Origin of the sequence: Pseudomonas juntendi (assembly GCF_021560075.1) — a bacterium.
Classification (GTDB): domain Bacteria; phylum Pseudomonadota; class Gammaproteobacteria; order Pseudomonadales; family Pseudomonadaceae; genus Aquipseudomonas; species Aquipseudomonas juntendi.
In genome coordinates, this window is the sequence record NZ_CP091088.1 from 4939522 (window position 1) to 4997192 (window position 57671).

Sequence of the window (57671 nt, forward strand, 5' to 3'; positions counted from 1 at the left end):
TAGTGGGTTGCCCATGTGTGTGCCCTGGCGTTTGTTTTTATCTCATGCACAACCGCAGCGTTTGCGGTTGCACCCAGGCGGCGAATGCTATGCAACAACGCAAAGTGGGTGCAACCATTTTTCATTTGCAAGTTGCACCTGCCCGTGCATTTTCCGACGAAGCCGATTTTTTGCCCCTTTTTGGAGCGAAGAGGTCGGTTTCGCGATTTAACCGCGCCAAAAACGACCCCTCGCCCTGTACGGAAATCACTGTCGGACGAGTTGCACCTTTTCCTCGAAAAATTCGGGTTGCACCTGGTTGCACCCGAATTGTCCTACAGCTAATCTTGGCGCCAGCTTAGGCCACAGCCGTGGCAATAACGAGGATAAGAAATGGCGACGACCACCCTTGGGGTCAAACTCGATGACCCTACCCGTGAGCGACTCAAGGCAGCAGCGCAGTCGATAGACCGCACGCCGCACTGGTTGATCAAGCAGGCGATCTTCAATTACCTGGAGAAGCTCGAGGGTGGCGCGACCCTGAACGACCTCAACGGCCATGCCGGCAGCCTGGCCGATGACGCCGGCGAGGTCCAGCCTGACCATGGTCACCAGTGCTTCCTGGAATTCGCCGAGAGCATCCTGCCCCAGTCGGTACTGCGCTCGGCCATTACCGCCGCATACCGCCGCCCCGAGCAGGAAGTGGTACCGATGTTGCTGGAACAGGCGCGCCTCAGCGCACCGCTGGCCGAGGCGACCAACAAGCTGGCCGCCGGCATTGCCGAGAAACTGCGCAACCAGAAAAGCGCCGGCGGCCGGGCGGGCATCGTTCAGGGCCTGCTGCAGGAGTTCTCGCTGTCTTCGCAGGAAGGCGTGGCCCTGATGTGCCTGGCCGAAGCCCTGCTGCGCATCCCCGACAAGGGCACCCGTGACGCACTGATCCGCGACAAGATCAGCAACGGCAACTGGCAGCCGCACCTGGGCAACAGCCCGTCGCTGTTCGTCAACGCCGCCACCTGGGGCCTGCTGCTGACCGGCAAGCTGGTCAGCACGCACAACGAAGCCGGCCTCACCTCCTCGCTCACCCGCATCATCGGCAAGAGCGGCGAGCCGATGATCCGCAAGGGTGTCGACATGGCCATGCGCCTGATGGGCGAGCAGTTCGTCACGGGCGAAACCATTGCCGAAGCCCTGGCCAATGCCAGCCGCTTCGAGGCCAAGGGCTTCCGTTATTCCTACGACATGCTCGGCGAGGCCGCCCTCACCGAGCACGACGCGCAGAAATACCTGGCGTCCTACGAGCAGGCCATCCACTCGATCGGCAAGGCTTCGCATGGCCGCGGCATCTATGAAGGCCCAGGCATCTCGATCAAGCTGTCGGCGCTTCACCCGCGCTACAGCCGGGCCCAGTACGAGCGGGTGATGGAAGAGCTGTACCCGCGCCTGCTGTCGCTGACCTTGCTGGCCAAGCAATACGACATCGGCCTGAACATCGATGCCGAGGAAGCCGACCGCCTGGAGCTGTCGCTGGACCTGCTCGAGCGCCTGTGCTTCGAGCCGGCGCTGGCTGGCTGGAACGGCATCGGCTTCGTCATCCAGGCCTACCAGAAGCGCTGCCCGTACGTGATCGACTACGTTATCGACCTGGCCAAGCGCAGCCGCCACCGCCTGATGATCCGCCTGGTCAAAGGTGCCTACTGGGACAGCGAGATCAAGCGCGCCCAGGTCGAGGGGCTGGAGGGCTACCCGGTATACACGCGCAAGGTGTACACCGACGTGTCCTACGTGGCCTGCGCACGCAAGCTGCTGGCCGTACCCGAGGCCATCTACCCGCAATTCGCCACCCACAACGCCCACACCCTGTCGGCCATCTACCATATTGCCGGGCAGAACTATTACCCGGGCCAGTACGAGTTCCAGTGCCTGCACGGCATGGGCGAGCCCCTGTACGAGCAGGTGGTCGGCAAGCTGGCCGATGGCAAGCTGAACCGCCCATGCCGCGTCTATGCTCCGGTGGGCACCCACGAAACGTTGCTGGCCTACCTGGTGCGTCGCCTGCTGGAAAACGGCGCCAACACCTCGTTCGTCAACCGCATTGCCGACCACTCGATCTCGATCCAGGAACTGGTCGCCGACCCGGTCGCCAGCATCGAACGCATGGGCACCCAGGAGGGCAGCATCGGCTTGCCGCACCCGCGCATCCCATTGCCGCGTGACCTGTATGGCAGCGAACGGGCCAACTCGGCCGGTATCGACATGGCCAACGAGCACCGCCTGGCTTCGCTGTCCTGCGCCATGCTGGCCACCGCTCACAATGACTGGAAAGCCGCCCCGCTGCTGGCCTGCGCCGCCAGTGAGGCGGCTGCGGTAGCGGTGCTGAACCCGGCAGACCACCGCGATGTGGTAGGCCATGTGCAGGAAGCTACGGTCGCCGACGTGGACAACGCCATCCAGTGCGCCATCAACGCGGCGCCGATCTGGCAGGCCACCCCGCCGGCAGAGCGCGCCGCGATTCTGGAGCGTACCGCCGACCTGATGGAGGCAGAAATCCAGCCGTTGATGGGGCTGCTGATTCGCGAAGCCGGCAAGACCTTTGCCAACGCCATCGCCGAAGTGCGTGAGGCGGTGGACTTCCTGCGCTACTACGCGGTGCAGGCCCGCAACGACTTCAGCAATGACGCGCACCGCCCGCTGGGGCCGGTGGTCTGCATCAGCCCATGGAACTTCCCGCTGGCGATTTTCACCGGTCAGGTGGCCGCAGCCCTGGCTGCCGGCGACCCGGTACTGGCCAAGCCTGCCGAACAGACCCCACTGATCGCCGCGCAGGCCGTGCGCCTGTTACTGGAAGCCGGCATTCCGGAAGGTGTACTGCAGTTGCTGCCAGGGCGCGGTGAAACCGTGGGTGCCGGCCTGGTTGGTGACGAGCGGGTCAAAGGCGTGATGTTCACTGGTTCCACCGAAGTCGCGCGCCTGCTGCAGCGCAACGTCGCCGGCCGCCTGGACAACCAGGGGCGGCCGATCCCGCTGATCGCCGAAACCGGTGGCCAGAACGCCATGATCGTCGACTCTTCTGCGCTCACCGAGCAAGTGGTGATCGACGTGGTATCGTCGGCCTTCGACAGCGCCGGCCAGCGTTGCTCGGCCCTGCGTGTGCTGTGCCTGCAGGAAGACTCCGCCGACCGCGTGATCGAAATGCTCAAGGGGGCCATGGCTGAAAGCCGCCTCGGCTGCCCGGACCGCCTGGCAGTTGACATTGGCCCGGTGATCGACGCCGAAGCCAAGGCCGGTATCGAGAAGCACATCCAGGGCATGCGTGAAAAAGGCCGCTCGGTCTACCAGGTCGCGATCGCCGATGCTGCCGAGATCAAGCGCGGCACCTTCGTCATGCCGACCCTGATCGAGCTGGACAGCTTCGACGAGCTGAAGCGTGAAATCTTCGGCCCGGTGCTGCACGTGGTGCGCTACAACCGCCGCAACCTCGACCAGTTGATCGAGCAGATCAACAACTCCGGCTATGGCCTGACCCTTGGCGTGCACACCCGCATCGACGAGACCATTGCCAAGGTGGTGGAAACCGCCAACGCCGGCAACATGTACGTCAACCGCAACATCGTTGGCGCCGTGGTAGGCGTGCAGCCCTTCGGTGGTGAAGGCCTGTCTGGTACCGGCCCGAAAGCCGGCGGCCCGCTGTACCTGTATCGCCTGCTGTCGACCCGCCCGGCCGACGCGATTGGCCGCCACTTCCAGCAACAGGATGGCGAAGGCAAGCCGGACCGTACCCTGCATGAGCAACTGGTGAAGCCGCTGCACGGTTTGAAGGCCTGGGCCGAGAGCAATCAGCTGGCCGACCTGGCCGCGCTGTGCGACCAGTTCGCTGGCCAGTCGCAGAGCGGCATCGCCCGCCTGCTGCCAGGCCCGACCGGTGAGCGCAACAGCTACACCATCCTGCCGCGCGAGCATGTGCTGTGCCTGGCCGACAATGAAACCGACCTGCTGGCGCAGCTCGCCGCGGTGCTGGCTGTTGGCAGCTCGGCGGTGTGGGCTGACAGCGAACCGGGCAAGGCCTTGCGCGCGCGCCTGCCGCGTGAGTTGCAGGCCAAGGTGAAGCTGGTGGCGGACTGGAACAAGGATGAAGTGGCGTTCGACGCCGTGATCCACCATGGCGACTCGGACCAGCTGCGTGGCGTTTGCCAGCAGGTGGCCAAGCGTGGCGGGGCGATCGTGGGTGTGCACGGGTTGTCCAGCGGGGATCATCAGATTGCGCTGGAGCGGCTGGTGATTGAGCGCGCGGTTAGTGTGAATACTGCGGCGGCCGGTGGTAACGCCAGCTTGATGACGATTGGCTGAGGCTGAGGGTTGTTGAGGGAAAGGGAGAGCTTTGGCTCTCCTTTTTTTATGGGTGTCCGCCTTGAGATTGGGGGTGGGCTGACAGGTGACCGACACAACATTTTCAGCGCCTTTGAGATCGAGCGCCGCCCGCGCGGCGCATCGCGAGCTGGCGCTCGCTCCTACGTTTGTTTCGGGCCAGTGAGGCCTGTGACAGGCGTGCGCGACCGCCTTGTTCATACGACACAATATCAAGCCATGCGTCAAAGCGTTCGCGCGCAAATCCCACAGGAATGATTGGCCCGAAAAAAACGTAGGAGCGAGCGCCAGCTCGCGATGCGCCGCGCGGGCGGCGCTCGGTCTTACAGGCGCCGAAGCTGCTGCGGCGAACAAAGCGGGCATCCGTGACCGAGCAGGTGCCACACTATCTTTCCAAGATGCGCGACTCAGAGTTACGCCTAAGCCACCAGATACCGCCAGCCTGGCGAAACTTCGCTCATTTTCGCCCAACGGTACCCACCGCTGACTCACAACCCTACGGGTATTGGCGTAGTCTTTCCCGTCGCTCGCAAAAAAACGTCCCTCATCCCCTCGGGAGGTTACGAAGTTTGCGGCTAATGCCACACCAGTCCAGAGATCACTTTGGACGTAGGAAATTTTTGCGACGCACGTAGGTACCAAGACTGATAGCTGCATGCCTGTTGATCTCGCAGGTGCTGGAATGCTTGCTGCGAGCATCTGGTTCCGTTGACGCTCACTCTACGCAGCCCCTTCCCCCGTCAATCAACATCAGACGCTCCAAATACGAGGATCTGTGACTGAACATCATTTGTATCGATCATGGTAGCCAGTCTTATTCGGCCGATCCTAGACTCGCCTCAAGCCCGCTCAAGGACCGCCCCCATGCCCGAGACCCTGCTCAGCCCCCGCAACCTCGCCTTCGAGCTCTACGAAGTCCTCGACGCCGAAGCCCTCACCCAGCGCCCACGCTTCGCCGAACACAGCCGCGAAACCTTCGACGCCGCGCTGACCACCGCGCGCACCATCGCCGAGAAGTTCTTCGCCCCGCACAACCGCAAAGCCGATGAAAACGAGCCGCGCTACGTCGACGGCCGCGCCGAGCTGATCCCCGAGGTGAAACCCGCCGTCGACGCGTTCCTGGAGGCCGGTTTCCTCAACGCCAACCGCGACTACGACGCAGGTGGTATGCAACTGCCCAGCCTGGTCTCGCAAGCGTGCTTCGCGCACTTCCAGGCCGCCAACGCCGGCACCACAGCCTACCCGTTCCTGACCATGGGCGCGGCCAACCTGATCGAAAGCTTCGGCACGCAGGAGCAGAAGCGCCTGTTCCTGCAGCCGATGATAGAGGGCCGCTTCTTCGGCACCATGGCCCTGACCGAACCCCACGCCGGCTCGTCGCTGGCCGACATCCGCACCCGCGCTGAACCTGCCGGCGACGGCAGCTATCGGCTCAAGGGCAACAAGATCTTCATCTCCGGCGGCGACCACGAGCTGTCGGAAAACATCGTGCACATGGTCCTGGCCAAGCTGCCGGACGCACCGCCTGGGGTGAAGGGCATCTCGCTGTTCATCGTGCCCAAGTACCACGTCAACCCCGACGGCAGCTGCGGTCCGCGCAACGATGTGCTGCTGGCCGGGCTGTTCCACAAGATGGGCTGGCGCGGCACCACCTCCACGGCGCTCAACTTCGGTGACAACGGCCAATGCGTCGGCTATCTGGTCGGCCAGCCGCATCAAGGCCTGGCCTGCATGTTCCAGATGATGAACGAGGCGCGTATTGGCGTCGGCATGGGCGCGGTGATGCTGGGTTATGCCGGCTACCTGTATTCGCTGGAATACGCCCGCCAGCGCCCGCAGGGCCGCCTGCCGGACAACAAGGACCCGCACAGCAGCGCGGTGCCGATCATTCAGCACACCGATGTGAAACGCATGCTGCTGGCGCAGAAAGCCTACGTCGAAGGCGCCTTCGATCTTGGCCTGTACGCCGCGCGCCTGTTCGACGACACGCAGACCGGCAGTGATGAGAGCGCCCGCAACCAGGCGCAGGAACTGCTCGATCTGCTGACCCCGATCGTCAAGTCCTGGCCCTCGGCGTTCTGCCTCAAGGCCAACGAACTGGCGATCCAGATTCTCGGCGGCCACGGCTATACCCGCGAATACCCAGTGGAGCAGTACTACCGCGACAACCGCCTGAACCCGATCCACGAAGGCACCGAGGGCATCCAGTCGCTCGACCTGCTCGGCCGCAAGCTGGCGCAGAACAATGGCGCTGGCCTCAAGCAACTGCTTCGCCGAATCGCCGCCACCGGCGAGCGCGCCAGCCATCACCCCAACCTCGACCCGCTGCGCCAGCCACTGGAGCAACTGGTCAACCGCCTGCAAGGGGTCACCCTGACCCTGCTCGGTGACCTGGCCCAGGGTAAAGTCGCCGGCGCCCTGGCCAACTCGGCCCTGTACCTGAAGGCCTTCGGCCACTGTGTAATCGGCTGGCGGTGGCTGGAACAGGCAGTCCACGCCGAACTCGGGCTGCTCAAGGCCGACGCTGCCGATCGCGACTTTTACCTCGGCAAGCTGCAGGCCGCCCGTTATTTCCTGACCTGGGAAGTACCAGGCTGCCATAATGAGCTGGCATTGCTCGAGGCGCGCGACAACACTTGCCTCGCGATGCAGGACGAGTGGTTCTAGGGGGAGCCACCGTGTACACGGAGGCTTGCACATGTTCGATTCCAGCGCCCTGCTGCGCCAGCGCTTTGCCGCGCTGCGCAGCAAGGCCGAGTTGTTTTCCCTGCGCCATGTGAAACAGTCGCACCAGGCGCTTTCGGTTCGCCGCAATGTGGCCGAGCCACCCTCGTTCAGCCAGGACGAGGGCGCAATGCTTACCGTACGGGTCAATGGCGTGGAGGCCTATGCGGCCACCGCCGATCTGTCGCAGGCCGGCCTGCAGCGCGCCCTGGAGCACGCCGAAGCCCTGGCCCGGCAGATTGCCCGGCATAGCCTGCTGGACCTGCGCGGGCAACCCGTGCCCAGCGCCCGCCACGACCACATCTCGCCCAACCTCGACCAGCCCGTGCCCAGCCTGGCCGACTGCCTTGGCCTGCTCGCCGCGGAATCAGCCAGCGTACCCAAGGACAGCCGCCTGGTGGACTGGCAGGCCAGTCTGGGCCTGAGCCTGGTCGAGCAGACCTACCTGAACTCAGCCGGCGCCGAGCTGCGCCATGCCCAGCGCTTTCTGTTCCCGGGGCTGGGGGTAACTGCCAGCAACGGCCAGGACAGCCAGAGCCGCAGCCTGGGCCGCGACAATTTCGGCCAGCAAGGCGGTTACGAGATCGTTGAGCGTTGTGGCCTGGTGGGCGCCGCCAGCCGGGTCGCCGACGAGGCCCTGCAGTTGCTGCTGGCCCCTAATACGCCCAGTGGCCCGCGCGACCTGCTGTTGATGCCCGACCAGATGATGCTGCAGATTCACGAATCGATCGGCCACCCGCTGGAGATGGACCGCATCCTCGGTGACGAGCGTAACTACGCGGGCACCAGCTTCGTCAAAGCCAGTGACTTCGGCTACCTGCAGTACGGTTCCAGCCTGCTGAACGTGACCTTCGACCCGACCATCGGCGAAGAACTGGCCAGCTACAGCTTCGATGATGACGGCACACTGGCCAGCAAGCAGTTCCTGATCCGCGACGGCCTGCTGCTGCGTCCACTGGGTGGCGCTTTGTCGCAGTTCCGCTCCGGCCTGGACGGTGTGGCCAACAGCCGCGCCTGTGGCTGGAACCGTGCGCCGATCGACCGCATGGCCAACCTCAACATCGAGCCGGGCGAGCACTCCCTCGAACAACTGATCGCGGGCATCGAGCACGGCATCCTGATGCGGACCAACCGGTCCTGGTCCATCGACGACGCGCGCAACAAGTTCCAGTTCGGCTGCGAATGGGGCCAACTGATCGAGAACGGCGAGCTCAAGGGCATCGTCAAGAACCCCAACTACCGGGGCATCTCCGCACAGTTCTGGCGCAACCTGGCAGCGGTCGGCGACCGCAGCACCTTCCAGGTACTGGGCACGCCCAACTGCGGCAAGGGCGAACCCAACCAGGTGGTGCGCGTGGGCCACGCCTCGCCGGCCTGCGTGTTCCGCCAGATCGATGTATTCGGAGGGGATGCCTGATGAAACACGCCTTTGAAACCCTGGCCGGGGAGGTGCGCGCCGCCCTGGAACGTGGCGAGCAGTTCACCCTTGGCTACAGCGCCGAGCAGTCCCAGTTCGTGCGCTTCAACCACGCCAAGGTGCGCCAGGCCGGGCATGTCAGCCAGGCCAGCGCGCAGCTGCGGCTGATCCGCGACGGTCGCCAAGCCGAGCAGCAGGTGACCTTGAGTGGCGATGCGCAACTGGACCGCCAACGCTTGGCGGATGCCCTGGCGCAACTGCGCCAGACCCTGCCACTGCTGGCCGTCGACCCTTACCTGCGCCTGGACGAAAGCGCCTGGCACAGCCACAGCCAGCAACAGCAGCCGCTCCCTGAACTCAGCGATGTGCTGGCGTTGCTCGACCGCGAAGCGGGTGACCTGGACCTGGTCGGCATTTATGCCGCGGGCCCGGTCTGCCGGGGCTTCGCCAGCTCGTTCGGTGCCTTCGGCTGGCACCAGGCCAACAGCTTCAACTTCGACTGGAGCCTGTTCCACGAAAACGGCCAGGCGGTGAAGGCCAACTACGCCGGCCAGGTGTGGAACCCCGACGACTTCACCGCGCGCCTGCGCCAGGCGCGGGAGCAGTTGGGCTTCCTCGGGCGCCCGGCGGTCACCCTCGAACCCGGCAGCTACCGTGCCTACCTGGCCCCGGCGGCGATGGACGAAATCGCCGGCATGCTGTGCTGGGGCGGTTTTTCCGCCCAGGCGCTGGCCACCGGCAATAGCGCCTTGCAGCGCCTGTACAACGGCGATGCACGGCTGAGCCCGCTGGTGAGTTTCACCGAGCAGGTCAGCGGCTCGCTGAGCCCGGCGTTTTCCGATGAAGGCTCACCGCGCCTGGATGTGCCGCTGATCCAGCAAGGCCGGGCGGCGCAACGGCTGATCAGCGCGCGCAGCGCCGCCGAATTCAAGCTGCTGGCCAACGGCGCCGACAGTTACGAGTCGCCCTGCGCACTCAGCCTGGCACCGGGTGGCCTGCCCATGGACGAGGTCTTGCAGCGGCTGGGCACTGGGCTGTACATCAGCAACCTGTGGTACCTCAACTACTCGGACTTGCCAGCAGCGCGCATGACCGGGCTGACCCGGTTCGCCACCTTCTGGGTAGAGAACGGGCAGATCCAGGGGCCGGTGAGCACCATGCGCTTCGATGACAGCCTGTACAGTTTGCTCGGTAGCCAACTGGAGGACCTGACCCAGGAGCGCGAGATGATCCTGTCGACCAGCACCTATGGACAGCGCAGCACCGGGTCGAGTCATTTGCCGGGTGCGCTGGTCAAAGGCCTGACCCTGACATTGTGATTGGACTTGCCGGCCCTTTCGCGGCTAAAGCCGCTTCTACAACGAACGCGTAATCCTTGTAGAAGCGGCTTTAGCCGCGAAGAGGCCGGCACTGACAAACGAGGAAGTCATGCCCGAACGCACCCCGCTAGACCCCGCCACCGCCCGCTGGATCCCCTGGGTGGTCGCCATCGCCTTCTTCATGCAGTCCCTGGACGGCACCATCCTCAACACCGCGCTGCCGGCCATGGCCCGCTCGCTGGCCGAAGACCCGCTGCGGATGCAGGGCGTAATCATTGCCTACATGCTCACGGTGGCCCTGCTGATACCCGCCTCGGGCTGGATCGCCGACCGCTTCGGCACCAAGCGCATCTTCTTCAGCGCCATCCTGCTGTTCAGCTTTGGTTCGCTGCTATGCGCCGCCGCCAACAGCCTCGGCTTCCTGATTTTCGCCCGTGTGGTGCAGGGCCTGGGCGGCGCCCTGATGCTGCCGGTCGGGCGGCTGGTGGTGTTGCGCGCCTACCCGCGCAGCGAGCTGGTACGCATCATGAGCTTCATTACCATCCCCGGCCTGCTCGGGCCACTGCTGGGTCCGACGGTGGGCGGCTGGCTGGTGGAGATCCTCAGCTGGCACTGGATTTTCCTGCTCAACCTGCCTGTCGGCCTGCTGGGCTGCTACGCCGTCTGGAAGTTCATCCCCGACCTGCGCGGCGCTGAACGCACCCGCTTCGATACCCCTGGCTTCCTGCTGTTCGGCGCCGCGATGGTGCTGATCACCATTGCCATGGAGGGGCTCGGCGAGCTGCACCTGCCGCACCTGCGGGTGATGCTGCTGCTGTTTGCCGGCATGGCGTGCCTGGCCGCCTACTGGCTGCGCGCCGGGCGCGACCCCGAGCCGCTGTTCTCGCCCAGCCTGTTCCGCGTGCGCACCTTCGCCATTGGTATCCTGGGCAACCTGTTCGCGCGCCTGGGCAGCGGCGCCCTGCCGTTCCTGGTGCCGTTGCTGCTGCAAGTCGCACTGGGCTATTCGCCGGCCCAGGCCGGCATGAGCATGATCCCGCTGGCGGCGGCGGCAATGGTGGCCAAATCCCTTGCCAGGCCGCTGATCGAACGCTTCGGCTACCGCATCATCCTGACCAGCAATACCTTGCTGCTGGGCCTGCTGCTGGCCAGCCTTGGGCTGGTTGACGAGCAGACGTCCTATGCCGTGCTGCTGATCCAGCTGGGGCTGCTGGGCGCGGTCAACTCGATGCAGTTCACGGCAATGAACACGGTAACCCTGATCGACCTCGACGATGCCAGCGCCAGCAGCGGCAACAGCCTGCTATCGGTGGTCGCGCAGCTGGCGCTGAGCCTGGGCGTGGCCTGCGCCGGCGCCCTGCTTGGCGGCTTCACCGCCGCCGGCAGTGCCGAAGGTGTGGACACCACATTGGGCGCCTTCCAGCTGACCTTCGTCACCATCGGCGTGATGGCCATGCTGGCGGCGGCGATCTTCCTGCAGCTGGCACCGACGGACGGAAGGCGTGCCCGTCGTCCGGAACACCACATGGAGTCTTAGGGCGAATGGCCACGAGGCTGGTAGACTATGCGGCATTTTTAGCTTCGCACCGCAGGCCCGCCTCGTGACCACCGAATCCACCGCCTTTGCCACCTTGCCGCTGTCCACTGCCATGCTGGCCAACCTGGACGCCCTCGGCTATGCCGCGATGACACCGATCCAGGCCCAGAGCCTGCCGGTCATCCTCAAGGGCCAGGACCTGATTGCCCAGGCCAAGACCGGCAGCGGCAAGACCGCCGCCTTCGGCATCGGCCTGCTGAACCCGATCAACCCGCGTTACTTCGGCTGCCAGGCCCTGGTGCTGTGCCCGACCCGCGAACTGGCCGACCAGGTCGCCAAGGAACTGCGCCGCCTGGCCCGCGCCGAGGACAACATCAAGATCCTGACCCTGTGCGGTGGTGTCTCGCTGGGCCCGCAGATCGCCTCGCTGGAACACGGTGCGCACATCATCGTCGGTACGCCTGGGCGCATCCAGCAGCACCTGGACAAAGGCACACTGGTACTCGATGGCCTGAACACCCTGGTGCTCGACGAAGCCGACCGCATGCTCGACATGGGCTTTTTCGATGCCATTGCCAGCATCATCGGCAAAACCCCATCGCGCCGCCAGACCCTGCTGTTCTCGGCCACCTACCCGGCCGGCATCAAGCAACTGGCCGCCGACTTCATGCGTAACCCGCAGCAAGTGAAAGTCGAGAGCCTGCACACCGACAACCAGATCGAGCAACGCTTCATCGAGATCGACCCAGAGCAGCGCCTGGAGGCGGTGACCCGCGTGCTGGGCCACTATCGCCCGCAGTCGTGCGTGGCGTTCTGCTTCACCAAGCAGCAGTGCGAAGACGTGGTTGCCCACCTGACCGCCAAGGGTATCGTCGCCCAGGCGCTGCACGGCGACCTGGAGCAGCGCGACCGCGACCAGGTTCTGACCATGTTCGCCAACCGCAGCAGCTCGGTGCTGGTGGCCACCGACGTGGCCGCGCGCGGCCTGGACATCGATGGCCTGGACATGGTCATCAACGTCGAGCTGGCACGCGATGCGGAAATCCACGTGCACCGCGTGGGCCGTACTGGCCGCGCTGGTGAGAAGGGCCTGGCGGTGAGCCTGGTTGCCCCGGCAGAAGGCCACCGCGCCCAGGCCATCGAGCAACTGCAGAAGAGCCCGCTGCGCTGGGACCAGCTCGACAGCCTGAAGAACAAGGGCGGCGAGCCGCTGCTGCCGGTGATGAGCACCCTGTGCATCGCCGCCGGGCGCAAGGACAAGCTGCGCCCTGGCGACATTCTCGGGGCGTTGACCGGTGATGCCGGGATCCCGGGCAAGCAGGTGGGCAAGATCGCGATCTTCGACTTCCAGGCGTTTGTGGCGGTGGAGCGGGCGCTCGCCAAGCAGGCCATGCAGCGCTTGAACAGCGGCAAGATCAAGGGCCGGTCCCTGAAAGTCCGTATCGTCTGACATTTTTGGGGCTGCCTTGCAGCCCATCGCAGGCACGCCAGCGCCCACAGGGTCACCACAGGCCTTCAGGCTTGTGCGGTACCTGTGGGAGATTCTATGGTTCCTGGCAAGGGTAGCCGCTGCATCTTCAGTGCCTGTGAGATCGAGCGCCGCCCGCGCGGCGCATCGCGAGCTGCGCTCGCTCCTACGTTTGTTTCGGGCCAGTAACGCCTGTGACAGGCGCGCGCGGCCGCCTTGATTGTACGGCGCGATATTGAGGCATGCACCAAGGCGTTCGCGCGCGAATCCCACAGGAATAATTGGCCCGAAACAAACGTAGGAGCGAGCGCAGCTCGCGATGCGCCGCGCGGGCGGCGCTCGCTCTAACAGGCGCTGCATACCTTGTGGCAAACACCTGTCTGCCCTGATGCGATCCCCGTGGGAGATTCTATGGTTTTAGGGAAGTTTTTTAAGCGGCTTTTGACCGATACTCGTCTCCGCTTTTCAGTAGGGCAAATACTACTCGCGCCAGTTTGCGTGCGAGCATGACAAGCGATGCTGTCGTGCTAAAACCACGCGCCAGGCGCTCTTCGTAGTACGACTTCCATGCTGCTGTGCGGGATGCTGACATAGCCGCGTTGTGAAGGAGGCGTCGAGCTTCGGGGTCTCCTCGCTTCGTGAGCTTGGATTGCCCTTTTTTCTGCCCCGACTGCGCAATCCTCAGATCCATACCCAAAAAGGCGATAAACGCATCACCCCCGCTGAAGTTGCCACGCTGAAACGTCGCTGTCAGGCGAGCAGCAGTTAGAAAACCCACCCCTTCGACCTTCATGCAGCGCTTTACCTGAGGCATCAGCCCGGCCTTTTCCAGCAGGCCCTTGATCATCTTCTCCACCAGCAGCTCAAGCCGCTGCATCGCACGCAGATGCGTCTTGAAGGCGGCTTTGAGTAGCGGTTCATTGGCCCACCCCTGAGTCAGGCTGGTTCGTGCCTGAACCAGTCCTGCACGTCGCCGGAACAAGCTCAGAAGCTGTCGATAGATAGCCGGTGGCGGCGCCCAGGGCGTTAGGTCCTGCCCTTCGTTCTTCAGATAGCGGGCCAACAGCTGGGCATCAATTGCATCTGTCTTAGCGCGTACGTTGACACCTTTACGGTAATGGCTCAGGGCGTACCCATCTACCACGTAAATCGTATGCCCGAACTCAAAGGCCAGATCCGTAAACAGGACGTGATAGATGTTGGTCGCTTCGATAGCGACGGACATCGCACCCGAGAGGCCTTTGAGCCATTTCTTGATAGCTGCTTTAGTATTGGGGATTGCTATGAGTTCTGCTGATTCATCGTCCCAAATGACCAATTCTGTTTTGGCCACATCCACGCCAATCAGCCGCTTTGAATCAGCAACCACCATTGCCATGAGCAACTCTCCTCGATAGTGTTGGAGTACTTGAAGGGTCACCCAGAGGCGCTGGCTTGTGTCTTTCGTCGGTCCGAGCCCGGAAGCATTCTTTATCGGCGCTTGGGTGAAAAGGGAGGAGGGGCGAGGTCTCCCACGGTCTGTACTGCGCTAACAGTCAGAAGCTGGCTTTGTCCCTCCTCCTCCCTTCAAGTCTAACCATACAAGCTGGCTTGCCTGCGATGGGCCGCACAGCGGCCCCGGCTATCCATGAGGTAACACCGTGCACTCCACTGACGTGATCATCCTCGGCGCCGGCGCCGCCGGCCTGATGTGCGCCCAGCTCAGCGCCCGCCGCGGCCGCCGGGTACTGTTGCTCGACCACGCAAACAAGCCAGGCAAGAAGATCCTCATGTCTGGCGGCGGGCGCTGCAACTTCACCAATATGTACACCGAACCGGCCAACTTCCTCTCGCACAACGCCCATTTCTGCAAATCCGCGCTGGCCCGCTACACGCAATGGGACTTCATCGAGCTGGTATGCAAGCACGGCGTGGCGTACCACGAGAAGAAGCTCGGCCAGTTGTTCTGCGACAACAAGGCCAGCGACATCCTCGACATGCTGCTGGCCGAATGCGACGAGGCCGGTGCCGAAATCCGCATGCACACCAGCATCGAACAGATCGAAAGAACCGAAAGCGGCTACCTGCTGCAGACCAGCGGCGGGCAGTTCGCCTGCCAGTCACTGGTGATCGCCACCGGGGGCCTGTCGATCCCGACCCTGGGCGCCACCGGGTTCGGCTACCAGGTCGCGCGCCAGTTTGGCCACACCCTGCTGCCGACCCGCGCCGGGCTGGTGCCGTTCACCATCACCGAGCCACAACTCAAGGCATTGTGCAGCGAGCTGTCCGGCACTTCGCTTGATTGCACGGCCACCTGCAACGGCACCAGCTTCCGCGAAAACCTGCTGTTCACCCACCGTGGCCTGAGTGGCCCGGCAATCCTGCAGATCTCGTCGTTCTGGGAAGCCGGTGACACTGTCGAGATCAACCTGTTGCCCGACCGCGATGCACTCACCTGGCTGCAGCAGATGCAAACCGAGCGCGCCAATGCCGAACTGAAGACCGTGCTGGGCGAAGTGTTCACCCGCAAGCTGGCCAACCTGCTGGCCGAGCAGTGGTTCGAGTCCCGTCCCATGAAGCAGTACACCCCCGCAGAACTGGCGCAGATTGCCGAGAAGCTGGCCAACTGGCAGGTGGTGCCTGCGGGCACCGAGGGCTACCGCACCGCCGAAGTGACCCTGGGCGGCGTGGATACCCGCGAAGTGTCGTCCAAGACCATGGAGTCGCTGAAAAGCCCCGGGCTGTACTTTATTGGCGAAGTGCTGGATGTCACCGGCCACCTGGGTGGTTTCAATTTCCAGTGGGCCTGGGCATCGGCCAACGCCGCAGCGCAGTTCGTGTAGAGTAGAATCCATTCAGCAGCACGGAACGCTTCTTGCTGGCCCGTGCCCAGCGCCGGAATCTGGGCCGCTTCGCGCCCCTTCGCGGGCATGCCCGCTCCCACGGGGTTTTGTGCAGTACCTGTGGGAGCGGGCGCGCCCGCGAAGGGCCGCAAAGCGGCCCCAGTAACCGGTTCTGAAAGGTATTCCTCTGATCACTGCCTAGCAGGCCAACATGTCATCGAGCTCGTTCCGTCAGTCACTGCGTCGCCTGTGGGGCCAAGACAAGTTCAGCTATAGCATCCGGGTCACCATCGCCCTCACCGGCAGCCTGGCCCTGTGCTGGTACCAGAACGAGATGGCCCTGCTGATCCCGCTGTTCCTCGGCATCATCGCCAGCGCGCTGGCCGAAACCGACGACAGCTGGCAGGGCCGCCTCAGCGCCCTGGCCGTCACCCTGGTGTGTTTCGCCATTGCTGCGCTGGCGGTCGAACTGCTGTTCCCCTACCCTTGGTTCTTCGCCATCGCCCTGGCCCTGGCAGCGTTCAGCCTCACCATGCTCGGCGCACTGGGCGAACGCTACGGGGCCATTGCCTCGGCAACCCTGATCACCGCGGTTTACACCATGATCGGCGTAGACCAGCGCGGCGGCCAGGTCACGGATTTCTGGCACGAGCCCATGCTGCTGGTGGCGGGCGCGGCCTGGTACGGGCTGTTATCGGTATTGTGGCAGGCGCTGTTCTCCAACCAGCCGGTCCAGCAGAGCCTGGCCAAGCTGTTCTTCGAGCTGGGCAGCTACCTGAAACTCAAGGCCAGCCTGTTCGAGCCGGTGCGCACCCTCGACGTCGAAGCCACACGCCTGGCCCTGGCCCAGCAGAATGGCAAGGTAGTGGCAGCCCTGAACGCGGCCAAGGAAATCATCCTGCACCGGGTCGGCAACAGCCAGCCAAACTCCAAGGTCAGCCGCTACCTGAAGCTGTATTTCCTGGCCCAGGACATCCACGAGCGGGTCAGTGCCTCGCATTACCCCTACAACGCCCTGACCGAAACGTTCTTCCACAGTGACGTGATGTTCCGCTGCCAGCGCCTGCTGCGCAAACAGGGCTCGTCCTGCCAGGAGCTGGCCCGTTCGATCCGCCTGCGCCAGCCTTTCGTGCTGGCCAGCGGTTATCCCGAGGCCCTCGAAGACCTCAACGCTGCGCTGGAGCACCTGCGCCTGCAAAACAACCCGGCCTGGCGCGGCCTGTTGCGCTCGCTGCGGGCCCTGGCTGCCAACCTGGCCACGCTCGACCGCCTGCTCAGTGCCGCGAGCAACCCCGACAGCCTGGCCGACGCCAGTGACAGCAGCCTGCTCGACCGCTCGCCACGCTCGCTCAAAGACGTGTGGACGCGCCTACGTACCCAGCTGACACCCACGTCGCTGCTGTTCCGGCATGCCTTGCGCCTGCCCCTGGCACTGTCGATTGGCTACGGCATGGTGCACCTGATCCACCCCACCCAGGGCTACTGGATCATCCTCACCACCCTGTTCGTCTGCCAGCCCAACTACGGTGCGACCCGGCGCAAGCTGGTGCAGCGCATTTTCGGCACGGCCATTGGCCTGACCGTTGGCTGGGCCTTGTTCGACCTGTTCCCCAACCCGCTTATCCAGTCGCTGTTCGCCGTAGTTGCCGGGGTGGTGTTCTTCGTCAACCGCACGACCCGCTACACCCTGGCCACGGCCGCGATCACGCTGATGGTACTGTTCTGCTTCAACCAGATCGGCGACGGCTACGGCCTGTTCCTGCCGCGCCTGTTCGATACCCTGGTGGGCAGCCTGATTGCCATCCTTGCGGTGTTCCTGTTCCTGCCTGACTGGCAGGGGCGGCGCCTGAACAAGGCGCTGGCCAATACCCTGGCCTGTGCCAGCGTGTACTTGCGCCAGATCATGCAGCAGTATGCCCACGGCAAACGCGACGACCTGGCCTACCGCCTGGCCCGGCGCAATGCCCACAACGCCGACGCGGCGCTGTCCACCACCCTGGCCAACATGCTGATGGAGCCGGGGCATTTCCGTAAGGAGGCCGATGTCGGCTTCCGGTTCCTGGTGCTGTCGCACACCCTGCTCAGCTACCTCTCGGGGCTGGGCGCGCACCGCGATACGGCATTGCCGGCCCAGGCCCAGGAACAGTTGATCGAAGGTGCCGGGCAAAGCCTGGCCAGCAGCCTGGACGAAATCGCCAACGGCCTGGCAGCGCGGCTGCCCGTGGCCATTCACAGCGATGCCGAAGAAGCGCTGGCCAACGCCCTGGAGCAGATGCCGGATGAGCTGGATGAACATCAACGGCTGGTGCAGACACAGCTGGCGCTGATCTGCCGGCAGTTGGGGCCATTGCGGACCTTGGCCGCGCACCTGATCAAGGAAGGCAACCCGGGCTGAGGCCTGACCCGGCCTTTACCCACGAAGAGGCCGGTAACGCCACCCAAGCTCAAAAGCCATGCTGGCGCAGCAGCCGGGCATAGCTGCCATCGGCCTTCATCGCTGCGATCGCCTGCTCGAACCGCTCGACAATCCGCGCACGCTCCGGGTGCTTCAGGCTGACCAGGATATGCAGGGTGTTCTCCCCCAGCGGCGGCTCAACCAGCACCACCTCGTCACGCACCTGCTGCGGTTCACGCTGCAGGTTGTAGCGGGCAACGTACTCGTCTTCCACCGCCAGGTCTACTCGCCCTGCTGCGACCATGCGCAGTGCCGAGGAAAAGGTGCGCACCGCCACCTTGTGCAGGCGCGGATCGCCGTCGAACCCAGGGGAATAGGCGTAATCACGCACGACAGCGATGGTGTAGGGGTAAAGGTCCGACTGTTGCCGGTAGCGTATCGCCTGGCCTTTTCGCTGCAGCAAGCGGATACGGTTGGTCAGGTATGGCGTGGAGAACTGCCCGATACTGGCACGCGCCTCGTTGTACCAGGCATCGATCAACACGTCGTAGCGCCCTTGCGCAACGCCCTGCAGCGCCCGCGCCCAGGGCGCCTCCTCATAGCTGCTGGCGTAGCCGGCACGGGCCAGCGCCGTGGTGACGATGCTGGTCGCCAAGCCACCGCCCGGCAGGTCTACATCGGTGAACGGGGGCCATTTATCCGCCACCAGGCGCAGCTTGCCCTGACCCAGGGCAGGTGTTGCCAGCAGGATTGCCAGTACTCCCAGCGCACAAAGCAGTGGCCGCATGCTTACGTCCTTTTGCCATGGAGGGCACACACTGCGGGTGAGGTTACACAACCGCACTGCCGGGGGCAGCGGCCAATAGTGTCATTTTGCCTCTATTTTTGGCCTCAAGGGTAACCCAGCACGTCGCGGACCTGCCGCAGATGCTGGCTGATCCACTGTTTGTCGACCGCGCCCCAGTCACGAATACGGTAATGCCCGGCGTGGTTGCGCGCGCCTTCCTGTTGCTCGAACTCGCAAACGATGTCCAGGTCGGCCAGCGCGGCGATGGTGTCCTGGGCGGTGCGCCGCGGCATACCGGTGGCTTCCACCAGGGCCGGCACGCTGGTCGCGGTGCGGCTGTCGATCAGCCAGGCTACGTACAGGCGCCGGTAGAAGCTGCTTTTGGTCTTGCTCACGTCCATGCTGCATGTTCCTCAGAGGTTGCCCGGCAGTTCCCGGTAGGTCAGGTACACGCGCAGGTCGAATTCCAGTTGGTGATAATCGGGTTCCATGTGCTGGCAGAGCTGGTAGAAGGCCTTGTTGTGGTCGCGCTCGCGCAAGTGCGCCAGCTCATGCACCACGATCATGCGCAAGAACTGCGGTGCGGCCTCCTTGAACAGCGAGGCGATACGGATTTCCTTCTTGGCCTTGAGCTTGCCGCCCTGCACCCGCGACACCGCGGTGTTCAGGCCGAGCGCGCGGTGGGTCAGGTCAAGCCGGCTATCGAACAACACCTTGTCCAGGCCCGGCGCACTGCGCAGGTACTGCTGGCGCAGCTCCTGGGCATAGCCGTACAGCGCCTTGTCGCTTTGCACATCATGGCGCCCGGGGTAGCGGCGCTGCAGGTACTCGCCCAGGCGGTCGCTGTCGATCATCTTGCGCACCTGCTCTTGCAGGTGCGGCGGGTAGGCTTGCAGGTAACGTAATACGGTCATGGCAGTGCATTCGGCGTAACGAATGCCGATTCTAGCCAATCATGGCGCTGGCCAGGAGAAAATCACCGGGAAGCGGGTAGCGTCCGAGGCGGTCATGGGGTGGGCCACCAGGAACCCCTGCACATACTCGCAACCATTGGCCTTGAGCCAGGCTGCCTGGGCCGGGGTTTCCACGCCCTCGGCAATGACCGTGATGCCGTAGTCGGCGCACAAGCTGATGACACTGCGCACCAAGGCGGTATCCACTGCCGTATCAGGCAAGCGTGCCACCAGGTGGCGATCCAGCTTCAGGGTATCGATCGGCAGGTCCCGCAGCATGCGCAGTGAACAGTCGCCGGCGCCAAAGTCATCCAGCGCCACCCGTACGCCCAGCTCGCGCAGGCGATGGATTTGTTTCACCGCCGCATCGATGTTGTACATCAATGAGGTCTCTGCAACCTCGACCTCCAGTTGCGCCGGGTCCAACTGGTAAAACTGGATCACCCGCTGCAGTTCTTCGACCAGCCCGGGCATGACGAACTGCGCACGGCTCAGGCTGATGCCCAGCACCAGGTCTGCGGGAAAGTGCTGGTACCAGGCATGGCGTTGGGCCGCGCCCTGGCGGTAGATCCAGCTGGCCAGCCGGTTGATCAGCCGGGCTTCCTCGAGCAGAGGAATGAACAGGCCTGGCGGCACATCGCCGACGCTCGGGTGCTGCCAGCGCAACAAGGCCTCGAAACCCCGCAGGCGGCCATCGATGAAGCTGACTTGCGGCTGGTACACCAGGGTGAAGTCCTGTTGCTCGATGGCCGTGCGCACGCTGTCTTCAAGCATCAGCCGCGAACGCGCCCGCCCGTTGAGTTCCTGGTCGTAAAAGCGGTACTGCTGGCGCCCGGCCTGCTTGGCGGCATACATCGCCGCATCGGCTGCGCGCAGCAGGCCTTCGACATTGGCACCGCATTCCGGATAGGTGGCAATGCCGATGCTCACCCCAAGGCACACATCCAGGCCGTCCACTTCATGGCGGATGGACACCCGCTCCAGCAGCTGCTCGGCATAACGCCCAGCCTGCTCCGGGTAAGGCAGGCTGTCGAACAGCGCGGTGAATTCATCGCCACCCATGCGCGCCAGCAAGGCCTCGCTGCCCAGGCAGTCCTTGAGTTGCTCGGCGACCCAGCGCAGCACCCGGTCACCGGCGTCATGGCCAAGGGTGTCGTTGATGCGCTTGAAACCGTCCAGGTCCATGTACATCAGCGCCTGGGCCTTGTCCGAGCGCTCGTTGCGCAACAGAGCGCCTTCGGCCGCCTGGTAGAAGCCGCGGCGGTTCAGCAGGCCGGTCAGCGGGTCGGTAACGGCCTGGTACTCCAGTTGCTGGTGCAGGTTGCGCACTGCCGACATGTCCAGCACGGTCACCACCATGGCCTGCTGGTCGGCTGGCAACGGCGCGCACGACAATGCCACCGGAACAAGCTCGCCGGCCAGCGTGCGCAGTTGCGCGTCGTGCACGCGGTAGATTTCTTGCCCCAGGTAAGCGCGGTAGAACTCCGATTCAAGCCATGGGCAGGCAGCGGGAAGCTGCACCAGGTCGAGCAATTGGGCACCCTGAATGTGCTGCACGGGGGCCGCCAGCAAGCGGGAAATGGCCGGGTTGGCAAAGCTGATCACGCCCTGTGCGTCCACCACCAGAATGCCTTCGGCGGCGTTCTCCAGAATCGACCCATTGAACGCCCTGGCGGCTTCCAGCTCCCGGGTCAGGCGCTGCAACATGCGCCGGTTGCGCTGCTGGTCGAGCAAGGCCTGGACCTTGGGCTTGAGAACCTTGGGGTCGAACGGTTTGAACATGTAGTCCACGGCGCCGCTGGCGTAGCCTTTGAGCACGGCCGCTTCGGACTGTTCGTTCGCGGTCAGGAAAATGATCGGTGTCAGCCGCGTACGTTGGCTGCCGCGCATCAGCCGGGCAACTTCAAAGCCGTCCATCTCCGGCATTTGCACGTCCAGCAGGACCAGGTCGACATCATGCTCCAGCAAGGTGCTGAGGGCTTCCATCCCCGAACCGGCTGTTAACACCTGCCAATCTTGCCGGGCCAGCAAAGCCCGCATGCTGATGAGGTTTTCGGGGTAATCGTCTACCACCAGAAGAACCGAACTGCCATCCAGTGGCTGAGGGTAAGCGCCATCCATGCTGCTTCTCTTGTATGTCCAACTACGACTTGCTATTGGCTCCGAGCTTAACTCTAGCCGTGGCTACGAAAGACGCAATGCAAGGCATGGCAATAAGCCATGGACGAAGAAATTAATCGACTAACGGTACCTGTGCAACATGACTGTGAGCCTGATGCCGGGGGCCGCCAAACCGCTCCCAAGGCCTGAATGCCAAGCAAAAAAAACCCGCATTTCTGCGGGTCTTTCTATAACGCTCAAAGGTTCGATCAGTTGACCTTGGCCGCCAGCTCGCCTTTGGCATAGCGCTGGAACATGCCTTCCAGGGAGATCGGCTTGATCTTCGAGGCATTGCCGGCAGTGCCAAACGCTTCGTAACGGGCGATGCACACATCACGCATGGCCTTCACGGTTTCAGCGAAGAACTTGCGAGGGTCGAACTCGCTCGGGTGCATGGCCATGTGGCGGCGCATGGCACCGGTGGAAGCCAGGCGCAGGTCGGTGTCGATGTTGACCTTGCGCACGCCGTACTTGATGCCTTCAACGATTTCTTCAACCGGTACGCCGTAGGTTTCCTTGATCTCGCCACCGTACTGGTTGATGATCGCCAACCACTCCTGCGGTACCGACGAGGAGCCGTGCATCACCAGGTGGGTATTGGGGATGCGCTTGTGGATTTCCTTGATACGCTCGATGGCCAGGATGTCACCGGTTGGCGGCTTGGTGAACTTGTAGGCACCGTGGCTGGTACCAATGGCGATGGCCAATGCATCGACCTGGGTTTTCTTGACGAAATCAGCGGCTTCTTCCGGGTCGGTCAGCATCTGGCTGTGGTCCAGCACACCTTCGGCACCGATACCGTCTTCTTCACCGGCCATGCCGGTTTCAAGCGAACCCAGGCAGCCCAGCTCGCCTTCTACCGAAACGCCACAGGCGTGCGCCATGGCCACGGTCTGCTGGGTGACACGCACGTTGTATTCGTAGTCGGTCGGGGTCTTGCCGTCTTCGCCCAGCGAGCCGTCCATCATGACCGAGCTGAAGCCCAGCTGGATCGAGCGCTGGCAGACATCAGGGCTGGTGCCATGGTCCTGGTGCATGCACACCGGAATGTGCGGGAATTCTTCGATGGCAGCCAGGATCAGGTGGCGCAGGAACGGGGCGCCGGCGTATTTGCGGGCACCGGCCGAGGCCTGCACGATCACCGGGGAGTCGGTCTTGTCGGCCGCTTCCATGATGGCGCGCATCTGCTCGAGGTTGTTGACGTTGAAAGCTGGTACGCCGTAACCGAACTCGGCGGCGTGGTCCAGCATCTGGCGCATGCTAATGAGTGCCATTGTGTATCTCTCTCCCGACAAGCGTCGTATGTTTCGTGCAAGCCTGCCGCAGGGGCGGTTGCTGTTCAAGTAGTGTGGGCCGCCATTGCGGCCCGGCCAGTCACGGTGCCTTGCAGCCCCGCCCAATCAGATCGTTGGTTGCCACCCAGTACACCAGGCCTTCTTCGCCCTTGGTGTGGAAGGCCAGCATGCCATCGCTGTACAGCACGCCCGAAGCACCTGGTTCGGCCTTGAGCCGGTAAACCTGGTCACCACCGCCCAGGCGCACATCGACCTGGTCACGCTGGGCATCGGCGAAGCGCCACAGCACCTCGGCCTGGGTGTCGCAGACCCAGCGGGTCCAGTTGTCTGCCGGGGCGGGTTGCGCCGGCTGCAGCAGTGAGCAGCCTGCCAGTGTCGCCAGGACCGTCACGGCCAAAAGCGCTTTCATTCAGTTTCCTCGATATGGGGCTGCTTTGCAGCCCTTCGAGGGCTTGCCCGCTCCCACAGGTCAAGCGCGGTACCTGTGGGAGCGGGCAAGCCCGCGAAGGGCCGCACAGCGGCCCCTTTCCAAGACCACAAATCAGCCTTCAGGTTGCCTGCTACCCGATCAAGGGCAACCCGGCGCCTTGCGCTGGTGGTCTTCGTCGTACTTTTCCAGGCCTTCCGGGCCCACCCGCTTGCTGATTACCGGCACGGTCTCGGCCTGCCACTCGGACTGGTAGCAGCCGCCCTTGGGCGGCTGCGCCGGGTCATCAGGCGAAGCCGGGCTGCCGGAGCACGCGCTCAGCAGACCCGCCAGCAGCATCACAGGCAATTGCTTGACCATCAGGCCACTCCCTTTGCCAGGCGCCGAAGTCATCAGGCCTTGGCCCGCTCTTCCAAGATTGCCACGGCTGGCAGGACCTTGCCCTCGACAAACTCGAGGAACGCGCCGCCACCGGTAGAAATGTAGGAGATTTCCTTGCTAACGCCATATTTGTCGATGGCCGCCAGGGTGTCACCGCCACCGGCGATGGAGAACGCGTCGCTGTCGGCGATGGCCTTGGCCAGCACCTGGGTACCCTTGCCGAACTGGTCGAACTCGAACACGCCGACCGGGCCGTTCCACAGGATGGTCTTCGACGACTTCAGCAACTCGGCGAACTGGGCTGCGGTTTGCGGGCCGATGTCCAGGATCATGTCGTCGGCAGCAACATCGGCGATGGCCTTGACGGTGGCTTCGGCATCTTCGGCGAACGCCTTGGCGACCACCACGTCAACCGGCAGCGGCACATTGACCTTGGCAGCGATGGCCTTGGCCGTGTCGACCAGGTCCGGCTCGTACAGCGACTTGCCGACAGGGTGCCCGGCAGCGGCCAGGAAGGTATTGGCAATGCCACCACCGACGATCAGCTGGTCGCAGACCGCGCTCAGGCTGTTCAGCACGTCCAGCTTGGTGGAAACCTTGGAGCCGGCGACGATGGCCGCCATCGGCTTGGCCGGCGCCTTCAGGGCTTTGCCCAGGGCATCCAGCTCGGCAGCCAGCAGGGGGCCTGCAGCTGCAACCTTGGCGAACTTGGCCACACCGTGGGTCGAGCCCTCGGCGCGGTGCGCGGTGCCGAACGCGTCCATGACAAACACGTCGCACAGCGCAGCGTACTGCTGGGCCAGCTCGTCGGCGTTCTTCTTCTCGCCCTTGTTGAAGCGCACGTTCTCGAACAGCACCAGCTCACCGGCCTGCACCGCGACGCCGCCCAGGTAGTCGGCAACCAGCGGCACCTCGCGGCCCAGGGCCTTGCTCAGGTACTCGGCAACCGGCTTGAGGCTGTTTTCGGCAGAGAACTCGCCTTCGGTCGGGCGGCCCAGATGCGAGCAGACCATTACCGCCGCGCCCTTCTCCAGGGCCAGCTTGATGGTCGGCAGCGCTGCCAGGATGCGCGCGTCGCTGGTTACCACACCGTCCTTCACAGGCACGTTGAGGTCTTCGCGGATCAGTACGCGCTTACCTTGCAGGTCGAGGTCGGTCATCTTCAACACGGTCATGAATGCAGTCCTTCAGGGCTGTTTATTGCGGGTTGGGTGAACGACGTGCAGATAGTGTTCGGCAACGTCGAGCATACGGTTGGCGAACCCCCATTCGTTATCGAACCAGGCCAGCAGGTTGACCAGGCGGGGCCCGGCAACACGCGTCTGGCTGGCATCGACGATCGCCGAATGCGGGTCATGGTTGAAATCACAGCTGGCATGCGGCAGCTCGGTGTAGGCCAGCAAGCCTTTCAGCGGGCCGTCCAGCGCGGCCTCACGCAGCACCCGGTTGACCTCGGCGGCACTGGTGTCGCGGGCGGTCTGCAGGGTGATGTCCAGGCAAGACACGTTGACGGTCGGCACGCGTACCGCTTTGGCCTGGATTCGCCCGGCAAGTTCCGGAAGCAGGCGCTCGATACCGCGCGCCAGACCAGTGGACACCGGTATCACCGACTGGAAGGCCGAACGGGTGCGGCGCAAGTCTTCGTGGTGATAGGCGTCGATCACCGGCTGGTCGTTCATCGCCGAGTGGATGGTGGTGATCTGCACGTACTCGATGCCGAACGCCTGGTCCAGTACACGCAACAGGGGCACGCCGCAGTTGGTGGTACAGGAGGCATTGGAAACCAGCCGCTCCTGGCCGGTCAGGCAAGCCTGGTTGATGCCATAGACCACGGTGGCATCGACGTCGGCCTCGCTGGCCATGGGCTGGGAGAACAGCACGCGCGGGGCACCGGCATCGAGGAAGCGCTGGCCGTCGGCGCGGGTGTTGTAGGCACCGGAGCACTCCAGCACCAGGTCGAGACCCAGGGCAGCCCAATCGATGCCTTCGGGGGTGGCGCTGCGCATGACTTTCACGCAGTCGCCATTGATGTGCAGGCAGTCGCCGTCGACCTTCACCTGGCCAGGGAAGCGGCCATGGGTGGAGTCGAAGCGAGTCAGGTACTCCAGGCTGGCCTGGTCGGCCAGGTCATTCAGCGCAACGATCTCGAAACCGGCCTTCGCCCCCCGCTCGAACAGCGCGCGCAGGACACAGCGGCCGATACGGCCATAACCGTTGAGTGCAACTTTGTAGGGACGCAGGTGGGGCATTCGTTGGCTCGCTAACGCATGATGGCGGTTGGGGCCGGGTGGCGGCCCATCGCGACGCAAGGCCGCTCCTACAGGGTGCGGCATGCGCAGTACCCTGTAGGAGCGGCCTTGTGTCGCGATGGAGGGCAAAGCCCTCCCCTTGCACGACCTGAAGGGCGTCACTGCCCTCCTGGGTTACATCAGTCTTCCAGCAGCTCTTCGGCAGTACCGAGGATGTTCTCCAGGGTGAAACCGAACTCCTCGAACAGGGCCGAAGCCGGCGCCGACTCACCGTAGGTGGTCATGCCGATCACGCGGCCTTCCAGGCCGACGTACTTGTACCAGAAGTCGGCGTGGGCGGCTTCGATGGCGATGCGCGCGCCCACTTCCAGCGGCAGCACGGACTGCTTGTAGGCAGCATCCTGGGCATCGAACACGCTGGTGCACGGCATGGAAACCACACGCACCTTGCGGCCCTGCTCGGTCAGCTTGTCGAAGGCCTGAACCGCCAGGCCCACTTCCGAACCGGTGGCGATCAGGATCAGTTCAGGCTCGCCTGCACAGTCCTTGAGCACATAGCCACCACGGCTGATGTCGGCGATCTGCTGCGCGCTGCGCGCCTGGTGCTGCAGGTTCTGGCGCGAGAAGATCAGCGCCGAAGGGCCGTCCTTGCGCTCCAGGGCGTTTTTCCAGGACACAGCGGATTCAACGGCGTCAGCCGGGCGCCAGGTGTCCAGGTTCGGCGTGCTGCGCAGGCTGGTCAGCTGCTCGATCGGCTGGTGGGTAGGGCCGTCTTCGCCCAGGCCGATGGAGTCGTGGGTATACACATGGATCACGCGCTGCTTCATCAGCGCCGACATGCGCACGGCGTTGCGGGCGTATTCCATGAACATCAGGAAGGTCGCGCCGTAAGGCACCAGGCCGCCGTGCAGGGCAACACCGTTCATGATGGCGGTCATGCCGAACTCGCGTACGCCATAGAACACGTAGTTGCCGCTGGCGTCATTGGCCTCGACGCCCTTGCAGCCCTTCCACAGGGTCAGGTTGGAGCCGGCCAGGTCGGCCGAACCGCCGAGGAACTCGGGCAGCAGCGGGCCGAAGGCGTTCAGGGCGTTCTGGCTGGCCTTGCGGCTGGCGATGGTTTCACCCTTGGCAGCCACTTCTTCGATGTAGGCCTGGGCCTTGGCACTGAAGTCGGCCGGCAGTTCGCCGCGGGTACGGCGCTTGAACTCGGCAGCCAGCTCCGGGTAAGCCTTGGCGTAGGCGTCGAAGCGCTGGTTCCACTCGGCTTCGACCTGGGCACCGGCAGCCTTGGCATCCCACTCGGCATAGATGTCGGCCGGGATTTCGAACGGGCCGTAGTTCCAGTTCAGGGCCTGGCGGGTCAGGGCGATTTCGTCGTTGCCCAGCGGTGCGCCGTGGCAGTCTTCCTTGCCCTGCTTGTTCGGCGAACCGAAACCGATGGTGGTCTTGCAGCAGATCAGGGTCGGGCGATCGCTCTTGCGGGCGGTCTCGATGGCGGTCTTGATCTCGTCGGCGTCATGGCCGTCGACGTTGCGGATCACCTGCCAGTTGTAGGCTTCGAAGCGCGCCGGGGTGTTGTCGGTGAACCAGCCGTGCACTTCGCCGTCGATGGAGATGCCGTTGTCGTCGTAGAAGGCGACCAGCTTGTTCAGGCCCAGGGTGCCGGCCAGCGAGGCGACTTCATGGGAGATGCCTTCCATCATGCAGCCGTCGCCCAGGAACACATAAGTGTTGTGGTCGACGATGGTGTGGCCGTCACGGTTGAACTGGGCAGCCAGCACTTTTTCTGCCAGGGCGAAGCCCACGGCGTTGGCGATACCCTGGCCGAGCGGGCCGGTGGTGGTCTCCACGCCCGGGGTGTAGCCGTATTCCGGGTGGCCCGGGGTGCGGCTGTGCAACTGACGGAAGGCCTTGAGGTCGTCGATCGACAGGTCGTAGCCGGTCAGGTGCAGCAGCGAGTAGATCAGCATCGAGCCGTGGCCGTTGGACAGCACAAAGCGGTCGCGGTCGGCGAAGTGCGGGTTGCTCGGGTTGTGTTTCAGGTAGTCACGCCACAGTACTTCGGCGATATCCGCCATGCCCATGGGGGCACCTGGGTGGCCGCTATTAGCCTTTTGCACGGCATCCATGCTGAGGGCGCGAATGGCGTTGGCACGTTCACGACGGCTGGGCATCGCTGGTCTCCTGGGGGGCTTGTAGAGGTGGTGTCACGAAAAAGACGACCATTTTCGCCCACTGGGGGGCTTGGGGCAAACATTTAAGCGCCAAGCGGCCAGCTTTAAGCTTCAAGAAAGAAGCAGGGGCCGAGCCGGACTGCTCTGGAGCCTGTAGCGTGCAGTTTGAAGGCTGCAACTCATCGCCAATATCAAAACTTTTTGATATTGGCCTTGCTAGGGCACCAATGCCTGACTAGACTGCCCGCCCATGAACCTCCGTGTGCAATCGATCCCCGAGCAATGCGAAACATTGGCCGCCCTGTGCAAGGCCAGTGGCGACGCCTTGCGCCTGAACGTGCTGCGAGCCCTGGCCAACGACTCGTTCGGTGTACTGGAGCTGGCCCAGATCTTCGGCATCGGGCAGTCGGGCATGAGCCACCACCTCAAGGTGCTGGCCCAGGCAGAGCTGGTCGCCACCCGCCGTGAAGGCAATGCCATCTTCTACCGCCGCGCCCTGCCCGACAGCCTGCGCCTGGGTGGCCGGCTGCACGCGGCGCTGCTGGAAGAGGTGGATGCCCTGGCCCTGCCGGCCGATGTGCAGGCGCGCATCGCGCAGGTCCAGCAACGCCGCGCGGTCACCAGCCAGGACTTCTTCCTGCGCGTGGAAGAAAAGTTCCGCGCCCAGCAAGACCTGATCGCCGGCCTGCCGCAGTACCGCGAGAGCCTGCTGGCGCTGCTCGACAAGCTGCATTTCGACCCGGCGGCCAGTGCCCTGGAAGTCGGCCCCGGCGACGGTGGTTTTCTACCCGATCTGGCCCGGCGCTTTGCCCACGTCACTGCACTGGACAACAGCGCGACCATGCTCGAACTGGCGCGCCAGGTGTGCCAGCGCGAGGGGCTCGACAATGTGACCCTGCAGTTGGCCGATGCACTGGGTGCCACGGATGTGGCCGCCGACTGCGTTGTGCTGAACATGGTACTGCACCATTTCAGCGACCCGGCCCTGGCCTTGCGCCAGCTGGCCAAACGGGTGAAGGCAGGCGGCAGCCTGCTGGTCACCGAGTTGTGCAGCCATGACCAGGGGTGGGCCCGCGAAGCCTGCGGCGACCTGTGGCTTGGCTTTGAACAGGACGACCTGGCCCGCTGGGCCAACGCGGCCGGGCTGGCCCATGCGGACAGCCTGTACGTGGGCTTGCGCAACGGTTTCCAGATCCAGGTCCGGCACTTCCAGCGCACGGCTGGCGACATACACCATCGGTAAATTTCAGGAACCTTCGAGATGAGCGAATACTCCCTTTTCACCTCCGAGTCCGTGTCCGAAGGGCATCCGGACAAGATCGCCGACCAGATTTCGGACGCAGTCCTCGATGCCATCATCGCCCAGGACAAATACGCCCGCGTAGCGTGTGAAACACTGGTCAAGACCGGTGTCGCCATCATCGCCGGCGAGGTCACCACCTCGGCCTGGGTCGACCTGGAAGACCTGGTGCGCAAAGTCATCATCGATATCGGCTACAACAGCTCCGACGTCGGCTTCGACGGCGCCACCTGCGCCGTGATGAACATCATCGGCAAGCAGTCGGTAGACATCGCCCAGGGCGTCGACCGCTCCAAGCCGGAAGACCAGGGCGCCGGCGACCAGGGCCTGATGTTCGGTTATGCCAGCAACGAAACCGAAGTGCTGATGCCGGCGCCTATCTGCTTCTCGCACCGCCTGGTCGAGCGCCAGGCCGAAGCACGCAAGTCCGGCCTGCTGCCATGGCTGCGCCCGGATGCCAAGTCGCAGGTCACCTGCCGCTATGAAAACGGCAAGGTCGCAGGCATCGACGCAGTGGTACTGTCGACCCAGCACAACCCTGAGGTTTCGCAGAAAGACCTGCAAGAAGCGGTGATGGAGCTGATCGTCAAGCACACCCTGCCTGCCGAACTGCTGCACAAAGGTACCCAGTACCACATCAACCCGACCGGCAACTTCATCATCGGTGGCCCGGTGGGCGACTGCGGCCTGACCGGCCGCAAGATCATCGTCGACTCCTACGGCGGCATGGCGCGTCACGGTGGTGGTGCGTTCTCCGGCAAGGACCCGTCCAAGGTCGACCGCTCCGCCGCCTACGCCGGCCGCTACGTGGCCAAGAACATCGTCGCCGCCGGCCTGGCCGAGCGTTGCGAGATCCAGGTGTCGTACGCCATTGGCGTGGCCCAGCCGACCTCCATCTCGATCAACACCTTCGGTACCGGCAAGGTCTCCGACGAGAAGATCATCCAGCTGGTGCGCGAGTGCTTCGACCTGCGCCCGTACGCGATCACCACCATGCTCGACCTGCTGCACCCGATGTACCAGGAAACCGCTGCCTACGGCCACTTCGGCCGTACCCCGCAGCAGAAGACTGTCGGCGACGACACCTTCACCACCTTCACCTGGGAGCGTACCGACCGCGCCCAGTCGCTGCGTGACGCTGCTGGCCTGTAAGTTTTCCTGCAGCGCTGGACGAAAGCCCCTGCCGAGCGATCGGCAGGGGCTTTTTCATGACATATCGACTCACAATCGCTTACCGGCAATGCCTGCCAGCTTGCCTACGCTGAGGGGCCAACCCGCCATGCAAGGATGCAGGCCATGCCGCTCATGCTGTTCATCACCCTGCTCGGGGTGCTCGCCGCGCCACTGGCGCACGCCAGCTCATGCCCCGGCTGGAACCCCCAGCAAGTCGCCAGCGAGGTTGCCCAATTGCGGAAAACCCTTGGCAGCTGGGACGACCACTACCATCGCCAAGGCATTGCCTTGGTACCTGATGAGCTTTATGACCAGAGCCGCCAACGCCTCGCGCAGTTGCAGCAGTGCTTCGGCCTGGCCGGTGGCCCTGCGCCCCTGGCCAACGCGGGCGGCCCGGTACCCCACCCCATCCCCCACACGGGCATCGACAAGCTGCCCGACCGCCACGCCGTGCAGCGCTGGCTGGCCGGCAAGGCCGATGTCTGGGTCCAGCCCAAGGTCGATGGCGTGGCGGTGTCGCTCATTTACCGAGAGGGCCGCCTGGTGCAGCTGATCAGCCGGGGCAACGGCGCCCAAGGGCACGACTGGAGCCGCCACATCCCCCAGCTGGGTAGCATCACCCGCCAGCTGCCGCAGGCCATGGACCTGCAGTTGCAGGGTGAGCTGTACCTGCGCTTGAACGCGCATGTTCAGGCCCAGGCGGGCGGCGCCAAGGCGCGCGATACCGTGGCCGGGTTACTCGCCCGCAAGCGCCTGAGCAGCGAACAGGGCGAGGCGGTGGGCCTGTTCGTCTGGGACTGGCCGCAAGGCCCCGAGCAACAGGCCGAACGCCTCGCGCAGCTGGCACAGCTGGGCTTTGCCGACAGCCAGCGCTACAGCGTTGCCATCAATACGCTGGATGAGGCGGCCCAATGGCGTGAACACTGGTACCACGCTGCCCTGCCCTTCGCCAGCGATGGTGTGGTGCTGCGCCAGGGTAGCCGGCCACCCGCTGAACGGTGGCAGGCCAAGGCACCGTACTGGCTCGCCGCCTGGAAGTACCCGTACATGCAAGCATTGGCCGAGGTTCGCGACGTGCGCTTTCGGGTCGGTCGTACCGGGCGGGTCACGCCCGTGCTGCACCTGCTGCCGGTAACCCTCGACAACCGACGGGTCACGCAAGTGAGCATGGGTTCGCTGGCGCGCTGGCACAGCCTGGACGTTCGCCCTGGGGACCAGGTGGCGGTGAGCCTGGCCGGGCTGACCATTCCGCGCCTGGAGCAGGTGGTACACCGCGCTGTCGAGCGCGTGCCGGTAGCGGCACCGGCAGCCGGCCAGTATCACGCCCACAGCTGCTGGCAAGCCAGCGTGGGCTGTGAAGAACAGTTCATCGCCCGCCTGGCGTGGCTGAGCGGCAAGCACGGCCTGGCCCTGCCGCGCACCGGGCCGGGCACCTGGCGCCGGCTGGTCGCAGCCGGGCTGGCAACCTCGCTCACTGACTGGCTGCAACTGGATGCCACACGCTTGAGCGAGGTTGCAGGAATCAGTGCGCGAACGGCAGCCCAGTTGCGCAGCAGTTTCGACGATGCCCGCACCCGGTCGTTTGACCAGTGGCTGCGGGGGCTGGGCGCTCCCCTGCCCAATGGCATGCAGATTACCGGCGACTGGCAAGCACTGGCGGCCCGCACGGCTGACACTTGGCAGGTATTACCCGGCATTGGCGAAAAGCGCGCACGACAACTGGTGGATTTTTTTGCAGCCGCCGAGGTTCGAGCCATAGCAACGCAGCTGGGCGAGCACGGTATCGAAGGCTTTGAGCGCCTTAAGCAATGATTTTTTACCAATTAGTCTGTAGGAAATTCCTGAGATTCAAGCGGAAATACCCGGCAAGGGTTTCTAAAAGGACAAAACCAAGGCAGGATTTCACCCTAATTTTTTGCTGCCCCGCCCCGTCCAGGAGGCTTTTCATGAAACGTATTTCCACCCTTTTCCTGCTCGCGACCATTGCGGCGGCCGCAGGCACCGCCCAGGCCGCCCAGCCGGATGCCGGCCTGACTGGCTGCGCCGCCAAGCGCAGCGCCATCGAGAACCAGCTGAAGATTGCCCGTGACCACGGCAACAGCGACCAGGTCGCAGGCCTGGAAGCAGCGCTGCGCGGAGTCGACAACTGCACCGACGCCAGCCTGCGCAAGGAACGCGAGCAAAAGGTGCTCGACGCTCGTCATGAAGTGGCGCAGCGCGAAAAAGACCTGAAGAAGGCCGAGAAAAAGGGCGACGCCGAGAAGATCAACAAGCGCAAGGACAAACTCGCAGAGTCGCGCAAAGAGCTGCAGGAAGCAGTAGACGATCTCGACCGCTGAGGTATCTGACTTGCAAGTGCGGTCTTTGTGGGAGCGGCCTTGTGTCGCGCCCACAGAAGCATGTGCAAGCCTCAGGTTTGTGCAAACAGCACAGCCATCAATGATTGCGGAACTCGCTATGGCAGGCCTTGCAGGCCGCCTCGACCTTGTCCATCGGCGCTTTCAGTTGCGCAGGGTCCAGCGGCTGCGTGCGGGTCACATCGACCAGTTCGCCGGTCACGCCTTCCAGCTGCCGGGCCAGCTCATGGAAGCGCGCCTGGCGCTCCCACACTTCGGCACGGGCACTGCTGTCACCGCCATCGCGTACCTGCGGGAAGTGCTGCCACGGCTGGTGCGAGAGGTTGTCCAGTTGCAGTGCACCGCCGGCAAACTTCACCCCGTCGAACGGCAACCGGCCACGCAACATGCCGCCCAGGTCTTCGCTGGTCTTGAGCATGTCCTTGAAGATGACCTTGCGCTTACCCAGCGGCGAGTTGGGGTCAACCCGCTCGCAACCACTCAAGGCTGCACCCAGGGCCACTGCTGCCAGCACTACAACGGTCAATCGCTTCAACATGACGCTCACTTCGGCCTGCGAAAAGGGGCGGCCAGTATCGCTGCCCCGCAGCCAAACACCAATAGCCACATAAAAAACAGGGGCGAATCTTCATGTTCGCCCACCACAGGAATGCACACATGAAATCTGCCCTGCGCCACCTGGCCTGGACATTCCCGGTACTGGCCCTGCTGGCTGGCTGCAATGGCGGCGAGAGCGCCAAGCCCGAGCCGCATGCGGTAGCCACCTACGCCCCCGCCACCTGGAAAGACCTGCCCGCAGTCAGTGACGACGACTTGCTGGCCGGGTTCTACGCCTGGCGCAGCGGTTGCGAAAAACTCAAGCGCGACCCGGTGTGGGCCGCGACCTGCGAAGCGGCGGGTAGCGCCCAGGCCAGTGCCGCGCAGGTGCGCACCTTCCTGGAGCAGAACCTGGAGGTCTACGGCCTGCGCTCGGCCGAGAACAATGCCAACGGCCTGATCACCGGTTACTACGAACCGGTCTACCCCGGCAGCCTGAGCCCATCGAAAACCAACCATGTGGCAGTTTACGGCGTGCCCGAGGACATGATCGTCGTCGACCTGGCCAGCGTGTACCCCGAACTCAAGGGCAAGCGCTTGCGTGGCCGCCTCGAGGGTCGGGTGCTCAAGCCTTACGACACCGCCGAGGTGATCAACCGTGACGGCGTGAAAGCGCCCGTGCTGGCCTGGCTGAGCGACCCGATGGACCTGCAGTTCCTGCAGATCCAGGGCTCAGGCCGGATCCAGCTGGAAGATGGCCGCCAGTTGCGCCTGGGCTATGCCGATCAGAACGGCCACCCCTACCGGCCGATCGGTCGCTGGCTGGTCGAGCAGGGCCAGTTGAAAAAGGACGAGGTGAGCATGGGCGCCATCCATGCCTGGGCCCAGGCGAACCCTCAGCGCGTCGCGGAGTTGCTTGCCAGCAACCCAAGCTACGTGTTCTTCAGCACCCGCCCGGACAGCAACGAGGGCCCGCGCGGTTCGCTGAACGTACCGCTGACCGCAGGCTACAGCGTGGCCATCGACCGCAAGGTGATCCCCCTGGGTAGCCTGTTGTGGTTGTCCACCACGCGCCCCGACGGCTCGCCGGTGGTGCGCCCGGTTGGCGCCCAGGACACGGGCGGCGCCATTGCTGGCGAAGTGCGTGCCGACCTGTTCTGGGGTACCGGGCCCGAGGCCGGCGAGTTGGCGGGGAACATGAAGCAGCAAGGGCAGATCTGGATGCTCTGGCCCAAGGGCCAGCCGCTGCCAGAGGTGCCCAAGGTTCCTTGACGTTGCACGGGCCCTGCGAGGGCGGCTTCAGCCGCGCCACAGGGCCCACGCAGACCTTCAGATGGAAACCACGAAGAACGCCACGATGATCGCCAGCCCGGCCAGCCATACCAGCGAGCGCAAGGCAGCCCAGTCGGCCAGGTAGCAAATGATGTAGAGCAGCCGGCTGGTGATGTACATCACCCCCAGCACATCCTGGGTCACCTGCTCGGCATTGCCGACAATGTCTGCCACCAGCACGGCTGCGGCGAACGCCGGAAATGCCTCGTAGCTGTTCTGCTGCGCAGCATGCGCGCGGCGTGGCAGCCCGGACAGCGTATCGAGGAAGGCACGCGGGTCATGGTTGTCCCGCATGCCAAAGCGGCCACTGCTGACCTTGGCGATCAAGGCACACAGCGGCGGCAGGAACAGCGCGATCAGGATGCACCACAAAGCGACGGTCATAGGCGGACTCCTTGTTCAGTCTTCAGGTCAGAGCTTCATTACCAGCATGCCGGCCAGCACCAGCCCGCAAGCTAGGAGTCTTGGGCCGCCAAAAGGTTCTTTGAGGTAGCGCATACCCAGTAACACCACCAGCACCACGCTCAATTCCCGCAATGCCGCAGCCTCGGCCACAGAGCCCAGGTGCATGGCCCACAGCACCAGCGCGTAGCTGAACAGCACACAGAACCCTACCGCCAGCCCCAGGCGCCACTGGCTGCGCCAGAACGCTACGAAGGGCGCACGCCGCGCCACACTGGCCAGTAACGGGAATGGCCAGGCACTGAGCAGGGTCAGCCACACCAGGTAATCCCACGGCTTGCCCCACAGGCGCACGGCCTGCCCGTCGAACCAGGTGTAGCACCCGATGCACAGGCCGATCAGGGCCACCACCGGTAGCATCGCCCAGGGCAGCCGGTCACCGCCGCCGCCCTGCCACAGTAGGCAGGCCATGCCGCACGGAATCAGCAGGATCCCGATGATCTGCTGCTGGCTCAGCGACTCCCCGGCAAACGCAAGCGTCAAGCCCAGCACCACCAGCGGCGACAACCCGCGCATCAGAGGGTAGACCAGGCCCAGGTCACCCACCCGGTAGGCCTGGATCAGCAGGTAGCGGTACAGCTGCTCGGCCAGCGCCGAAGCCAGCAGCCACGGCCAGATACTGGCCGGTGGCAGTTGCACGAACGGCAGCGCCAGCACGGCGAAGGCCAAGGCCACGGTGTCCATGCTGGCAATGACCAGCAGCCGCTCGCCGCTGAATTTGATCAGGGTGTTCCAGGTCGCGTGCAGCAGCGCAGCGACCAGCACCAAGGATGTTGCCAGCACGTCTTGTTTTCCTTATGGCTTTCGTGGCTGTGAATATAGAGCGTTCGCGGGCCATTGTGCGGCCAATCGCCGGCCCCAGAATGGGAACGTTCGCAACGAATTCGGTCAAAGGCTGTGTCCCGACCCCCTCGCCAGGTCATCAAAGAACTGCCCGAGCCATTCGGGTTACGACTTGGAAGCCACTGTTACAGGATTCGGGATGCTTGAATTAGTTGCCGCGTTTATCTGCCTGACCACCCTCCTCACCTATGTGAACTACCGTTTCATCGGCCTGCCGCCCGCCATCGGCGTGATGGTCACGGCGCTGCTGTTTTCCCTGATGCTGCAAGGCCTGAGCCTGATCGGCTTCCCTGGCCTGGAAGAGCGCGTCGAAGGCCTGATGAACCAGATCGATTTCAATGACCTGCTGATGCACTGGATGCTGGCATTTCTGCTGTTTGCCGGCGCCCTGCACGTCAACCTCACCGACCTGCGCAGCTACCGCTGGCCGATTGGGCTACTGGCGACCGTAGGCGTGCTGATTGCCACCGTGGTCATCGGCTACCTGTCGCATTGGGTGTTTGCCATGTTCGGCTGGCAGGTTCCGCTGATCTACTGCCTGCTGTTCGGTGCACTGATTTCACCGACCGACCCGATTGCCGTGCTCGGCGCGCTGCGTACGGCCAATGCGCCAAAACCCTTGAAGACCACCATCGTCGGCGAGTCGTTGTTCAACGACGGTACCGCCGTGGTGGTGTTCACCGTGTTGCTGGGCATCATCCAGCTGGGCGAAACCCCAAGCATCAGCGACACGGCGGTGCTGTTCGCCCGCGAGGCCATTGGCGGTGTGCTCTTCGGCGGCCTGATCGGCTACGCCACCTACCGCATGATCAAGAGCGTGGAGCAGTACCAGGTCGAGGTCATGCTGACCCTGGCACTGGTGATCGGCGGCTCGGCGATGTGCTACGAGCTGCACGTGTCGGCGCCGATCGCCATGGTGGTGGCGGGCCTGATCATCGGCAACCTGGGGCGCAACCTGGCCATGAACGACATGACCCGCCGCTACATGGACGGTTTCTGGGAGCTGATCGATGACATGCTCAATGCGCTGCTGTTCGCCCTGATCGGCCTGGAGCTGTTGCTGCTGCCGTTCAACTGGATGCACCTGGCCGCTGGCGGCGTGCTGGCGCTGGCGGTGCTGCTTTCGCGGTTGCTGACCGTGGCCCCGGCCATCGTGCTGTTGCGGCGCTGGCGGCCGGTGCCCAAAGGCACGGTGCGGGTACTGACCTGGGGGGGCTTGCGTGGCGGGGTCTCGGTGGCCCTGGCGCTGTCGCTGCCCTTGGGCGATGAGCGCGACCTGCTGCTGTCGATTACCTACATCGTGGTGCTGTCGTCGATCCTGGTGCAGGGCTTGAGCATCGGCCGGGTGGTGCGCAAGGTCAGCGCCCAGCCTTGAGAATGCCGGGGCCGCTCTGCGGCCCCGTACGATCACTCGACGGCAGAATCCGGGAACTGGTCCTGCACATACTTGATCGCGGTTCGCCCATGGGCCGCCGGCAAGCCGTCTTCACCCAGGTTGACGAAGACCATCTTGTCCACGGTCAGGATGCTCTTGCGGGTGATCTTGTTGCGTACCTCGCATTTAAGGGTGATCGAGGTGCGGCCGAACTCCGTCGCGGTGATGCCCAGCTCGATGATGTCGCCCTGGCGCGAGGCACTGACGAAATTGATTTCCGACATGTACTTGGTCACCACGCGCTGGTTGCCCAGCTGCACGATGGCGTAGATCGCCGCCTCTTCGTCGATCCAGCGCAACAGGCTGCCACCGAACAGGGTGCCATTGGGGTTGAGGTCTTCGGGTTTAACCCACTTGCGGGTGTGAAAGTTCATCAGTACTCCTGACCTGCTTGGCTAACGTGCGCCCATGATGGCAGAGCAACTGCGATCGCTCCATTGCACATCGACTATCGTCGCGATTAATCGACAGAAAACCTTGGGCAAGCCGGCAGGCACAGCTATAATCTGCGCCGCTTCACATGGTTGCCCACAGCGGTGCCATGCCCGCCACCTGTCCGAGGGGCGCTGCAGCAGGCTAGGCCTGTCAGGCTCGGATGGGGCGTTGCTCGCTCTCGCGGGCGCTTAACGCACAACGGCGCCCATTCGCACACTACGAATGGAGGCTCTCATGAGCGCTGCAAACATGCCTGCTGGTTTTACCGATTTCAAAGTCGCCGACATCTCCCTGGCCGCCTGGGGCCGTCGCGAAACCATCATCGCCGAATCGGAAATGCCTGCGCTGATGGGCCTGCGTCGCAAGTACCTGGCCGAGCAACCGCTCAAGGGCGCGAAGATCCTGGGCTGCATCCACATGACCATCCAGACCGCCGTGCTGATCGAAACCCTGGTAGCCCTGGGTGCCGAAGTGCGCTGGTCGTCCTGCAACATCTTCTCCACCCAGGACCAGGCCGCCGCCTCCATCGCCGCTGCCGGTATCCCGGTGTTCGCCTGGAAAGGTGAAACCGAAGAAGAGTACGAGTGGTGCCTGGAGCAGACCATCCTCAAGGATGGCCAGCCATGGGACGCCAACATGATCCTCGACGACGGTGGCGACCTGACCGAACTGCTGCACAAGAAGTACCCGCAGGTACTGGACCGCGTGCACGGCGTGACCGAAGAAACCACCACTGGCGTGCACCGCCTGCTGGACATGCTGGCCAAGGGCGAGCTGAAAGTCCCGGCAATCAACGTCAACGACTCGGTCACCAAGAGCAAGAACGACAACAAGTATGGCTGCCGTCACAGCCTGAACGACGCCATCAAGCGTGGTACCGACCACCTGCTGTCGGGCAAGCAGGCGCTGGTAATCGGCTACGGCGACGTGGGCAAGGGTTCGGCGCAGTCGCTGCGCCAGGAAGGCATGATCGTCAAGGTCACCGAAGTCGACCCGATCTGCGCCATGCAGGCCTGCATGGACGGCTTCGAGGTGGTATCGCCGTTCATCGACGGTATCAACGACGGCAGCGAAGCCAGCATCGATAAAGCCCTGCTGGGCAAGATCGACCTGATCGTGACCACCACCGGCAACGTGAATGTCTGCGATGCCAACATGCTCAAGGCCCTGAAGAAGCGTGCCGTGGTGTGCAACATCGGCCACTTCGACAACGAGATCGACACGGCCTTCATGCGCAAGAACTGGGCCTGGGAAGAGGTCAAGCCGCAGGTGCACAAGATCCACCGCACCGGTGCCGGCAGCTTCGACCCGCAGAACGACGACTACCTGATCCTGCTGGCCGAAGGCCGCCTGGTAAACCTGGGCAACGCCACCGGCCACCCAAGCCGCATCATGGACGGTTCGTTCGCCAACCAGGTCCTGGCCCAGATCTTCCTGTTCGAGCAGAAGTTCGCCGACCTGTCGCCCGAGAAGAAGGCCGAGCGCCTGACCGTGGAAGTGCTGCCGAAAAAGCTCGACGAAGAAGTGGCCCTGGAAATGGTCCGCGGCTTCGGCGGCGTGGTCACCCAGCTGACCAAACAGCAAGCCGACTACATCGGCGTTACCGTCGAAGGCCCGTTCAAGCCGCACGCTTACCGCTACTAAGCGGCAGGGTTGGAGCTGCTAGCAGCAAGTTGCAAGTTGCAAGTTGCAAGTTGCAAGCAGAAGCAGACCGCAGCTTGTAGCTCCAGCCTCTTGAACCTTGAACGATGACCAAGCCAGACCGGCCATCACCGATCTGGCTTTTACTTGCAGCTTGAAGCTTGCCGCTTGCCGCTTGTCGCTTGCTGCCAGAGGAACGCCTGATGTCACAAGAACGCCGCTACAGTTTCGAGTTCTTCCCGACCAAGACCGATGCCGGTCACGAAAAGCTGATGGGTGTAGCCCGCCAGCTGGCTGCCTGCAACCCGGACTTCTTCTCCTGCACCTATGGTGCCGGTGGTTCGACCCGCGACCGTACGCTGAACACCGTGCTGCAGCTGGAAAGCGAAGTACAGGTACCGGCCGCCCCGCACCTGTCGTGCGTGGGCGACACCAAGGCTGAACTGCGCGCCCTGCTGGCCGAGTACAAGGCCGCCGGCATCAAGCGCATCGTGGCCTTGCGCGGCGACCTGCCGTCGGGCATGGGCATGGCCTCCGGCGAACTGCGCTACGCCAGCGACCTTGTCGAGTTCATCCGCACGGAAACCGGCGATCACTTCCACCTGGAAGTGGCTGCCTACCCCGAAATGCACCCACAGGCGCGCAACTTCGAGGCCGACCTGGGCAACTTCGTACACAAGGTCAAGGCCGGTGCCGACAGCGCCATCACCCAGTACTTCTTCAACGCCGACAGCTACTTCTACTTTGTCGAGCGCGCGCAGAAGCTGGGCGTGGATATCCCGGTGGTGCCGGGCATCATGCCAATCACCAACTACAGCAAACTGGCACGCTTCTCGGATGCCTGTGGCGCCGAGATTCCGCGCTGGATCCGCAAGCAGCTGGAAGCCTACGGTGATGACACCGCAAGCATCCAGGCCTTCGGCGAAGAAGTCATCACCCGCATGTGCGAACAACTGCTGCAAGGCGGCGCACCGGGCCTGCACTTCTACACCCTGAACCAGGCCGAGGCGAGCCTGGCGCTGTGGAACAACCTCAAGCTGCCGCGCTGAAACTTTTTGGCAATGTCTGCTTAAGAAATGATTAAGGCTTTGGTCATAGACTAAGGCCTTGTTCTTTTTTGGGTTACACAGGTCTCGCCTGCCATGCAGCATCCCCAGCCATCTCGCCCACAGCTCGTCTACCTGGCTTTTGGCCCCGCGACCTATCATCAGGAAGCCTGTTTCAGCATCATCAGCGCCCTTGCCCAGCTCGGCAGTACCGCCAGCAGCGTCATGGACATCCAGGTCTACACCGACAACCCGCAACCCTATGCCGGGCTACCGGTCACCACTCATGTACTGGACGAGGCCACGCGCCAAGCCTGGAACGCCCCGCACGGCTACCACTTCCGCAGCAAGCATGTGCTGTTGCGCCAGGTACTGCGCCAGCACCCGCTGGCCGTACTGATCGACACCGATACCTTTTTCCGCAAGTCACCACTGCAACTGTTCGACCGGGTCGCGCCCGGCAAGCTGCTGTGCAACACCATCGGCCCGCACTATGGGGCGAACCCGAAGTGCCTGCTGTATAAAAACCTGCGGGCCCCTCTGCAGTCCCGCGGCCTGGCCGACTGCCAGATGCCCCTGGTCAACTCCGGGGTGATCGGCCTCACGGCCGCCGATGCGGGCACCCTGGACCGCTCCATCGACCTGATGGACACCCTCTACCCGCTGGCCCGCGAGGCCTACACCCTGGAAGAATTCTGCCTGGCAGTCGCGGCCCATGGTCACCTGCAGCTGGCGGCATGCTCCGACGTCATTCACCATTACTGGAGCCGCAAGGCGCAGTTCCGCGCCAAGATCCAGGCCTGGCTGGCCAAACATGGGCAACATCCACTCAGCCCGGCAGCGCTGGCCGACGTCGCCCTGGTCAACGACCAGCTGCCCCGGCCACCGGCCTTGCACCGCCTGGGCTACAAGGCATTGAGCCTGACCCTTCCGCCCCAGGAACGTCAGTTTGCCCGTGAGTTGCTGTACGGCTGCTACCCCTACGCCAACGAGTTCGACCGCGCCTGCGCGTCGGCCTGGTGGGACAAGGCCCTGGAAAACCTCAATGCCCGCCACGGCCCCACCGACCCCGAGCGCCTGCGCCAGTGCTTGCGCCACCCCGGGCTGCGCTTGTCGCTGGGGGAACGACGCAAGGACATCGAGCATCACCTGCTCAGGTCTTCCCACGCTTGAATGGCCCGGTGCCCTGCCCTCTGGCCTTGCACCGGCCGAGCGCGTAATCTCCCGGCATGCCCAACATCGCCCGGCTGTTCTGGATCCTGCTGCTCGTTTGCCTGAGCCCGTTGGCCCTGGGCGAACGCTTGCGCCTGGTCTCCGACGACTGGGCGCCCTACGTGTACCAGCAGGACGGCCATCCACGCGGCATCGACTACGAAGTGACCAACCTGGTGTTCGCCCGCCTCGGGGTCGAGGTGGAATGGCAGTTCCTGCCGTGGAAGCGTTGCCTGGCAATGGTCGAACAAGGCCTGGCCGACGGTATTGTCGATATCTTCCAGACCGAGTCGCGTCAGCCCTACCTGGTCTACGCGCCAGAGCCCATGTCGGAGGTCGAGTTCATCCTGTTCCAGGCCAGTGTGCGCCGCCACGTGGTCAACCAGCTGGAAGACCTGGCCGGGCTTACCGTCGGCACCTCGCCCGGCTACACCTATGGCGCAGCCTTCAGCGGGGCCACCTACTTCAAGCGCGAAGCCGCGCCCACCCACGAAGCCAATTTCGGCAAGCTGATGCTGGGCCGTGTCGACCTGGCGATCACCGACCGCAAGGCTGGCCATTACCTGGCGCAGCAGCTGGGCCTGCAACGGCAGGTCGAGGCGCTGCCACTGGTGGTCAGGCGCCAGCACCAGTACCTGGCCCTGGTGCGCAAGCCGGGCCGCGAGGCACTGGCCGAGGCGTTTGCCGAAGAACTGCGGCGTTTCAAGCAGGAAGCGGCCTATACGGCGATCAGCAACCGCTACACAGGCGACACCAAAAACATTCTCAACGCCGTTGAGCAGCAGGAAAGCAGCACAGCGCGATAGCTCTGTTATACTCGGGCCTTCCCGCCCGGCTCACGCCCGGACGCTCGGCCTCGCAACAGGCATCCCGATCGGCACTGGCGCACCTTCGCGTCCACCCTCCGTTTCCCGGATGTGCAGTGAAAGCCCAGCTGGACCGGACGCGATCGCATCCCGACGATGCCCGTCGCGCCAGGCAGAACATCCCATACGGGCCCAGCCCAAACGAGAACAGGATCGCCCATGTCCTTTGCTTCCCTCGGTCTCTCCGAGGCTCTTGTCCGCGCTATCGAAGCTGCGGGCTATACCCAGCCGACCCCCGTGCAACAGCGGGCCATTCCCGCCGTGTTGCAAGGCCGCGACCTGATGGTTGCCGCCCAGACTGGTACTGGTAAGACCGGCGGCTTTGCCCTGCCGATTCTCGAGCGCCTGTTCCCGGCCGGCCACCCCGACAAGTCGCAGCGCCATGGCCCGCGCCAACCCCGCGTGCTGGTACTGACCCCGACCCGCGAACTGGCCGCCCAGGTGCATGACAGCTTCAAGGTGTATGCCCGCGACTTGCCCCTGGTCAGCGCCTGCATCTTCGGCGGCGTAGGCATGAACCCTCAGATCCAGGCCATCGCCAAGGGTGTCGACGTACTGGTCGCCTGCCCTGGCCGCCTGCTCGACCTGGCCGGCCAAGGCAAGGTAGACCTGGCCCACGTTGAAATACTCGTCCTGGACGAAGCCGACCGCATGCTCGACATGGGCTTTATCCACGACGTGAAGAAGGTACTTGCCCGCTTGCCGGCCAAGCGCCAGAACCTGCTGTTCTCGGCCACCTTCTCCAAAGACATCACCGACCTCGCCGACAAGCTCCTGCACAACCCGGAGCGCATCGAAGTCACCCCGCCGAACACCACCGTGGAGCGTATCGAGCAACGCGTGTATCGCCTGCCGGCCAGCCACAAGCGTGCCCTGCTGGCGCACCTGATCACCCTCGGTGCGTGGGAACAGGTGCTGGTGTTCACCCGAACCAAGCACGGTGCCAACCGCCTGGCCGAGTACCTGGAAAAGCACGGCCTGACCGCCGCCGCCATCCATGGCAACAAGAGCCAGAACGCTCGTACCAAGGCGCTGGCCGACTTCAAGGCCAACAGCGTCCGGGTACTGGTCGCCACCGACATCGCCGCCCGCGGCCTGGACATCGACCAACTGCCACACGTGGTCAACTTCGAGCTGCCGAACGTCGAGGAAGACTACGTGCACCGCATTGGCCGTACTGGCCGCGCCGGCCGTTCGGGCGAGGCCATTTCCATGGTCGCCCCGGATGAAGAAAAACTACTCAAGAGCATCGAGCGCGTCACTCGCCAGCGCATTCCCGATGGCGACCTGATGGGCTTCGACGCCAGCCAGGTAGAAGCCGAAAAACCCGAAGTACGCGAGCGCCCGCAGAACAACGGCCGCGGTGGCCGTAACCAGCAGGCCCGCGGCGAAGGTGGCAAAGACGCCAACGGCGGCCGCAAGGACAAGGGCAAGGACAAAGGCAAGGCCAAGCAGCAAACAGCTGAAAAGCCCGCCGACAAGGAAAAGAGCGGCGACAGGCAACAGCAGCCGCGCAAGCCGCGTGACAAGAAGCCGCGCCAGCAGCAACAAGCCAGCAGCAGCCCCAGCGTGCCGAAGGTTCCGGCCGACCGTGACCCGGAAGAGTTCCTGGACGACGAGATCGACAACTTCGGAAACCGCGCTGACTACGTCAGCCCCTACGAGGGCAAGAGCCAGGGCCGCAATCGTCGCCCGGGTGGCGGTCAGGGCCAGGGCCAAGGCAATGGTCAGCGCAGCAACACTGGTGGTCAGGGCCAAGCCCGTAGCGGCGGCCAGCAGCGCAGCGGCGGTAGCAGCGGCGAAAAACGCCCGCCGCGCGCCAACAACCGAGGCGGTGCCCGTCGTGATGGCGGCGCTGGCCGTGGTCGCCCGGCCCGTGACGATGCTGCCCGGCAGGAGCCAGCCGTGCGCAACCCGCGCCAGGCGGAAAAACAGCCGGTGATCATCCGCAAGGAATCCAAGCTCGACCGTTTCCCTACGCCTGAGCAGCTGGATGACTTGCCAAGCCGCCCCCGCGGTGAGCGCCCGGCGCTGCTGACCCGCAAGGGCTAAGCCCAGGTAGCAAAAAAAGACGCCGCCCGATGGGCTAATGCCAGTCAGTTAAGTAAGTTGGGGCCGCTTTGCGCCCCTTCGCGGGCACGCCCGCTCCCACAGGGGATCGCGCATTTCTTGAGTTCAGCGCAAAACGTGTGGGAGCGGGCGTGCTCGCGAAGGGCTAAGCCCAGGTAGCAAAAAAAACGCCGCCCGATGGGCTAATGCCAGTCAGTTGAGTAATTTGGGGCCGCTTTGCGCCCCTTCGCGGGCACGCCCGCTCCCACAGGGGATCGCGCATTTCTTGAGTTCAGCGCAAAACGTGTGGGAGCGGGCGTGCCCGCGAAGGGCTGCAAAGCAGCCCCAATAACACTTAACTGACAGCCATTACCCGATGGGCGGCGTTTTTCAGGGGCAACGCAATACTTACTTCTGCTTCACGCCTTCGACACTGATATCCAGGTCCAGGGTTTGCGAAGCCGGGCCTGGGCCCTTGATGCCGAAGTCGTTCAGGTTCAGCGTGGTGGTCGCGTTGAAGCCTGCACGCTCCCCGCCCCATGGGTCTTTGCCTTCACCGTTGAAGGTTGCCTTGAAGGTGACCGGCTTGGTCACGCCGTGCATGGTCAGGTCGCCAGTCACGTCAGCGGTCTTGTCGCCAGTCGACTTCACGCTGGTGGAGACGAACTTGGCGTCCGGGTATTTTTTCACGTCCAGGAAGTCAGCGCTGGCAATGTGCTTGTCACGTTCGGCGTGGTTCGACCACAGGCTGGCGGTTTTCAGGTCGACGCTGATCTTGCTGGCTTCAGGCTTGGCGCTGTCCCAAGTGAAGTTGCCGTCGAAGTCCTTGAAAGTACCGTGGATGAAGCTGTAGCCCAGGTGGCTGATTTTCCAGTCAACGAACGCGTGCTGGCCTTCCTTGTCGATCTTGTACTCGGCAGCCATGGCCTGGCCAGCGGAGAGCAGAGCGGTACCCAGCGCCAGAGCGGCAAAAGTCTTTTTCAACATCCTGTTCCTTCCTATGCAATTGAGGTTGAGGGTCAAGCTTTGCGGCCCAGCATGCGGGTCAGGGTCGCGTCACGGTCAATGAAATGGTGCTTGAGAGCAGCCAGGCCATGCAGCACGGCAAAAATCACCAGGCCCCAGGCCAGCCACAGGTGGATCACCCCTGCCACGTCTGCCTGGTCCGGCAGGTCACTGATCAACGCCGGCACTTCGAACAGGCCGAATACCGGAATGCCAACGCCGTCGGCAGTGGAAATCAGGTAGCCGGCGCCCATCACGGCAAACAACCCGAGATACAGCGCCAGATGGCCCAGTTTGGCCGCCAGGCGGGTGAAGCTGCCATGGTTGGCCGGTGCCGGCGGTGGCGGGCTGATGAAACGCCAGACTACACGCAACAGCATTACCGCCAGCAGCACCAGGCCGATGCTCTTGTGCAGGTCCGGGCCGGCTTTGCGCCACGGGCTGTAGTAGTCGAGGCCGACCATCCACAGGCCCAGGCCGAACAGGCCGAAGACTGCCAGTGCTACGCCCCAGTGCAGGACGATGCTGACCACGCCGTAGCGGGAAGGTGAATTGCGCAGTTGCATGTTGACGTGTTTCCCCGTGAAAGCTGTGCACAGACTAACGCGTAACGTATCGAATAAAAGCGGAAAAAGTTGCTTCGGATTATCGATAAATCCGATAGAAATTCTGATCGCTTCCCATTAAGGAAACATTAACGCCAACGGCTGTGAATGGGATAGCCAGGGCCGGCCTCTACCAGGGCGCCCGCTCCCGCCAAGGACCACAGTGTCCGTCGCAGGAGCAGGGTTACCCACCTAGAGGCCGGCACTGCGACCTGTCAACCCGCCTTGGCCTGCGGGTTGGCGACAGGTTTCTTGGCCGGCTCCGACTTGGCGTTGGCCTTTTTGCTCTCGGCAGGCTTGTGTGCTGGCTTGTGCGCTGGCGCATGCTTGGCAGGGGCGGCCTTGGCCGCAGCAGGCTTGGCTGGCGCCGCCTTCACCGCCGGTGCCGGTGCTGGGGCTGGTGCTGGTGCTGCCTGGGGCGCTGGCGCAGGGGCAACGACCGGCGCCGCTTCGTCAGCCTTGGCTACCGGCTGGGCCTTGACCTCTGGCGCGTCAGCGCCACCGAACAGGCGCTTGAAGAAGCCTGGCTTGTCTTGTTTGGCCTCATCGCCTGCCTTGGACTCAGCCTTGGCAGGTGCCTGCTCAGCCTTGCCCGCCTTGTCGGACGAACCCCCGAACAGGTTGGAGAAGAACCCGCCCTTGCTCGCGGCAGCTGCCCCGGCACCGGCGGCGGCGGCCGCGACCGGCGCGGCCTTGGCCGGGTCGAACGACTTGCCGGCCAGCAGGTCCTGTGCCTGGCTGGCGGCGCGCTGGCCGCTGCGCAGGGCGCCTTCCAGGGTGCCCGGGTACAAGGCATCGGTGTGCTCACCGGCAAAGGTGATGCGCTGCACCGGGCGCTCCCACAGGCGCCAGAACTTGCTGATCTGGCCCGGCCCGTAGGCCAGGTAGGCACCGCCGGTACCGGCATCGACGCTATACCGCTTCACCTCGTAACCGGTGAACGCACCGCGCGCCTGCGGGTAGAAGGCATGCAGACGGATCAACACCTGGTCGACCATCTGCTTGTCGCCGAAAGCCTGCAGCAGGCGGGCGTTGTCGCCGGACAGGTTGATCACCACGTTCGCCCCGCCCTTCAGCGCCGGCTCGATCCACAGCATGCCGAGACCGGCGTTGCTGAACACCTCGCCCGACATGCGCGCGCGGCTTTCCCAGACCGGCTTCTTGAACTTGAGCATCAGCTGGTCGCGCCAGCCATAGTTGGTGCCCTTGAGCGCCGCCAGGTGCTGGCTGTCCAGCCCCGGGGTGATCTGGATCTTGGCCAGGGCGCGCAATGGCACGGCCATGACCAGGTAATCGGCCTGGTAACCGACACTGCCGACCTTGACGGTGACGCTGTCCTTATCCTGAACGATGGCGGTGACCGGCGAGCTGGTCTTGATGGTCTTCAACTGCTTGACGAAGGCCTGGGCCAGCACCGGGCTGCCGCCAGGCAGGCGCGCAGCCCGCAGGTCACGGTCACTGACGTTGCGGTAAACACGGTTCTGCTGGGCGAAGTACAGCAGCGACAGGCGCGACGGTTCGTCGTAACGGGTGCGGATTTGCTGGTTGATCAGTTGCCGGGCGGTGGCCGGCAGTTGCAGCTTGTCCAGCCAGCTGGCGACGTTGATCTGGTCAAGGGCAAACAGCGTGCTGGTGACCTGCGGATTGAGCGGGTCGTCGATCGAGCGGGCCAGGTCATCGAGGGTTTTCTCGTAACGCTTGAGTGCCTCGGCGGTGGCCGGCTGCTTGGTGGCCAGGTCGGTTGCGCTGAAGTACTCACCGTCGATCAGGTAACCCGGGGTGCGCACGAACTCTGGCGCCGGCAGGGTCGTGAGCTTGAAGCGCTCGAGGTACTCATTGAGCACAGGTTGCGCCTTGGCGTTGCCGATCCACTCGCTGGTGGCCAGGCCAGAGCGCCCGCCCATGCTGGCCTTGGCCTCCAGCAGGGTCACCTGCCAGCCTTTGTTCTGCAGCTCATAGGCTGCCGTAAGGCCCGCCAGGCCACCGCCGACGACGATCGCCGTGGGTGTCTTGTCCTTCGCCAGCGCAGCGCCGCTGGACACACCAATCAATACCAACGCGCACAGGCGCACCCAAGCAGCAGCCATGTCGGCGAACTCCGAGTCAGAGGTTACAGGAACGAGGAGGGGCAGAAATGCCCCGAGCGAGATGCGTTAAGAATACGTCAGCCGTGCCGGCCCTGCCAGCGCAGTGATATCAAGTGCCCTTGCCAACTGACAATTTTACCTGCTGCCGCCCGGCGGTTGTCCTACCCTGCGGCATTGCTTAGGCTTACGCGGTCGAACCACGCCGCAAAGCCAGGAGAAGTGCCGATGGGCCTCAATGATCAGTGGATGCAACGTGACCTCAAGGTCCTGTGGCACCCCTGCACCCAGATGAAAGACCATGAGCAACTGCCGCTGATCCCGATCAGGCGCGGTGAAGGCGTATGGCTCGAAGACTTCGAAGGCAAGCGTTACCTGGACGCGGTGAGCAGCTGGTGGGTCAATGTGTTCGGCCACGCCAACCCGCGCATCAACCAGCGCATCAAGGACCAGGTCGACCAGCTGGAACACGTGATCCTGGCCGGCTTCAGCCATCAGCCGGTGATCGAGCTGTCCGAGCGCCTGGTGGCCATGACCCCGGCCGGGCTTGACCGGGTGTTCTACGCCGACAACGGCTCATCGTGCATCGAAGTCGCGTTGAAGATGAGCTTCCACTACTGGCAGAACGTCGGCAAGCCAGGCAAGAAACGCTTCGTCACCCTGACCAACAGCTACCACGGCGAAACCATCGCCGCGATGTCGGTCGGCGATGTGCCGCTGTTCACCGAGACGTACCAGGCGCTGCTGCTCGATACCCTCAAGGTGCCGAGCCCGGACTGCTACCTGCGCCCCGAGGGCATGGGCTGGGAAGAGCATTCGCGCAACATGTTTGCCAGCATGGAACAGACCCTGGCCGAGCACCACGAGACCATTTCGGCGGTGATCGTGGAGCCGCTGATCCAGGGCGCCGGCGGCATGCGCATGTACCACCCGGTGTACCTCAAGCTGTTGCGCGAGGCCTGCGACCGCTACGACGTGCACCTGATTCACGATGAAATCGCGGTGGGCTTTGGCCGTACCGGCACGATGTTCGCCTGCGAGCAGGCCGGCATCCGCCCAGACTTCCTGTGCCTGTCCAAGGCCCTTACCGGGGGCTACCTGCCACTGGCGGCCTGCCTGACCACCGACAAGGTGTACCAGGCCTTCTATGACGATTACCCGACCCTGCGGGCGTTCCTGCACTCGCACAGCTACACCGGCAACCCGCTGGCGTGCGCAGCGGCGCTGGCGACCCTGGACATCTTTGCCGAGGACAACGTGATCGAGGCCAACAAGGCCCTGGCCGCACGCATGGCCAGCGCCACCGCCCACCTGGCCGACCACGCCCACGTGGCCGAAATCCGCCAGACCGGCATGGCGCTGGCCATCGAGATGGTTCAGGACAAAGCGGGCAAGGTCGCCTACCCCTGGCAACAGCGGCGGGGCCTGAAGGTGTTCGAACACGCCTTGAGCCGCGGCGCGCTGTTGCGCCCGTTGGGCAGCGTGGTGTACTTCCTGCCGCCGTACGTGATCACCCCCGAGCAGATCGACTTCCTTGCCGAGGTCGCCAGCGAAGGCATCGACCTTGCCACCCGCGAGCGCATCAGCGTGGCGGTGCCGGCCAACTTCCACCCCGACTTCCGCGACCCGGGCTGATCGTGCAGCCCTTTCGCGACACAAGGCCGCTCCTACCCAGGGCGCGTTTCCCTTTGCCAACGAGCACTACATGAGACTGTCCCGCTTTTTCATCGATGCCCCCCTGAGCCTTGGCGAGCATGACCTGCCCGAGGCCCAGGCCCACTATATTGGCCGCGTCTTGCGCATGGCCCCCGGCGACGCCGTGCAGCTGTTTGATGGCAGCGGCCAGGAATACCGTGGCCATTTGCTTGAAGTGGGCAAGAAAACCGTACGCGTCAGCCTCGACCAGGCGTTTGCCGGCCAGGCCGATTCGCCCTTGCACATCCACCTTGGCCAAGGCCTGTCCCGCGGCGAGCGGATGGACTGGGCGATCCAGAAAGCCACCGAACTGGGCGCCAACGCCATCACGCCTATCATCAGCGAGCGCTGCGAAGTGCGCCTCAAAGACGAGCGCGCCGACAAGCGCCTGGCGCACTGGCGCCAGGTGGCAATCAGCGCCTGCGAACAATGCGGCCGCTCCACCTTGCCGGCCATCAACCCACCCATCACCCTGGCCGAATGGCTGAGCAGCACCCAGGCTGAGCTGAAGCTGGTGCTGCACCCGGTGGCCGAGCCGCTCACAAGCCATGCCAGGCCCGCCACCCTGGCCTTCTTGATCGGCCCTGAAGGCGGCCTTGGCGACGCTGAAGTCGAACAGGCGCAAAGCGCAGGCTTCCAGGCCGCACGCCTCGGCCCGCGCGTGCTGCGCACCGAAACCGCACCGGTAGTGGCGCTGTCGGTAGCGCAGCAGTTGTGGGGCGACTTTTAACTAACGCACGTAGAACGACACCGCCACAAAGTGCAAAAGGCTGCCGGCGATCACGAACAGGTGCCAGATACCGTGCGCGTGGCGCAGGCGGCTGTCGAGGGCGAAGAAGATGATGCCCACGGTATAGAACACTCCGCCGGCGGCGAGCCAGGCAAAGCCGGCGGTGCCCAGTGCTTGCAGCAGGGGGTTGACCGCCACCAGTACGATCCAGCCCATCACCGCGTAGATGATGATCGACAGGATCCGCGCTTCGGAGCGGGGCTTGATTTCCTGCAACATGCCAATCACTGCCAGCCCCCAGACCACGCCGAACAGGCTCCAGCCCCACGGGCCATGCAGGCTGACCAGGCAAAACGGTGTATAGCTGCCGGCAATCAGCAGGTAGATCGACAAGTGATCGAGCTTGCGCATGATCACCTTCGCCCGGCCGCGCGTGCTGTGGTAGAGGGTGGAGATGCTGTACAGCAACAGCAAGGTGCTGCCGTAGATGGAGAAACTGACGATCTTCCACGGGTCACCTTGCATACCCGCAACCACGATCAGCCAGATGGCACCGATGGTGGCCAGGATGGCACCGACCAGGTGCGTCCAGGCATTGAAGCGTTCACCGTAATACATGCAAACACAGACCTCTCTAGGAGCGGCTAGTTTCAAGCGGCAAGCTGCAAGCCGATCACGGTGAAACGAACACCGCCCTCAAGCTCGCAACCTCAAGTTTGAAACTTCAAGCGCTGCTATGGCAATTGCGCGTCACGCACCAGCCTTTCCAGCGCAACCAGGTCCGGCACCCGCGCCACTTGCTCGCCCACCTGCACTGCGGCCAACTCCAGCCGCCCCAGCGCCACGTCCACATAGTTGAGCTGGCTGTCGAGCTTGCAGGAGCGCGGAATGTCTTGCAGCAGCAATGCCAGGTAGCGCAGGCCGGTGTCGCCCAAGGCATTGAGCACCACCACCCGCGCCCGCTCCCCGCACGGTGTTTCGCCACCGCAGGCAGCCTCGAAACCGATCAGCGGCAGGCGCTGCTGGCGCCAGTCGATCCAGCCCAGGTGCCAGGGCGGGTCGCCGCGCTGGCACAACAGGTTGCGTTGGCCGCTCAACTCGGCCACCGCCACGTTCGGTAGCACCAGGGTCCGGTCACCCAAGGGCAGCAACAACCCGGTCAGGCTGCTGCGCTGGCCGGCAATCAGTTCAAGCATGGGTCTGGCTCCACTGGGCGATACTTTGCAACAGCAACGACTCCTGGTACGGCTTGCCCAGGTATTCGTTCACGCCAATCGCCATGGCCCGGTCGCGGTGCTTCTGCCCGGTACGCGAGGTGATCATGATGATAGGCAGGTCTTTGAGCCGCTCATCACGGCGGATACGCGTAGCGACTTCGAAGCCGTCCATGCGCGGCATCTCGATGTCCAGCAGCAGCACATCGGGGCGGTGCTCCTGCAGCAACGCCATGGCATCGACACCGTCCTTGGCCGTGAGCACGCTCATGCCGTGGCGTTCCAGCAGGCGGCTGGTGACCTTGCGCACCGTGACCGAGTCGTCCACCACCATCACCAGCAGGGCGCGGCGCGGTACCGGGCCGGGCAACTGGCGCGGGTTGCCGCCCCCGGGCAGGCGCGCCAACCTGCGCTGCTGGCCACGCAGCTGGCCCAGCAGGTCGAGAATCAGCACGACCCGCCCATCGCCCAGCAACGTCGCCCCGGAAAGCCCGGCAACGGCGGCAAATTGCGGCCCCAGGCTTTTCACCACGATCTCCCGGCTGGGTGACAAGGCATCGGCCTGGATCGCGAACGACTGCTCCTTGGAATGCACCAGCAGCACCGGCAGCGGCACACTTTGCCCCAGCAAGCTCGGGCGCGGCATGCCTTGCAGCAACTCGCCCAGGTAACGCAACTCGTATTCGTGGCCGGCATACACATAGCGTGGCGTGTCCAGTTGGTAGCACGCCGCCAGCTCGGCAGGCGGCACGCGGACGATGCCCTCGATGGTATTGAGCGGGATGGCGTACTGTTCCTCGCCCAGGTGCACCATCAAGGCGCGGTTGATCGACACCGTGAACGGCAGGCGAATCAGGAACCGCGCGCCTTTACCCTGGGCCGACTCGATGCTCATCGAACCGCCCAGCTGCTTGACCTCCTCGTGCACCACGTCCATGCCCAGGCCACGCCCGGAGATCTGGGTAATCTTCTCGGCGGTGGAAAAGCCGGGGCGCAGGATGAACTGCAGGATCTCGTGGTCGCTCAAGTGCGCCTGCGGGTCCAGCAAGCCGCGTTTGATCGCCTTGCGCCGTACAGCCTCCAGTGGCACGCCGGCACCGTCGTCGGTCATTTCGATGACGATATCGGCGCCTTCGTGCAGCAAGTTCAGGTGGATGGTACCCAGCTCCGGCTTGCCCGCAGCCAGGCGCATTTCGCGGCTTTCCAGGCCATGGTCCACGGCGTTGCGCAGCATGTGCTCCAGCGGCGCCACCATGCGTTCGAGCACGCTGCGGTCCAGTTCGCCCTCGGCGTTGCCGACCACCAGCTCCACTTGCTTGCCCAGCTCGCTGGCCACCTGGCGCACCACCCGTTGCAAACGCGGTACAAGGCGTTCGAAAGGCACCATCAGGGTGGCGGTCAGGCCCTCCTGCAACTGGCTGTTCACCCGCGCCTGTTGCTGCAGCAGGCTGTACGCCTCCTGGGCGCGCTGGGCCAGGGTTTCCTTCAGGTCGAGCAGGTCCGAGGCAGACTCGAACAGTGCTCGCGACAGCTGCTGCAACTGCGAATGGCGGTCCAGCTCCAGGGGGTCGAAATCGTCGTAGGCATCGCCCTCGAACGGCTGGCGACTGGAGATCCGCCCCTGGGTCTCGCTATCCAGGCGCAACAACTGGTCGCGCATGCGCTCAAGGGTGGTTTCCATTTCGTTGAGGGCAAACTGCGCATCGTTGACCTGCTGCTCGATGCGCCCACGGATGATCGAGTGCTCACCTGCCAGGTTGCCCAGGTCGTCGAGCAGTTCGGCATCGACCTTGACCATGTCGCCGGCGGCGCGCTCAGGTGCCGCTGCCGGCACTTCGGCAGCGCTGGCATCTTGCGGCCCCTGGCCTGCGGCACTGTCGGTCAGTGCCGCGCTGCTGAAATTGCGTATGTAGTCGATCAGCGCCGTGGCCGCGTGCAGCGGCTGCCCCAGGCGCACGGCGTCGAGCATTTGGGCCAGTCGATCGTGGCAGTTCTGCAGCAAGGCGAACAACGGTGCACTGGGTGGCAGGCGGCCAGCGGCCAGCAGTTCGTAGAGAAACTCAAGCTCATGGGCAAGGTCGCCGATTGGGGTGATTTCGACCATGCGCGCCACGCCCTTGAGGGTGTGCAGGTCGCGCATCAGGTTGTCCACCTCGACGCTGTTGCGCGGGTCGGCTTGCCAGCGGGCCAGGGCTGCAGCGGCGCTTTCGACGATGTCCGAGCTTTCTTCGAGGAATACCTCCAACAACTCCTCGCCAGGGCTTTCGGCCTCCTCGACCTGGGGCTCGGCCACTTCCGGCGGCAGTGACGGGCGTGGCAAGCCCAGGCCCAAGGCGTCGGTCAGGTCCATGTCCGGGTGCAGCGGGGTGACCGCGTCGATACCCACCAGGCCGGTGGCATCCGGGGCCAGCGCCTGGTCCAGCAGCGCACGCAGGCGCTCGACCAGTTCCGGGCGCGGCGCTACATCCTGGCCGGCCGCCACTTCATCGAGCATGTCCATCAGGGCTTCATGGGCACCCTGGGCGAGGGCGAAGAAACCTGCATCGGCAGCCAGGCTGCCCTCCTCCACGGCACCATAGAGGTCGAGCAGGGCCTCGCACAGGTCATCCATTGGGCGAAGGTCGGCCAGGTGCGCGGCATGGCCCAGCGTGGTCATTTCATCCAGCAGGGTGTCCAGCGCATCGCGTTGGCCGGGCTGCTGCTGCCAACGCGACAGCAACGATTCGGCGTTGAGCAGGGTATCCATCGCTTGCGCGAGGAAACTGGCCACCCACTGCGGGTCATGCCTGCCGCGCCGCTGCTGCTGAGGGTCGGCGTGCAGGCTGGCCAGCCGCTCGTCCACTGCCTGGCCAACCCGCTCGATCAGGTCCGAGGCCCCGGCAATGGCGGCCAGCGGGGTGCTGTCCAGTTGCGCCAGGCCCAGCTGGAACAACGCCCGGGCAGCCTCAAGCCACTCGACTTCAGCCATCTGCAGCGGTAACTGGTGGCCCTTGTATTCGCGTACCAGGCGGTCGAAGGCCGTGGCCAGTTCGGCAAGCGGCATCACCCCGGCCATGGCGGCGCTGCCCTTGAGCGTGTGCAAGGCACGTTGCAGGTCATCGCTGACCGGCGTGTCATGGCCGCCGGCACCCTGCAGGAAGGCGTCGAGACTGGCCAGGTGGCCTTGCGCTTCGCTGCGGAAGATGTCCAGCAACTGCGGGTCGAGGCCATCGAGGTCGGCGACCGCGGGTGGGTCGTTTTCAGCCAGGCCATGCAGATGCCCAGCCAGTCGTTCGATGTCGCTCAGCTGCGGTAACTGGCCTGCGGCAAAGTCGGCCAGCAGGTCTGGCAACTGTACGAAGGCTTGCTGCAGCGCCACCACGCCCTGGGCGCTGAGCGCCCTGCGGCCTTCGATTACACGGTTCAAGAGGTGTTCGGCGCCCCACGCCAGTTCGGCCACGGCTTCGGCATGGACCATACGCCCACTGCCCTTGAGCGTGTGCAAGGCGCGCCGAACATCGCCCAGTGCTGCCATCTGCTGGTTATCGGCACGCCAGCGCAGCCAGTGCCGCTCGATTTCCGGTAACAGCTCACCGGCCTCTTCGAGGAACACCTCGCGCAGCTCATCATCGATGCCATCGCTGCTGTCATCGGCGCCTTCAGTGGCGGTGGGTTGCGTACACTGCACCCCAAGCGCAGCCAGGCTGGCCCGTGCGGTGTCGATAAAGGGCTGGCCATCGGCCAGCGGATCTGCGACACGCCATTGCAGATAACACTCGGCCGCGCTCAGGGCCTGCGCCAGGTGGGCCAGCTCATCGGCCGGCGGCTCCGCTTCCAGGTGTTGCAGCCAACCCTGCACATAGCCGGCACACCCCTCAAACAGCTCGGCCACCGCAGGCAGCATCAACATGGCCAGTGCCCCGCGAACCTGCTGCAACAACCCCGGCAGGGGTTGCAGGCGCTGCCGAGGCCAGCCGGACTCCAGGCAATCGCCAATCAGGTCCTTGGCCTGCTGCAGCACATTCAGCGACTCGTTCAGCACCAACTGGCGAATCTCGGCCAGGTCCGAGCCAGCCAGGCCGCCCTGGCCGTTTTCCTCCAGCGGGCCGACCATGCCGTTGAGGGTAGCCTCCACGTACAGCAGCGCACCTGCCACATCCATCAGCACCGCATCGTCAACGGCACGCGCCCCCTCGGCCAGCGCCTGCAAGGCCAGCACCTGGTCGATGATCACCCGCCGTGGCTGCTGAAAGCCCAGCACGGCGAGGGTATCGGCGACATGCCGCAGGGGCGCCAGCAAAGCGTCAAGCTGTTCACGGTGCTGACGGTCGCCCCGCACGAACTGGTCAAGCCGCTCCTTGATGCGCATCAGGTCGTCGCACAGCGCGGTCACTACCGAGCGCAAGGCATCCCTGCCCGGCCCGGCCTGCAGCTGTTCACGCCAATTGCCCAGCGACAGATCGAGGTTGGCCAGGTCATCGGCACCGGCGAAGCGGTGCGCCGTGCCGCTGATCAGGCTGGCCTGGGCCAGCGGCTCGACACCCCGGCAGGCGCGCAACTGGTTGAGCAACGGCAGCATCACCAATGGCAGGTCATGGCGCGCGCCACGCAAGCGTTCAAGGTACGCCGGCAATTGCTCGAGGCCGCGGAACAATGCGCCCAGGCAATCCCCGCGCGGGCTGACCTGGCCATCGGCCAAGGCCTTGGCGAACAGCTCCAGCTCTTCGGCCAAGCGTGTTGCGCCGCGCAATTCGAGCATACGCAGGCAACCATGCACCTGGTGCAGGTTGTCGACCACGAAGGCCAGCATCGACAGCTCGCCCGGCTCGCCGGCAAAGCGCTCCAGCGCCTGGCGGGCCTGGCCCAGGCAATCGAGGATGGCGGCCTTGGTCCAGGCCAGCGCCACGGTATCGTGGCGCTCGGGGCTTAGTGCTGCTACAGCCATGGGCACTCCTCAGCGCGGCATATCAGTACGGCTCATCGCAAGGCCGGTTCACTTGGGCTCGGCAGGTGGTGGCAAGGTGAAGCCAGACACCGAACGGCGCATCTCGCTGGCCATGCGCGCCAGGTGGCGAATACTGTCGGCGGTCGCACTAGAACCGGCGGAAGTCTGCGCAGTGATCTGCTGGATCACCGCCATGGTGTGGGAAATCTGCCCGGCCGAAGAGGTCTGCAATTGCGCGGCGTCGGAAATGCTGTGGATAAGGTCGGCAAGG

At 64.2% G+C, this 57671-nt stretch carries 44 protein-coding genes and 1 riboswitch (2 of these 45 only partly in view); of the genes, 21 read left to right on the forward strand and 23 right to left on the reverse strand.

From position 1 onward, the window contains the following. On the reverse strand, nucleotides 1–15 hold the beginning of the coding sequence (gene putP, locus L1P09_RS22895) for a sodium/proline symporter PutP (RefSeq protein ID WP_054906255.1). It extends 1464 nt beyond the left edge of the window; only the first 15 of its 1479 coding nucleotides appear in the window; it begins with the start codon at nucleotides 13–15; the stop codon falls past the left edge of the window. 357 nt (nucleotides 16–372) lie between these two features. On the opposite strand from putP, the gene putA reads away from it, so the two are divergent. The 6 genes from putA (at nucleotide 373) to dbpA (ending at nucleotide 12791) form a co-directional block, all read left to right on the forward strand. Next, nucleotides 373–4326 carry a trifunctional transcriptional regulator/proline dehydrogenase/L-glutamate gamma-semialdehyde dehydrogenase gene (putA, locus tag L1P09_RS22900; protein WP_235768148.1) on the forward strand — a complete coding sequence of 1318 codons (3954 nt, stop codon included), beginning with the start codon at nucleotides 373–375 and terminating at the stop codon, nucleotides 4324–4326. Nucleotides 4327–5208: 882 nt separating this feature from the next. Further along, nucleotides 5209–7011, forward strand: a complete 1803-nt coding sequence (locus tag L1P09_RS22905; RefSeq protein ID WP_054904955.1) for an acyl-CoA dehydrogenase — start codon at nucleotides 5209–5211, stop codon at nucleotides 7009–7011. A 31-nt stretch (nucleotides 7012–7042) separates the two neighbouring features. Beyond that, nucleotides 7043–8485, forward strand: coding sequence for a TldD/PmbA family protein (locus L1P09_RS22910; protein ID WP_054904956.1), 1443 nt, complete (start codon nucleotides 7043–7045; stop codon nucleotides 8483–8485). Next, nucleotides 8485–9804, forward strand: coding sequence for a TldD/PmbA family protein (locus L1P09_RS22915; RefSeq protein ID WP_054904957.1), 1320 nt, complete (start codon nucleotides 8485–8487; stop codon nucleotides 9802–9804). The genes L1P09_RS22910 and L1P09_RS22915 overlap by 1 nt, the downstream gene beginning before the upstream one ends. Nucleotides 9805–9913: 109 nt before the next feature. Then, nucleotides 9914–11341, forward strand: coding sequence for a multidrug transporter subunit MdtD (mdtD, locus tag L1P09_RS22920; protein WP_029887785.1), 1428 nt, complete (start codon nucleotides 9914–9916; stop codon nucleotides 11339–11341). 112 nt (nucleotides 11342–11453) lie between these two features. Beyond that, complete coding sequence (gene dbpA / locus L1P09_RS22925; protein ID WP_232108669.1) at nucleotides 11454–12791, forward strand: ATP-dependent RNA helicase DbpA; 1338 nt, start codon at nucleotides 11454–11456, stop codon at nucleotides 12789–12791. Nucleotides 12792–13239: 448 nt separating this feature from the next. On the opposite strand, the gene L1P09_RS22930 is transcribed toward dbpA, so the two are convergent. Beyond that, a complete protein-coding gene (locus L1P09_RS22930; protein WP_029886225.1) occupies nucleotides 13240–14187 on the reverse strand; it encodes an IS110 family transposase in 948 nt (315 codons plus the stop codon). 262 nt (nucleotides 14188–14449) lie between these two features. On the opposite strand from L1P09_RS22930, the gene L1P09_RS22935 reads away from it, so the two are divergent. Beyond that, nucleotides 14450–15631 carry a BaiN/RdsA family NAD(P)/FAD-dependent oxidoreductase gene (locus L1P09_RS22935; RefSeq protein ID WP_054881921.1) on the forward strand — a complete coding sequence of 394 codons (1182 nt, stop codon included), beginning with the start codon at nucleotides 14450–14452 and terminating at the stop codon, nucleotides 15629–15631. A gap of 211 nt (nucleotides 15632–15842) precedes the next feature. Beyond that, nucleotides 15843–18026 carry a YccS family putative transporter gene (gene yccS / locus L1P09_RS22940; protein WP_029886249.1) on the forward strand — a complete coding sequence of 728 codons (2184 nt, stop codon included), beginning with the start codon at nucleotides 15843–15845 and terminating at the stop codon, nucleotides 18024–18026. Nucleotides 18027–18075: 49 nt separating this feature from the next. On the opposite strand, the gene L1P09_RS22945 is transcribed toward yccS, so the two are convergent. The 10 genes from L1P09_RS22945 to tkt form a co-directional block, all read right to left on the reverse strand. After that, on the reverse strand, nucleotides 18076–18813 hold the full coding sequence (locus L1P09_RS22945) for a substrate-binding periplasmic protein (protein WP_029886250.1): 738 nt from the start codon (nucleotides 18811–18813) through the stop codon (nucleotides 18076–18078). Nucleotides 18814–18917: 104 nt separating this feature from the next. Beyond that, a complete protein-coding gene (locus tag L1P09_RS22950; RefSeq protein ID WP_009681370.1) occupies nucleotides 18918–19214 on the reverse strand; it encodes a winged helix-turn-helix domain-containing protein in 297 nt (98 codons plus the stop codon). Between the two features lie 12 nt (nucleotides 19215–19226). Beyond that, entirely contained in the window at nucleotides 19227–19727 is a 501-nt protein-coding gene (locus tag L1P09_RS22955; RefSeq protein ID WP_009681371.1) for a M48 metallopeptidase family protein, read from the reverse strand. Between the two features lie 39 nt (nucleotides 19728–19766). Beyond that, on the reverse strand, nucleotides 19767–21887 hold the full coding sequence (locus L1P09_RS22960; protein ID WP_232892248.1) for a putative bifunctional diguanylate cyclase/phosphodiesterase: 2121 nt from the start codon (nucleotides 21885–21887) through the stop codon (nucleotides 19767–19769). Between the two features lie 248 nt (nucleotides 21888–22135). Further along, a complete protein-coding gene (gene fba / locus L1P09_RS22965) occupies nucleotides 22136–23200 on the reverse strand; it encodes a class II fructose-bisphosphate aldolase (protein WP_009681373.1) in 1065 nt (354 codons plus the stop codon). A 100-nt stretch (nucleotides 23201–23300) separates the two neighbouring features. Beyond that, nucleotides 23301–23630: an MliC family protein gene (locus L1P09_RS22970; protein ID WP_192441156.1), complete on the reverse strand. Its 330-nt coding sequence runs from the start codon at nucleotides 23628–23630 to the stop codon at nucleotides 23301–23303. Between the two features lie 159 nt (nucleotides 23631–23789). Further along, entirely contained in the window at nucleotides 23790–24041 is a 252-nt protein-coding gene (locus tag L1P09_RS22975) for a hypothetical protein (protein ID WP_047149951.1), read from the reverse strand. After that, nucleotides 24041–25204: a phosphoglycerate kinase gene (locus L1P09_RS22980; protein WP_009681377.1), complete on the reverse strand. Its 1164-nt coding sequence runs from the start codon at nucleotides 25202–25204 to the stop codon at nucleotides 24041–24043. The genes L1P09_RS22975 and L1P09_RS22980 overlap by 1 nt, the downstream gene beginning before the upstream one ends. Before the next feature lie 12 nt (nucleotides 25205–25216). Continuing rightward, entirely contained in the window at nucleotides 25217–26278 is a 1062-nt protein-coding gene (gene epd / locus L1P09_RS22985; RefSeq protein ID WP_235768149.1) for an erythrose-4-phosphate dehydrogenase, read from the reverse strand. A gap of 179 nt (nucleotides 26279–26457) precedes the next feature. Then, nucleotides 26458–28455, reverse strand: coding sequence for a transketolase (tkt, locus tag L1P09_RS22990; RefSeq protein ID WP_029886254.1), 1998 nt, complete (start codon nucleotides 28453–28455; stop codon nucleotides 26458–26460). Between the two features lie 250 nt (nucleotides 28456–28705). Between tkt and L1P09_RS22995 the strand changes: the two genes are divergently transcribed. The 4 genes from L1P09_RS22995 (at nucleotide 28706) to L1P09_RS23010 (ending at nucleotide 33267) form a co-directional block, all read left to right on the forward strand. Next, nucleotides 28706–29698, forward strand: a complete 993-nt coding sequence (locus L1P09_RS22995; protein WP_009681380.1) for an ArsR/SmtB family transcription factor — start codon at nucleotides 28706–28708, stop codon at nucleotides 29696–29698. Nucleotides 29699–29716: 18 nt separating this feature from the next. Continuing rightward, nucleotides 29717–30907, forward strand: a complete 1191-nt coding sequence (gene metK, locus L1P09_RS23000; RefSeq protein WP_054904964.1) for a methionine adenosyltransferase — start codon at nucleotides 29717–29719, stop codon at nucleotides 30905–30907. Between the two features lie 144 nt (nucleotides 30908–31051). Then, nucleotides 31052–32740 carry an NAD-dependent DNA ligase LigB gene (gene ligB, locus L1P09_RS23005; protein WP_235768150.1) on the forward strand — a complete coding sequence of 563 codons (1689 nt, stop codon included), beginning with the start codon at nucleotides 31052–31054 and terminating at the stop codon, nucleotides 32738–32740. A 134-nt stretch (nucleotides 32741–32874) separates the two neighbouring features. After that, nucleotides 32875–33267 (forward strand): DUF1090 domain-containing protein, encoded by a 393-nt coding sequence (locus L1P09_RS23010; RefSeq protein ID WP_009681384.1) that lies wholly within the window; start codon nucleotides 32875–32877, stop codon nucleotides 33265–33267. A 97-nt stretch (nucleotides 33268–33364) separates the two neighbouring features. On the opposite strand, the gene L1P09_RS23015 is transcribed toward L1P09_RS23010, so the two are convergent. Next, on the reverse strand, nucleotides 33365–33823 hold the full coding sequence (locus L1P09_RS23015; protein ID WP_029886256.1) for a c-type cytochrome: 459 nt from the start codon (nucleotides 33821–33823) through the stop codon (nucleotides 33365–33367). Nucleotides 33824–33942: 119 nt separating this feature from the next. Between L1P09_RS23015 and mltA the strand changes: the two genes are divergently transcribed. After that, nucleotides 33943–35094 carry a murein transglycosylase A gene (mltA, locus tag L1P09_RS23020; protein WP_054904967.1) on the forward strand — a complete coding sequence of 384 codons (1152 nt, stop codon included), beginning with the start codon at nucleotides 33943–33945 and terminating at the stop codon, nucleotides 35092–35094. A 57-nt stretch (nucleotides 35095–35151) separates the two neighbouring features. Here the strand turns inward: mltA and L1P09_RS23025 are convergent, their stop codons facing one another. Further along, the gene (locus L1P09_RS23025; protein ID WP_009681388.1) at nucleotides 35152–35538 is read right to left on the reverse strand and encodes an MAPEG family protein; all 387 of its coding nucleotides are present in this window, start codon (nucleotides 35536–35538) and stop codon (nucleotides 35152–35154) included. Nucleotides 35539–35565: 27 nt separating this feature from the next. Further along, nucleotides 35566–36399 (reverse strand): EamA family transporter, encoded by an 834-nt coding sequence (locus L1P09_RS23030; protein ID WP_009681389.1) that lies wholly within the window; start codon nucleotides 36397–36399, stop codon nucleotides 35566–35568. Nucleotides 36400–36598: 199 nt separating this feature from the next. On the opposite strand from L1P09_RS23030, the gene L1P09_RS23035 reads away from it, so the two are divergent. Next, nucleotides 36599–37834, forward strand: coding sequence for a cation:proton antiporter (locus tag L1P09_RS23035; RefSeq protein WP_029886258.1), 1236 nt, complete (start codon nucleotides 36599–36601; stop codon nucleotides 37832–37834). Between the two features lie 32 nt (nucleotides 37835–37866). On the opposite strand, the gene L1P09_RS23040 is transcribed toward L1P09_RS23035, so the two are convergent. Then, the gene (locus tag L1P09_RS23040; RefSeq protein ID WP_009682837.1) at nucleotides 37867–38268 is read right to left on the reverse strand and encodes an acyl-CoA thioesterase; all 402 of its coding nucleotides are present in this window, start codon (nucleotides 38266–38268) and stop codon (nucleotides 37867–37869) included. A gap of 178 nt (nucleotides 38269–38446) precedes the next feature. Continuing rightward, nucleotides 38447–38543, forward strand: a riboswitch (S-adenosyl-L-homocysteine riboswitch). Between the two features lie 20 nt (nucleotides 38544–38563). Here L1P09_RS23040 and ahcY point away from each other — a divergent pair. The 5 genes from ahcY (at nucleotide 38564) to L1P09_RS23065 (ending at nucleotide 45146) form a co-directional block, all read left to right on the forward strand. After that, nucleotides 38564–39973, forward strand: coding sequence for an adenosylhomocysteinase (gene ahcY / locus L1P09_RS23045; RefSeq protein WP_029887594.1), 1410 nt, complete (start codon nucleotides 38564–38566; stop codon nucleotides 39971–39973). Between the two features lie 200 nt (nucleotides 39974–40173). Further along, nucleotides 40174–41019 carry a methylenetetrahydrofolate reductase [NAD(P)H] gene (gene metF, locus L1P09_RS23050; protein ID WP_009682835.1) on the forward strand — a complete coding sequence of 282 codons (846 nt, stop codon included), beginning with the start codon at nucleotides 40174–40176 and terminating at the stop codon, nucleotides 41017–41019. A gap of 93 nt (nucleotides 41020–41112) precedes the next feature. Beyond that, the gene (locus L1P09_RS23055; RefSeq protein WP_054904968.1) at nucleotides 41113–42189 is read left to right on the forward strand and encodes a hypothetical protein; all 1077 of its coding nucleotides are present in this window, start codon (nucleotides 41113–41115) and stop codon (nucleotides 42187–42189) included. Between the two features lie 56 nt (nucleotides 42190–42245). Next, on the forward strand, nucleotides 42246–43034 hold the full coding sequence (locus L1P09_RS23060; protein ID WP_009682833.1) for a substrate-binding periplasmic protein: 789 nt from the start codon (nucleotides 42246–42248) through the stop codon (nucleotides 43032–43034). A gap of 219 nt (nucleotides 43035–43253) precedes the next feature. After that, nucleotides 43254–45146 carry a DEAD/DEAH box helicase gene (locus L1P09_RS23065; protein WP_054904970.1) on the forward strand — a complete coding sequence of 631 codons (1893 nt, stop codon included), beginning with the start codon at nucleotides 43254–43256 and terminating at the stop codon, nucleotides 45144–45146. Between the two features lie 405 nt (nucleotides 45147–45551). On the opposite strand, the gene L1P09_RS23070 is transcribed toward L1P09_RS23065, so the two are convergent. The 3 genes from L1P09_RS23070 to L1P09_RS23080 all read right to left on the reverse strand — a co-directional run bounded on the left by L1P09_RS23070 (nucleotide 45552) and on the right by L1P09_RS23080 (nucleotide 48840). After that, nucleotides 45552–46130 carry a YceI family protein gene (locus L1P09_RS23070; RefSeq protein ID WP_009682831.1) on the reverse strand — a complete coding sequence of 193 codons (579 nt, stop codon included), beginning with the start codon at nucleotides 46128–46130 and terminating at the stop codon, nucleotides 45552–45554. 32 nt (nucleotides 46131–46162) lie between these two features. Continuing rightward, nucleotides 46163–46714 carry a cytochrome b gene (locus L1P09_RS23075; RefSeq protein ID WP_029887356.1) on the reverse strand — a complete coding sequence of 184 codons (552 nt, stop codon included), beginning with the start codon at nucleotides 46712–46714 and terminating at the stop codon, nucleotides 46163–46165. A 254-nt stretch (nucleotides 46715–46968) separates the two neighbouring features. Beyond that, nucleotides 46969–48840 carry a flavin monoamine oxidase family protein gene (locus L1P09_RS23080; RefSeq protein WP_235768151.1) on the reverse strand — a complete coding sequence of 624 codons (1872 nt, stop codon included), beginning with the start codon at nucleotides 48838–48840 and terminating at the stop codon, nucleotides 46969–46971. A gap of 225 nt (nucleotides 48841–49065) precedes the next feature. On the opposite strand from L1P09_RS23080, the gene L1P09_RS23085 reads away from it, so the two are divergent. Both L1P09_RS23085 and L1P09_RS23090 read left to right on the forward strand, forming a co-directional pair. Next, on the forward strand, nucleotides 49066–50472 hold the full coding sequence (locus tag L1P09_RS23085) for an adenosylmethionine--8-amino-7-oxononanoate transaminase (protein WP_029887358.1): 1407 nt from the start codon (nucleotides 49066–49068) through the stop codon (nucleotides 50470–50472). Nucleotides 50473–50542: 70 nt separating this feature from the next. After that, the gene (locus L1P09_RS23090; RefSeq protein ID WP_054904972.1) at nucleotides 50543–51262 is read left to right on the forward strand and encodes a 16S rRNA (uracil(1498)-N(3))-methyltransferase; all 720 of its coding nucleotides are present in this window, start codon (nucleotides 50543–50545) and stop codon (nucleotides 51260–51262) included. Here L1P09_RS23090 and trhA read toward each other — a convergent pair whose 3' ends face one another. From trhA to L1P09_RS23110, 4 genes are all read right to left on the reverse strand, one after another. Next, nucleotides 51263–51880 (reverse strand): PAQR family membrane homeostasis protein TrhA, encoded by a 618-nt coding sequence (gene trhA / locus L1P09_RS23095; RefSeq protein WP_054904973.1) that lies wholly within the window; start codon nucleotides 51878–51880, stop codon nucleotides 51263–51265. A gap of 116 nt (nucleotides 51881–51996) precedes the next feature. Beyond that, nucleotides 51997–52458 carry a chemotaxis protein CheW gene (locus L1P09_RS23100; RefSeq protein WP_235768152.1) on the reverse strand — a complete coding sequence of 154 codons (462 nt, stop codon included), beginning with the start codon at nucleotides 52456–52458 and terminating at the stop codon, nucleotides 51997–51999. Next, complete coding sequence (locus L1P09_RS23105) at nucleotides 52451–57400, reverse strand: hybrid sensor histidine kinase/response regulator (protein WP_192441167.1); 4950 nt, start codon at nucleotides 57398–57400, stop codon at nucleotides 52451–52453. The genes L1P09_RS23100 and L1P09_RS23105 overlap by 8 nt, the downstream gene beginning before the upstream one ends. A gap of 48 nt (nucleotides 57401–57448) precedes the next feature. Then, nucleotides 57449–57671 carry the end of a methyl-accepting chemotaxis protein gene (locus L1P09_RS23110; RefSeq protein WP_225624749.1) on the reverse strand. Its footprint extends 1802 nt past the window's final position, so only the last 223 of its 2025 coding nucleotides appear in the window; its start codon lies beyond the right edge, outside the window; the stop codon is at nucleotides 57449–57451.

What these genes read in the sequence shown, in the direction of transcription:
- putA (WP_235768148.1), top strand. Translation starts at nt 373, where the DNA reads ATGGCGACGACCACCCTTGGGGTCAAACTCGATGACCCTACCCGTGAG.
- L1P09_RS22905 (WP_054904955.1), top strand. Translation starts at nt 5,209, where the DNA reads ATGCCCGAGACCCTGCTCAGCCCCCGCAACCTCGCCTTCGAGCTCTAC.
- L1P09_RS22910 (WP_054904956.1), top strand. Translation starts at nt 7,043, where the DNA reads ATGTTCGATTCCAGCGCCCTGCTGCGCCAGCGCTTTGCCGCGCTGCGC.
- L1P09_RS22915 (WP_054904957.1), top strand. Translation starts at nt 8,485, where the DNA reads ATGAAACACGCCTTTGAAACCCTGGCCGGGGAGGTGCGCGCCGCCCTG.
- mdtD (WP_029887785.1), top strand. Translation starts at nt 9,914, where the DNA reads ATGCCCGAACGCACCCCGCTAGACCCCGCCACCGCCCGCTGGATCCCC.
- dbpA (WP_232108669.1), top strand. Translation starts at nt 11,454, where the DNA reads ATGCTGGCCAACCTGGACGCCCTCGGCTATGCCGCGATGACACCGATC.
- L1P09_RS22930 (WP_029886225.1), bottom strand. Translation starts at nt 14,187, where the DNA reads ATGGCAATGGTGGTTGCTGATTCAAAGCGGCTGATTGGCGTGGATGTG.
- yccS (WP_029886249.1), top strand. Translation starts at nt 15,843, where the DNA reads ATGTCATCGAGCTCGTTCCGTCAGTCACTGCGTCGCCTGTGGGGCCAA.
- L1P09_RS22945 (WP_029886250.1), bottom strand. Translation starts at nt 18,813, where the DNA reads ATGCGGCCACTGCTTTGTGCGCTGGGAGTACTGGCAATCCTGCTGGCA.
- L1P09_RS22950 (WP_009681370.1), bottom strand. Translation starts at nt 19,214, where the DNA reads ATGGACGTGAGCAAGACCAAAAGCAGCTTCTACCGGCGCCTGTACGTA.
- L1P09_RS22955 (WP_009681371.1), bottom strand. Translation starts at nt 19,727, where the DNA reads ATGACCGTATTACGTTACCTGCAAGCCTACCCGCCGCACCTGCAAGAG.
- L1P09_RS22960 (WP_232892248.1), bottom strand. Translation starts at nt 21,887, where the DNA reads ATGGATGGCGCTTACCCTCAGCCACTGGATGGCAGTTCGGTTCTTCTG.
- fba (WP_009681373.1), bottom strand. Translation starts at nt 23,200, where the DNA reads ATGGCACTCATTAGCATGCGCCAGATGCTGGACCACGCCGCCGAGTTC.
- L1P09_RS22970 (WP_192441156.1), bottom strand. Translation starts at nt 23,630, where the DNA reads ATGAAAGCGCTTTTGGCCGTGACGGTCCTGGCGACACTGGCAGGCTGC.
- L1P09_RS22975 (WP_047149951.1), bottom strand. Translation starts at nt 24,041, where the DNA reads ATGACTTCGGCGCCTGGCAAAGGGAGTGGCCTGATGGTCAAGCAATTG.
- L1P09_RS22980 (WP_009681377.1), bottom strand. Translation starts at nt 25,204, where the DNA reads ATGACCGTGTTGAAGATGACCGACCTCGACCTGCAAGGTAAGCGCGTA.
- epd (WP_235768149.1), bottom strand. Translation starts at nt 26,278, where the DNA reads ATGCCCCACCTGCGTCCCTACAAAGTTGCACTCAACGGTTATGGCCGT.
- tkt (WP_029886254.1), bottom strand. Translation starts at nt 28,455, where the DNA reads ATGCCCAGCCGTCGTGAACGTGCCAACGCCATTCGCGCCCTCAGCATG.
- L1P09_RS22995 (WP_009681380.1), top strand. Translation starts at nt 28,706, where the DNA reads ATGAACCTCCGTGTGCAATCGATCCCCGAGCAATGCGAAACATTGGCC.
- metK (WP_054904964.1), top strand. Translation starts at nt 29,717, where the DNA reads ATGAGCGAATACTCCCTTTTCACCTCCGAGTCCGTGTCCGAAGGGCAT.
- ligB (WP_235768150.1), top strand. Translation starts at nt 31,052, where the DNA reads ATGCCGCTCATGCTGTTCATCACCCTGCTCGGGGTGCTCGCCGCGCCA.
- L1P09_RS23010 (WP_009681384.1), top strand. Translation starts at nt 32,875, where the DNA reads ATGAAACGTATTTCCACCCTTTTCCTGCTCGCGACCATTGCGGCGGCC.
- L1P09_RS23015 (WP_029886256.1), bottom strand. Translation starts at nt 33,823, where the DNA reads ATGTTGAAGCGATTGACCGTTGTAGTGCTGGCAGCAGTGGCCCTGGGT.
- mltA (WP_054904967.1), top strand. Translation starts at nt 33,943, where the DNA reads ATGAAATCTGCCCTGCGCCACCTGGCCTGGACATTCCCGGTACTGGCC.
- L1P09_RS23025 (WP_009681388.1), bottom strand. Translation starts at nt 35,538, where the DNA reads ATGACCGTCGCTTTGTGGTGCATCCTGATCGCGCTGTTCCTGCCGCCG.
- L1P09_RS23035 (WP_029886258.1), top strand. Translation starts at nt 36,599, where the DNA reads ATGCTTGAATTAGTTGCCGCGTTTATCTGCCTGACCACCCTCCTCACC.
- L1P09_RS23040 (WP_009682837.1), bottom strand. Translation starts at nt 38,268, where the DNA reads ATGAACTTTCACACCCGCAAGTGGGTTAAACCCGAAGACCTCAACCCC.
- ahcY (WP_029887594.1), top strand. Translation starts at nt 38,564, where the DNA reads ATGAGCGCTGCAAACATGCCTGCTGGTTTTACCGATTTCAAAGTCGCC.
- metF (WP_009682835.1), top strand. Translation starts at nt 40,174, where the DNA reads ATGTCACAAGAACGCCGCTACAGTTTCGAGTTCTTCCCGACCAAGACC.
- L1P09_RS23055 (WP_054904968.1), top strand. Translation starts at nt 41,113, where the DNA reads ATGCAGCATCCCCAGCCATCTCGCCCACAGCTCGTCTACCTGGCTTTT.
- L1P09_RS23060 (WP_009682833.1), top strand. Translation starts at nt 42,246, where the DNA reads ATGCCCAACATCGCCCGGCTGTTCTGGATCCTGCTGCTCGTTTGCCTG.
- L1P09_RS23065 (WP_054904970.1), top strand. Translation starts at nt 43,254, where the DNA reads ATGTCCTTTGCTTCCCTCGGTCTCTCCGAGGCTCTTGTCCGCGCTATC.
- L1P09_RS23070 (WP_009682831.1), bottom strand. Translation starts at nt 46,130, where the DNA reads ATGTTGAAAAAGACTTTTGCCGCTCTGGCGCTGGGTACCGCTCTGCTC.
- L1P09_RS23075 (WP_029887356.1), bottom strand. Translation starts at nt 46,714, where the DNA reads ATGCAACTGCGCAATTCACCTTCCCGCTACGGCGTGGTCAGCATCGTC.
- L1P09_RS23080 (WP_235768151.1), bottom strand. Translation starts at nt 48,840, where the DNA reads ATGGCTGCTGCTTGGGTGCGCCTGTGCGCGTTGGTATTGATTGGTGTG.
- L1P09_RS23085 (WP_029887358.1), top strand. Translation starts at nt 49,066, where the DNA reads ATGGGCCTCAATGATCAGTGGATGCAACGTGACCTCAAGGTCCTGTGG.
- L1P09_RS23090 (WP_054904972.1), top strand. Translation starts at nt 50,543, where the DNA reads ATGAGACTGTCCCGCTTTTTCATCGATGCCCCCCTGAGCCTTGGCGAG.
- trhA (WP_054904973.1), bottom strand. Translation starts at nt 51,880, where the DNA reads ATGTATTACGGTGAACGCTTCAATGCCTGGACGCACCTGGTCGGTGCC.
- L1P09_RS23100 (WP_235768152.1), bottom strand. Translation starts at nt 52,458, where the DNA reads ATGCTTGAACTGATTGCCGGCCAGCGCAGCAGCCTGACCGGGTTGTTG.
- L1P09_RS23105 (WP_192441167.1), bottom strand. Translation starts at nt 57,400, where the DNA reads ATGGCTGTAGCAGCACTAAGCCCCGAGCGCCACGATACCGTGGCGCTG.